The sequence below is a fragment of the Papillibacter cinnamivorans DSM 12816 genome (assembly GCF_900176335.1).
Lineage (GTDB): Bacteria > Bacillota > Clostridia > Oscillospirales > Oscillospiraceae > Papillibacter > Papillibacter cinnamivorans.
Genome location: NZ_FWXW01000006.1, coordinates 112,120 through 169,517, shown reverse-complemented (window position 1 = coordinate 169,517; position 57,398 = coordinate 112,120). Strand labels below are relative to the sequence as shown.

General features: G+C 57.4%; 50 protein-coding genes (2 of these 50 only partly in view). 13 read left to right on the top strand and 37 right to left on the bottom strand.

Features of this window, described 5'->3' with window-relative positions; all coding sequences use genetic code 11:
* Positions 1 to 389, bottom strand: partial view of a Fur family transcriptional regulator gene (locus B9A13_RS10600; protein ID WP_084235131.1) — the 5' portion only. Its footprint begins 7 nt before the window's first position; 389 of the gene's 396 nt are visible here — the first part of the coding sequence; its start codon is at positions 387 to 389; its stop codon lies off the left edge, out of view.
* A gap of 203 nt (positions 390 to 592) precedes the next feature.
* Between B9A13_RS10600 and B9A13_RS13960 the strand changes: the two genes are divergently transcribed.
* Entirely contained in the window at positions 593 to 799 is a 207-nt protein-coding gene (locus tag B9A13_RS13960; protein WP_143806947.1) for a hypothetical protein, read from the top strand.
* Positions 800 to 994: 195 nt separating this feature from the next.
* On the opposite strand, the gene B9A13_RS10590 is transcribed toward B9A13_RS13960, so the two are convergent.
* From B9A13_RS10590 to B9A13_RS10565, 6 genes are all read right to left on the bottom strand, one after another.
* A complete protein-coding gene (locus B9A13_RS10590) occupies positions 995 to 2,974 on the bottom strand; it encodes a YgiQ family radical SAM protein (protein ID WP_084235129.1) in 1,980 nt (659 codons plus the stop codon).
* A 9-nt stretch (positions 2,975 to 2,983) separates the two neighbouring features.
* The gene (locus B9A13_RS10585) at positions 2,984 to 4,165 is read right to left on the bottom strand and encodes a bifunctional histidine phosphatase family protein/GNAT family N-acetyltransferase (protein WP_084235128.1); all 1,182 of its coding nucleotides are present in this window, start codon (positions 4,163 to 4,165) and stop codon (positions 2,984 to 2,986) included.
* Between the two features lie 80 nt (positions 4,166 to 4,245).
* Complete coding sequence (locus tag B9A13_RS10580) at positions 4,246 to 5,163, bottom strand: dihydroorotate dehydrogenase (RefSeq protein WP_084235127.1); 918 nt, start codon at positions 5,161 to 5,163, stop codon at positions 4,246 to 4,248.
* A complete protein-coding gene (locus B9A13_RS10575) occupies positions 5,156 to 5,926 on the bottom strand; it encodes a dihydroorotate dehydrogenase electron transfer subunit (RefSeq protein WP_084235126.1) in 771 nt (256 codons plus the stop codon). Before B9A13_RS10575 ends, B9A13_RS10580 begins: the two co-directional genes overlap by 8 nt.
* A gap of 11 nt (positions 5,927 to 5,937) precedes the next feature.
* Positions 5,938 to 6,861, bottom strand: coding sequence for an orotidine-5'-phosphate decarboxylase (gene pyrF, locus B9A13_RS10570; RefSeq protein WP_084235125.1), 924 nt, complete (start codon positions 6,859 to 6,861; stop codon positions 5,938 to 5,940).
* A 192-nt stretch (positions 6,862 to 7,053) separates the two neighbouring features.
* Positions 7,054 to 8,340 (bottom strand): dihydroorotase, encoded by a 1,287-nt coding sequence (locus tag B9A13_RS10565; protein WP_084235124.1) that lies wholly within the window; start codon positions 8,338 to 8,340, stop codon positions 7,054 to 7,056.
* Between the two features lie 183 nt (positions 8,341 to 8,523).
* Here B9A13_RS10565 and B9A13_RS14295 point away from each other — a divergent pair, with 183 nt between their 5' ends.
* Together B9A13_RS14295 and B9A13_RS10560 are read left to right on the top strand one after the other, a co-directional pair.
* The gene (locus tag B9A13_RS14295) at positions 8,524 to 8,691 is read left to right on the top strand and encodes a hypothetical protein (RefSeq protein ID WP_200809712.1); all 168 of its coding nucleotides are present in this window, start codon (positions 8,524 to 8,526) and stop codon (positions 8,689 to 8,691) included.
* 313 nt (positions 8,692 to 9,004) lie between these two features.
* Positions 9,005 to 9,832 carry a DUF4405 domain-containing protein gene (locus B9A13_RS10560; RefSeq protein ID WP_084235123.1) on the top strand — a complete coding sequence of 276 codons (828 nt, stop codon included), beginning with the start codon at positions 9,005 to 9,007 and terminating at the stop codon, positions 9,830 to 9,832.
* Positions 9,833 to 9,936: 104 nt separating this feature from the next.
* On the opposite strand, the gene B9A13_RS10555 is transcribed toward B9A13_RS10560, so the two are convergent.
* From B9A13_RS10555 to B9A13_RS10535, 5 genes are all read right to left on the bottom strand, one after another.
* Positions 9,937 to 10,518 (bottom strand): dipicolinate synthase subunit B, encoded by a 582-nt coding sequence (locus B9A13_RS10555; protein WP_084235122.1) that lies wholly within the window; start codon positions 10,516 to 10,518, stop codon positions 9,937 to 9,939.
* Positions 10,515 to 11,393: a dipicolinate synthase subunit DpsA gene (gene dpsA, locus B9A13_RS10550; protein WP_242942842.1), complete on the bottom strand. Its 879-nt coding sequence runs from the start codon at positions 11,391 to 11,393 to the stop codon at positions 10,515 to 10,517. The genes B9A13_RS10555 and dpsA overlap by 4 nt, the downstream gene beginning before the upstream one ends.
* 176 nt (positions 11,394 to 11,569) lie before the next feature.
* Entirely contained in the window at positions 11,570 to 11,986 is a 417-nt protein-coding gene (locus B9A13_RS10545; protein ID WP_084235121.1) for a secondary thiamine-phosphate synthase enzyme YjbQ, read from the bottom strand.
* A 23-nt stretch (positions 11,987 to 12,009) separates the two neighbouring features.
* A complete protein-coding gene (locus tag B9A13_RS10540) occupies positions 12,010 to 13,224 on the bottom strand; it encodes a CCA tRNA nucleotidyltransferase (RefSeq protein WP_084235120.1) in 1,215 nt (404 codons plus the stop codon).
* A 242-nt stretch (positions 13,225 to 13,466) separates the two neighbouring features.
* On the bottom strand, positions 13,467 to 13,739 hold the full coding sequence (locus B9A13_RS10535; protein ID WP_084235119.1) for a SpoVG family protein: 273 nt from the start codon (positions 13,737 to 13,739) through the stop codon (positions 13,467 to 13,469).
* 104 nt (positions 13,740 to 13,843) lie between these two features.
* Between B9A13_RS10535 and murC the strand changes: the two genes are divergently transcribed.
* Complete coding sequence (murC, locus tag B9A13_RS10530) at positions 13,844 to 15,214, top strand: UDP-N-acetylmuramate--L-alanine ligase (protein ID WP_084235118.1); 1,371 nt, start codon at positions 13,844 to 13,846, stop codon at positions 15,212 to 15,214.
* A 90-nt stretch (positions 15,215 to 15,304) separates the two neighbouring features.
* On the opposite strand, the gene B9A13_RS10525 is transcribed toward murC, so the two are convergent.
* Both B9A13_RS10525 and B9A13_RS10520 read right to left on the bottom strand, forming a co-directional pair.
* Positions 15,305 to 16,111: an undecaprenyl-diphosphate phosphatase gene (locus B9A13_RS10525; RefSeq protein ID WP_084235117.1), complete on the bottom strand. Its 807-nt coding sequence runs from the start codon at positions 16,109 to 16,111 to the stop codon at positions 15,305 to 15,307.
* A gap of 287 nt (positions 16,112 to 16,398) precedes the next feature.
* A complete protein-coding gene (locus tag B9A13_RS10520; RefSeq protein WP_084235116.1) occupies positions 16,399 to 17,025 on the bottom strand; it encodes a 4'-phosphopantetheinyl transferase family protein in 627 nt (208 codons plus the stop codon).
* A 182-nt stretch (positions 17,026 to 17,207) separates the two neighbouring features.
* Here B9A13_RS10520 and B9A13_RS10515 point away from each other — a divergent pair, with 182 nt between their 5' ends.
* The gene (locus tag B9A13_RS10515) at positions 17,208 to 17,846 is read left to right on the top strand and encodes an NUDIX hydrolase (protein WP_084235115.1); all 639 of its coding nucleotides are present in this window, start codon (positions 17,208 to 17,210) and stop codon (positions 17,844 to 17,846) included.
* Between the two features lie 97 nt (positions 17,847 to 17,943).
* Complete coding sequence (locus B9A13_RS10510) at positions 17,944 to 19,215, top strand: CapA family protein (protein WP_084235114.1); 1,272 nt, start codon at positions 17,944 to 17,946, stop codon at positions 19,213 to 19,215.
* 389 nt (positions 19,216 to 19,604) lie between these two features.
* Here the strand turns inward: B9A13_RS10510 and B9A13_RS10505 are convergent, their stop codons facing one another.
* The 16 genes from B9A13_RS10505 to rlmB all read right to left on the bottom strand — a co-directional run bounded on the left by B9A13_RS10505 (position 19,605) and on the right by rlmB (position 40,935).
* The gene (locus B9A13_RS10505) at positions 19,605 to 20,558 is read right to left on the bottom strand and encodes an ABC transporter permease (protein ID WP_084235113.1); all 954 of its coding nucleotides are present in this window, start codon (positions 20,556 to 20,558) and stop codon (positions 19,605 to 19,607) included.
* Positions 20,555 to 21,694, bottom strand: a complete 1,140-nt coding sequence (locus B9A13_RS10500; RefSeq protein ID WP_341456029.1) for an ABC transporter permease — start codon at positions 21,692 to 21,694, stop codon at positions 20,555 to 20,557. Before B9A13_RS10500 ends, B9A13_RS10505 begins: the two co-directional genes overlap by 4 nt.
* Positions 21,694 to 23,217: an ABC transporter ATP-binding protein gene (locus tag B9A13_RS10495; protein WP_084235112.1), complete on the bottom strand. Its 1,524-nt coding sequence runs from the start codon at positions 23,215 to 23,217 to the stop codon at positions 21,694 to 21,696. The genes B9A13_RS10500 and B9A13_RS10495 overlap by 1 nt, the downstream gene beginning before the upstream one ends.
* A 166-nt stretch (positions 23,218 to 23,383) precedes the next feature.
* The gene (locus tag B9A13_RS10490; protein WP_423241269.1) at positions 23,384 to 24,544 is read right to left on the bottom strand and encodes a BMP family lipoprotein; all 1,161 of its coding nucleotides are present in this window, start codon (positions 24,542 to 24,544) and stop codon (positions 23,384 to 23,386) included.
* A 206-nt stretch (positions 24,545 to 24,750) separates the two neighbouring features.
* Positions 24,751 to 25,416: a deoxyribose-phosphate aldolase gene (deoC, locus tag B9A13_RS10485; RefSeq protein ID WP_084235110.1), complete on the bottom strand. Its 666-nt coding sequence runs from the start codon at positions 25,414 to 25,416 to the stop codon at positions 24,751 to 24,753.
* A gap of 197 nt (positions 25,417 to 25,613) precedes the next feature.
* Positions 25,614 to 26,921, bottom strand: coding sequence for a glycosyltransferase family 2 protein (locus tag B9A13_RS10480; protein WP_084235109.1), 1,308 nt, complete (start codon positions 26,919 to 26,921; stop codon positions 25,614 to 25,616).
* 538 nt (positions 26,922 to 27,459) lie between these two features.
* Entirely contained in the window at positions 27,460 to 28,314 is an 855-nt protein-coding gene (locus B9A13_RS10470; RefSeq protein ID WP_084235107.1) for a 3-hydroxyacyl-CoA dehydrogenase family protein, read from the bottom strand.
* Positions 28,315 to 28,346: 32 nt separating this feature from the next.
* Entirely contained in the window at positions 28,347 to 29,126 is a 780-nt protein-coding gene (locus B9A13_RS10465; RefSeq protein WP_084235106.1) for an enoyl-CoA hydratase/isomerase family protein, read from the bottom strand.
* 66 nt (positions 29,127 to 29,192) lie between these two features.
* Positions 29,193 to 29,978, bottom strand: coding sequence for an SDR family NAD(P)-dependent oxidoreductase (locus B9A13_RS10460; protein ID WP_084235105.1), 786 nt, complete (start codon positions 29,976 to 29,978; stop codon positions 29,193 to 29,195).
* 103 nt (positions 29,979 to 30,081) lie between these two features.
* Complete coding sequence (locus B9A13_RS10455; RefSeq protein WP_084235104.1) at positions 30,082 to 31,602, bottom strand: 4-hydroxyphenylacetate 3-hydroxylase family protein; 1,521 nt, start codon at positions 31,600 to 31,602, stop codon at positions 30,082 to 30,084.
* 227 nt (positions 31,603 to 31,829) lie between these two features.
* Positions 31,830 to 32,606 (bottom strand): SDR family NAD(P)-dependent oxidoreductase, encoded by a 777-nt coding sequence (locus B9A13_RS10450; protein WP_084235103.1) that lies wholly within the window; start codon positions 32,604 to 32,606, stop codon positions 31,830 to 31,832.
* A 96-nt stretch (positions 32,607 to 32,702) separates the two neighbouring features.
* Entirely contained in the window at positions 32,703 to 33,683 is a 981-nt protein-coding gene (locus B9A13_RS10445) for an MBL fold metallo-hydrolase (protein ID WP_084235102.1), read from the bottom strand.
* A 168-nt stretch (positions 33,684 to 33,851) separates the two neighbouring features.
* Entirely contained in the window at positions 33,852 to 35,363 is a 1,512-nt protein-coding gene (locus tag B9A13_RS10440; protein WP_084235101.1) for a sigma-54 interaction domain-containing protein, read from the bottom strand.
* A gap of 207 nt (positions 35,364 to 35,570) precedes the next feature.
* On the bottom strand, positions 35,571 to 37,646 hold the full coding sequence (locus tag B9A13_RS10435; RefSeq protein ID WP_084235100.1) for an elongation factor G: 2,076 nt from the start codon (positions 37,644 to 37,646) through the stop codon (positions 35,571 to 35,573).
* Between the two features lie 185 nt (positions 37,647 to 37,831).
* Complete coding sequence (locus B9A13_RS10430; protein ID WP_084235099.1) at positions 37,832 to 40,042, bottom strand: hypothetical protein; 2,211 nt, start codon at positions 40,040 to 40,042, stop codon at positions 37,832 to 37,834.
* 68 nt (positions 40,043 to 40,110) lie between these two features.
* Entirely contained in the window at positions 40,111 to 40,935 is an 825-nt protein-coding gene (rlmB, locus tag B9A13_RS10425) for a 23S rRNA (guanosine(2251)-2'-O)-methyltransferase RlmB (RefSeq protein ID WP_084235098.1), read from the bottom strand.
* A gap of 689 nt (positions 40,936 to 41,624) precedes the next feature.
* On the opposite strand from rlmB, the gene ftsH reads away from it, so the two are divergent.
* On the top strand, positions 41,625 to 43,751 hold the full coding sequence (gene ftsH, locus B9A13_RS10420; protein WP_084235097.1) for an ATP-dependent zinc metalloprotease FtsH: 2,127 nt from the start codon (positions 41,625 to 41,627) through the stop codon (positions 43,749 to 43,751).
* 86 nt (positions 43,752 to 43,837) lie between these two features.
* Here the strand turns inward: ftsH and B9A13_RS10415 are convergent, their stop codons facing one another.
* The 4 genes from B9A13_RS10415 to B9A13_RS10400 form a co-directional block, all read right to left on the bottom strand.
* Positions 43,838 to 45,433 carry an O-antigen ligase family protein gene (locus B9A13_RS10415; RefSeq protein WP_084235096.1) on the bottom strand — a complete coding sequence of 532 codons (1,596 nt, stop codon included), beginning with the start codon at positions 45,431 to 45,433 and terminating at the stop codon, positions 43,838 to 43,840.
* A 15-nt stretch (positions 45,434 to 45,448) separates the two neighbouring features.
* Complete coding sequence (locus tag B9A13_RS10410) at positions 45,449 to 46,564, bottom strand: glycosyltransferase (RefSeq protein WP_084235095.1); 1,116 nt, start codon at positions 46,562 to 46,564, stop codon at positions 45,449 to 45,451.
* A gap of 103 nt (positions 46,565 to 46,667) precedes the next feature.
* Entirely contained in the window at positions 46,668 to 47,852 is a 1,185-nt protein-coding gene (metK, locus tag B9A13_RS10405) for a methionine adenosyltransferase (protein ID WP_084235094.1), read from the bottom strand.
* 42 nt (positions 47,853 to 47,894) lie between these two features.
* A complete protein-coding gene (locus B9A13_RS10400) occupies positions 47,895 to 49,142 on the bottom strand; it encodes an adenosylhomocysteinase (RefSeq protein ID WP_084235093.1) in 1,248 nt (415 codons plus the stop codon).
* Positions 49,143 to 49,526: 384 nt separating this feature from the next.
* Between B9A13_RS10400 and B9A13_RS10395 the strand changes: the two genes are divergently transcribed.
* Positions 49,527 to 50,372 (top strand): rhomboid family intramembrane serine protease, encoded by an 846-nt coding sequence (locus tag B9A13_RS10395; protein WP_242942841.1) that lies wholly within the window; start codon positions 49,527 to 49,529, stop codon positions 50,370 to 50,372.
* Between the two features lie 205 nt (positions 50,373 to 50,577).
* Here B9A13_RS10395 and B9A13_RS10390 read toward each other — a convergent pair whose 3' ends face one another.
* Positions 50,578 to 51,783 (bottom strand): tRNA(Met) cytidine acetate ligase, encoded by a 1,206-nt coding sequence (locus tag B9A13_RS10390; RefSeq protein WP_084235092.1) that lies wholly within the window; start codon positions 51,781 to 51,783, stop codon positions 50,578 to 50,580.
* A gap of 190 nt (positions 51,784 to 51,973) precedes the next feature.
* On the opposite strand from B9A13_RS10390, the gene B9A13_RS10385 reads away from it, so the two are divergent.
* Positions 51,974 to 53,176, top strand: coding sequence for an acetate/propionate family kinase (locus B9A13_RS10385; RefSeq protein ID WP_084235091.1), 1,203 nt, complete (start codon positions 51,974 to 51,976; stop codon positions 53,174 to 53,176).
* A gap of 89 nt (positions 53,177 to 53,265) precedes the next feature.
* Here the strand turns inward: B9A13_RS10385 and B9A13_RS10380 are convergent, their stop codons facing one another.
* Positions 53,266 to 54,705 carry an S-layer homology domain-containing protein gene (locus tag B9A13_RS10380; protein ID WP_159448101.1) on the bottom strand — a complete coding sequence of 480 codons (1,440 nt, stop codon included), beginning with the start codon at positions 54,703 to 54,705 and terminating at the stop codon, positions 53,266 to 53,268.
* Positions 54,706 to 54,918: 213 nt separating this feature from the next.
* On the opposite strand from B9A13_RS10380, the gene B9A13_RS14125 reads away from it, so the two are divergent.
* Genes B9A13_RS14125 through B9A13_RS10370 form a run of 3 tightly spaced genes read left to right on the top strand, consistent with a single transcriptional unit; the run spans position 54,919 to position 55,691 of the window.
* On the top strand, positions 54,919 to 55,068 hold the full coding sequence (locus B9A13_RS14125; protein ID WP_159448100.1) for a hypothetical protein: 150 nt from the start codon (positions 54,919 to 54,921) through the stop codon (positions 55,066 to 55,068).
* Positions 55,069 to 55,096: 28 nt separating this feature from the next.
* Positions 55,097 to 55,465, top strand: coding sequence for a helix-turn-helix domain-containing protein (locus tag B9A13_RS13955; protein ID WP_200809711.1), 369 nt, complete (start codon positions 55,097 to 55,099; stop codon positions 55,463 to 55,465).
* Positions 55,452 to 55,691 carry a hypothetical protein gene (locus tag B9A13_RS10370; protein ID WP_084235088.1) on the top strand — a complete coding sequence of 80 codons (240 nt, stop codon included), beginning with the start codon at positions 55,452 to 55,454 and terminating at the stop codon, positions 55,689 to 55,691. The genes B9A13_RS13955 and B9A13_RS10370 overlap by 14 nt, the downstream gene beginning before the upstream one ends.
* A 166-nt stretch (positions 55,692 to 55,857) precedes the next feature.
* On the opposite strand, the gene B9A13_RS10365 is transcribed toward B9A13_RS10370, so the two are convergent.
* Positions 55,858 to 56,820, bottom strand: a complete 963-nt coding sequence (locus tag B9A13_RS10365; RefSeq protein WP_341456028.1) for a DMT family transporter — start codon at positions 56,818 to 56,820, stop codon at positions 55,858 to 55,860.
* Between the two features lie 404 nt (positions 56,821 to 57,224).
* Here B9A13_RS10365 and rplU point away from each other — a divergent pair, with 404 nt between their 5' ends.
* On the top strand, positions 57,225 to 57,398 hold the 5' portion of the coding sequence (gene rplU / locus B9A13_RS10360) for a 50S ribosomal protein L21 (RefSeq protein ID WP_084235086.1). Its footprint extends 141 nt past the window's final position; 174 of the gene's 315 nt are visible here — the first part of the coding sequence; the start codon lies at positions 57,225 to 57,227; its stop codon lies beyond the right edge, outside the window.

Here is a 57,398-nt window from a genome sequence, read left to right as displayed (position 1 = left end):
TTTATATTGATTATTTTCCTGCAGTCTTCACAGGTTCCGGAAAAAAGCAGCTCATGGTGAGAAACCTCGTGACCGCTCATATCCGTCGCCTGACGGTCCAGCGCTTCGCAGTAAGGCAGATCGATGTCGACCACTCTGCCGCACCGGATGCATATCATGTGTGGATGCGCTTCGGTTCTCGCGTCGAAGCGCTCCACCGGGAAGCTCAGCCGCCGCACGGACCCCTCTTCCACAAGCTGATTCAGATTGCGGTAAACGGTCCCCAGGCTGAGATTCGGGTTTTCCGGCTTCAGCCGCTCATACAGCATGTCGGCGGTGGGATGTTCTTTTGTCTCCTTCAGCGCCGCATGGATGATTTCCCGCTGTCTTGAATAGCGCCTCAATTTCATAACGTTTCCTCGCTAATCATAACGATTACTGTTATCAGTATACACACATTTGGGAAAAATGCAAGTAGTATTTTTACCAAAATGTAAAATCGTCCGGATACAGTTTTTACTTTTCTGCCGATTTGAGAGTAAAGCGGTATAAAATGCGAATACTATATCCCGGATCGCTTTGTTTTAAAATCATAAGATCAGGAGGAAATAAAATGAAACGGAAGCTGGGCTTCTTGATTGCCACTGCCGCCATGCTGCTTGCTCTGGCGGGCTGCACCACGGGGACGACTACGACGACGTCTCCCACCACAAAGGTAACAGTAGCGCCTACCTCAACGGTGGCTCCCACAACGAAAGTCACCACCTCGCCTACCACGGTGCCTTCCGTCAGCCCCAGCGCGACGCCGAAGACCACATAATAAGAAACGCGCCGGGATTCGGTGCTTTATCGCCATTTTGTGGTCCGGGGCCGAATATTGCGTTTTTTCCGCTTTAAAGCGGAAAAAACGGGAATCGTATACTGTCTGCATGTGCTGTGAAACCAAACCTCGCAGCACATGCTTCTTGTATATTGCTTTTTCAACAGCCGAACGGACTTTCTCTGAAGCGAAAAGTTATCCGGCTGCTTTTTTCTTTCCTCCGGCTGGGCGTTTCCCGCCGGCGGGCGGCCGTTTGCTCCCTCTGGCGGGTGTTTTTCCGCCCCGCTTATTATCTGTCCCGGCAGTCTTGTCCGGTCCCCTCTTTCCCCCTCCCGTCTGCTTCCTTTTTGAGGAGGGCACGCCCTCGGGCCTCACAAGGCAGTTCTTGCCGTATCCGATAAGGTCCTCCCTGCCCGCCTCCCGCAGCGCCTCCAGCACCAGCCGCCGCTTGTCCGGCCGCTTCCACTGCAAAAGCGCCCTCTGCAGTGCCTTTTCCCGCTTGTCTCTGGGAACATAGACCTCCTTCATGGTACGGGGGTCGATCCCGGTGTAATACATGCAGGTGGACAGCGTGCCGGGCGTGGGATAAAAATCCTGCACCTGCTCCGGCTGCCGCCCCGTCCGGTTGAGGTACTCCGCCAGCTCCACCGCGTCCTGAAGCCTGCACCCCGGATGGGAGGACATGAGATAGGGCACCAGATACTGCTCCTTTCCGTATTTCCGGTTGAGCCGCTCGTATTTTTCCTTGAACTTCTCATACGTCTGGATCTGCGGCTTGCCCATATAATAGAGCACCCGGCTGACGCAGTGCTCGGGAGCCACCTTCAGCTGGCCGCTCACGTGATACTTCACCAGTTCGGAAAAAAATTCCCCGTTTTTATCCGCCAGAAGATAGTCGAACCGGATCCCGGAACGAATAAACACCTTCTTGACGCCGGGGATTGCCCGCAGCCTGCGAAGCAGCTTCAGATAATCGGACTGGTCCGCGTCCAGATTGGGACACGGCTCCGGGAACAGGCAGTTTTTATCTTTGCACATGCCGAGAGCGGCCTGCTTTTTACAGGACGGATGTCGGAAATTGGCTGTGGGGCCGCCCACATCGTGCACATATCCCTTGAAGAGGGGGTTTTTTATAAATCCCTCCACTTCCCGGATCACCGAGTCCTGGCTCCGGGCGGTGACCATTCGCCCCTGATGAAATGCCAAAGAGCAGAAATTGCACGCGCCGAAGCAGCCCCGGTTGTGGATGACGGAAAAACGCACCTCCTCGATGGCGGGGACGCCTCCCAGCTCATCGTACATAGGATGGGCCCGGCGCATATAGGGAAGCTCCGCGGCCCTGTCCAGCTCCGCGGCGTCCAAAGGCGCGGCGGGTGGATTGACCGCAAGCCACCGCTGCCCGTGCTTCTGGAGAATTCCCCGCCCCCGGACGTTGTCGTGTTCTTCGTACTGAATCCGCGTGGCCTCGGCATACTCCCGTTTATTTTTCGAAACCGCCTCAAAGGAATAACATTCCACCATGGGAAACGGGCTCGCGGCGGGATCCTTGGTAAAATACGCGGTGCCTCTTACGCCGGTGATTTCGGACACCGGCAGCCCTTGGGAAAGCGACCGCGCCGTTTCCCTTACGGCCCGCTCGCCCATGCCGTAAATCAAAAGATCCGCGCCGGAATCGGCGAGGATCGAACGGCGCACCTTGTCCTCCCAGTAGTCGTAATGGGCAAAGCGCCGCAGGGAAGCCTCCAGTCCCCCCAGAATCACCGGCAGGTCCGGCCAGGCTTCCCGGATTCGGTTGGAGTAGACAATTGCCGCCCGGTCGGGCCGGAGCCCCGCCCGGTTTCCCGGACTGTACGCGTCGTCGCTCCTGCGCCGCTTGGCGGCGGTATAGTGGGCCACCATGGAATCGATGTTGCCCCCTGTGATAAGAGCGGCGAGGCGCGGCCTTCCCAGAGCTCTGAAGGGTTCCGCGCTGTGCCAGTCCGGCTGGGCCAGGAAAGCGACACGGTATCCTTCCGCCTCCAGGACCCGGGCTATGACCGCGGCTCCGAAGCTGGGGTGATCCACATAGGCATCCCCGGAAATCACGAGAAAATCGTAGAAATCCCAGTTTCTCGCCCGCAGATCCTCCAGATTGACCGGGAGAAAGCCCCCGGCGTTTTCCTTACTGTCTCCCATCTGACACTCTCAGGCCTTCCCTTTCTGCGGATTGGGGCCTTCGCCGTATCCAATCGCCTTTTCCATAACGTACAGGGTTCCCACGAGCCCCGCTTCCTCCCCGGTTTTCCGAAAACCGTACTTCTCGTAAAAGCGAACCGCCCTTGCGTTTTCCGGAGCGACCCGCAGGCGGAGGATGCTCTTGCCCCTGGGCCGGCTCATGCTGACGGCCTGGCCGATGAGCTGTACCCCCAGTCCCGCGCCCCGGAATTTCGGCTTCATGTAATAAAACGGAATCCCGCCGACACCATTTTCGCCCTCGCGGAAAAGATCCATCTGCAGAATTCCCGCCGCCTCGTCTCCCAACATGGCGCACAGCAATGTCCCGGGATCTTCTCTTGCCGCAGACAGGGCGTCCTCCAGATAGGCCCTCCCGCTGAACCCGGAGGTGCTTCCGTGGATCAGCTCCCACGCGTCCCGCCGGGCTTCCAGGTACAGCTCCGCTTCTCCCCCCGGATCCAGTGGCCGGTACCACAGATTCTGGTCGGTAAACTCCCCTTCCCGGTTCTTCCACCACTTTTGGCGGGCAAAAGTGCTGATCTCCTGGTCCAGATGCGAATTGTCGTTTTGGTAGACGATGCGGGCCTTCCCTTCGTGAAACTCCAGGAGGGAAACGCCCGTGTTGTCCGAGTGGGCGATGCTGTACACCTCTTCGGGTCTGCGTTCGCTGAAATGGCAGAGGACCGAGCGGATGGCGGTGCCGTGGCTGAAAACGGCCACCGTCTGGTCCGGGTGGCGTTCGGCGATCTCCGATACGCTTCGGGCCATCCGCCGCTGCATGTCGAGAAAGCTCTCGCTCCCCGGAACGCCCCACTGGAGGGGATGGTGTACGAAGCGGTCCATGCTCTCCGGGTCCTCCCGGACCACTTCGCCCCAGGTCTTGTCCTCCCAGGAGCCCATGTGGATCTCCCGGAGCTCCCGCTTTGTCGTAAGAGTCAGGCTCCGGGGAATATAAATCGCCTCCGCCGTGGTGCGCGTCCTTGTCAGGTCGCTGGAGTAAACCGCGTCTACGGGAATGGATGCAAAGCGACGGCGGAGCGCCTCTATCTGCCTTTTCCCGTTTTCCGTCACCAGGCTGTCATAATGTCCGTGGATTCTGCGGTACAGATTTCCTTCCGCCTCCGCGTGCCGGATGAGATATACCTTGGTCATTGCGCTGAAGATCTCCTTTTTCTTAGTTGTGCCCTTGCCGTACCGGCTCCGCCTCTCCGGCGGAGATGCTATTATTCTGCTTACCAGGGTTTCACCGCCCCGGTGAGCTTTGAAACCGAGTCGACTCCCTCGTTATGGAGATACTCCTCCAGTTCACGCCGGATCCGAAGGGGAGCGCAGGGATCGGAAAAGCAGACCGTCCCCACCGCCACGGCGCTGGCTCCCGCCAGCATCATCTCAGCGGCGTCCTCTCCGCTGGCGACGCCGCCCATTCCCAGGATGGGAAGGTTCGCGGCGTTTTTTACCTGCCACACCATCCGCAGCGCCACCGGAAAAACGGCGGGCCCCGACAGCCCTCCCATATTGTTCTTCAGAATGGGGCGCCGGGAGCGGATGTCGATGCGCATGCCCAGGAGGGTATTGATGAGGGACAGGGCGTCCGCTCCCTCCCCCGCCGCGGCTCTTGCGATTTCCGTAATGTCGGTCACGTTGGGGGAAAGCTTCACCATCACCGGCACCCGGGAATGCCTGCGCACCGTCCGGGTCACCAGGGCCGCCGAGTCCGGGCTCGTCCCGAAGGCGAGGCCCCCCGCCTTCACGTTGGGGCAGGAGATATTCACCTCTATCATGTCCACTCCGGCGTCCGATAATTTTTCGGCCAGCACCCCGTATTCTTCCGCGGTGTTCCCGGAAATATTGGCGATTACCTTCACGGCATGCCCCCGCAGCCATGGCAGCTCCCGCAGGATAAAGGCGTCCGCCCCGGGGTTCTGCAGTCCCACGCTGTTGAGCGCCCCCGCCGGCGTCTCTGCGATGCGGGGGGGAGGATTGCCCTGCCGGGGCGATAAAGTCAGGCCCTTGACACAGATGGCGCCCAGTTCGCTCAAATCGTAGAATTCTCCGTATTCTCTCCCGAAGCCGAAGGTCCCGGAGGCGGTGACGATGGGATTTTTCAGCTTGACGTCTCCCAGCGTTACCTCCATGTTGGGTTTATTCATCCCAGACCACCCTTTCCGCGTCGAACACCGGGCCGTCCTTGCAGACATGACTGTACTCCTCCGCGCCGTCCGCCCCGATGGTTTTGCAGGCGCAGACCAGACATGCGCCCACACCGCAGCCCATACGCTCCTCCAGAGAAACCTGGCACGGGACTTCATACCGGGCGGCCGTCTCGGCCACGGCCTTCAGCATCGCTCTGGGACCGCAGGCGCAGATGCCGTCGTAGGCTTTCCCGGCGGCCAGAAGGCGCTCCGCCGCCTCGTGAGCGAATCCTTTGGCACCCAGGCTGCCGTCGTCGCAGGTGATATGCGTCTGTTCGCAGGCCGCTTCAAACTCTCCGATGAGAATCGCCCTGTCGGCGCAGCGGAATGCCAGCACCGCCTCGGCTATTTCCGGAACCGACTGGGCCGCCCAGAGAAGAGGCGGAGTCCCCATGCCTCCTCCCACGAACAGGATCCGCCGGCCCGCGAGCCGGAACCCTCTGCCCAGGGGTCCTAGCACATCCAGGCACTCTCCCGCCGTTCTTTGGGAAAGCCACTCGGTTCCCTTGCCCCGGAGGTCGAAAATGATCCGGAGTTCGTCCCCCCGGCGGCCGCAAATGCTGATGGGGCGGCGCAAAAGCCGCTCTTTGCCGCACTGAATGTGCACAAACTGCCCCGGCTGCGCAAGACCGGCCATTTCTCCCGCTTCAAACCAGAGCTGGAAGGCGCCGCCGCCCAGCTCCGAGAGTTCCGTTATTCTGCACAGCCTCTGTACGGACATCCCGTTTCCTCCTATACGATGGTCATAACGCTTTTGATGTCGTTTTTCATGGTAACGGCAGCCTCCCGGGCCGCGTCCGTGTAATCTTTGCCGTTTTTCCCCGTCTTCTGCCAGGCGCACAGAATCGCCCGGGAGGAATTGATGACGGCGCCGTGCCCGAACCGGTTGAAGGCATGGCGGACGTCCTCGGCGCTGCCTCCCTGGGCCCCGTAACCGGGAACCAGGAAAAAGGTCTTGTCCAGCCTCCGCCGGAGCTCCCGGAGGTCGGAGGGATACGTGGCGCCCACCACGGCGCCCACGCAGGTGTAGCCGTATTCCCCCACGGTGTCCTTGCCCAGGCGTTCGGCCAGGTCTCCCACCACTTTGTACACCACCCGGTCTCCCGCGATCATGTCCTGCAGCTCCCCGGAAGAGGGATTGGATGTCTTTACCAGAACAAAGATGGCCTTATCCCGCTCCTGACAGGTCCGGATAAAGGGCTTCACCCCGTCGGAGCCCAAATAGGCGTTTACGGTGAGCGCGTCGCACCCGAAGGGGGTGAGCTCCGTGCCGCCCACCCGGACGGAACCCAGAAACGCCTGGCTGTAGGCCTCCGCCGTAGATCCGATGTCGTTTCGCTTCCCGTCGGCAATGACGTACAGTCCCGCCGCCCTGGCGTAATCCACCGTCTTTTTGAAGGTCTCCATACCCGGCGGGCCCAGAAGCTCGTAGCAGGCCAGCTGCGGCTTCACCGCCGGCACCACGTCCCACAAAACGTCGATGAGTCCCCGGTTGAACTCGAAAAACGCGTCCGCCGCGGCCTCCAGGGTCTCCCCCTTTTCCTCGATGTGTTTTTTCAGAATATGGGGCGGAATGTATTCCACCCTGGGATCCAGACCGGCCACCGTGGGGTTTCGCCTTGTCCGGATCAGGCTCTGCAGTCTGTCGATGGACATAGTATCCTCCTGTATGGTTGAAAGACGCGCACAAAGCCGCGCCCGTCTTCATTGATATATGCAACGGAAACGATGAAAATAAAAATCGAGGATGTTTTTCGTTCCGCAAGGCAGACGACGCCGGTGGGCTCTATGCCCGCCAAGAGGAAGAACGACGCGGGGCTGAAACCAGGCCGATTGTTATCATTAGGCTCATCGCATATCCGTATGATATACGATTTTCCCTCCCGCGACGGTGCATTTCACCCTGCCCCGGAGCTCCATTCCTGCAAAGGGGGTATTGTGCCCCTTGGACAAGAATTCCCCGGGATCCACGCGCCAGGTTTCCTCCGGATCGAAGAGGACCAGGTCCGCCGCCGCCCCCGGCGCCAGGGTTCCCCTGGGAAGGTCTAAAATCCCGGCGGGATTGGCGGTCATTTTCCGGAGAATAAAGGGAAGGCTCATATGACATTCATGGTACAGCCGGGTCAGCGTGACCCCAAGAGAGGTCTCCAGCCCGGAAAAACCGCTGGGGGCATCCTCCAGAGGCCGGCTCTTTTCCTCCGCGCTGTGAGGCGCGTGGTCGGTGCTGATAACGTCTATGGTTCCGTCCCGCAGTCCTTCCACAATGGCTTCCACGTCCGCCCGGGTCCGAAGGGGCGGGTTGACTTTGGCCTGGCTTCCCTGCCGAAGGATCTCCTCCTCCGTAAGGGTAAAATAGTGAGGGCAGGTCTCGCAGCTGATGGAAACCCCCCGGCGCTTCATCTGCCGGATAATTTCCACCGAGCCCCGGGTGCTCACGTGGCAGATATGCACCCTTCCGCCGGTCTCCTCGGCAAGCATGGCGTCCCGCATCACCATGAGCTCCTCCGCGATGGCGGGCCGCCCCAGGAGCCCCATAGCCCGGGACACCGCACCCTCGTTCACCGAGCGCCCCTCCACCAGGTCCCAGTCCTCGCAGTGGCTTAAAACCACAAGTCCGTGGTATTTCCCGTGCATCAGCGCAAGGCGCATGAGATTGGCGTTCATCACCGGCATCCCGTCGTCGGAAAGGGCGACGGCGCCTGCCTCCCGGAGAAGGTCGAATCGGGTGAGGCTTCCTCCCTTAAGGCCGATGGTCACGGCTCCCACGGGGAATATGTTGACGCCGCCCGCTTCTGCCGCCCGCTCCCGCACGAAACGGATCTTCAGCCCCGTGTCCAGGGGGGGGTTGGTGTTGGCCATGCAGACCACCGACGTGACGCCCCCTCTGGCCGCCGCCCGGCTCCCGCTTTCCAGGTCCTCCTTGTATTCATACCCCGGCTCCCGGAGATGGACATGCATGTCCACAAGACCCGGCGATATGGTAAGCCCCATGGCATCCAGCGTTTCCGCGCCGGTTTCGTCAAACGGTCCGTTTCCCACGGCGGCGACAAGCCCGTCCTCAATCAGGATCTCGAGCCTTTCGCTCTTTCCTGAAACGGGATCAACCACCGTTCCGTTTTTGACGATCATCCGCATGTTCTCACCCCGGCAACAACTTTAGAAAAGGGCGGGGACACCCCCCGCCCTTTCCGGAACTGCTTATTTCACTATTATTATATAATACAGGAAATTTTTTATCAATCATTTTGCGGGAATTTCTTATTGCTTTTACGGAATTATGGGTACAATACGAAAAGAGTAACAAAAGGAGTGATAAAAATGGAAAGAACCGATTTTTTCCGCGGCATGGGGATCGGTATTGTCACTGGCGCCGCCATCGGCGTTGCCATGATGCCCAAACGGCGTTCCTTGAAATCATCTGCAGGCAAAACCATCCGCGCCGTGGGCGACGTGGTGGAGAACATCTCGAGCGCCATGGGAATGTGACGGACCCGCAACCGGATATAAAAGACAGAAGCCGCCGTTTTAAAGTGTGGCTTCTGTCTTTTCCTGTTTGTCCGCATCGGTATGGCGGTTCGCGATGAATACGATTTTCAAATTATTCATATTTTCTTCACTGTTTTGTCAATCTTTTTAGGTACAGTGATATTACACCATGATTTTATACTTATGCGCCGCCAAAAAGGTCGTCTTCTAAGCATCAAGCGTTTCCATTTAACCGGCGGCAGAAATCAGGGATCACTTCTTCGCTGTTCAATAGAAGCTGAATATTACATTGGATTCTCCGGGAGGAATACAAATGAACCGAAAATGGATAAAATTGGTTTTAGATATTGTCATGGCCGTGTCCTTTGTGCTGCTGATGAACCTGTCCTTTACGGGCCTTCTCATCCACGAAAGCCTGGGGCTTGGAATTCTTGCTTTCTTCGCCCTGCACCTGTGGCTGAACGGGAATTGGATTAAGGGCGTGTTCGCCGGCCTCGGGCGGGGCAGGATTGCAAAACCGGCAAAACTTCGTTTTGTTCTGGATCTGGCGCTTCTGATCCTGCTGGCCCTGATTGTGGTAAGCGGCCTTGAGATGTCCCGGGTGCTCTTTCCGTCCCTCGGCTCCGGCAGTCACGAAGTTTGGTACACCCTGCACGTGTGGGCCTCCTTCGCCAGCGCCGCTCTTCTGGCGCTCCATTTGGGCCTCCACTGGCGGTTTCTCTGGAACGGACTTCGCGGCGCAGTCCGCAACCGCTCCGTCCGCCGCTGGGGCGCGGGCGCCCTGACCGCCTTCATACTTCTCGTCTCGATTCGCAGCGTGTTTTTTAAAAGTGACGATTCGGGTAACACTGCCGCCGTCCTTTCCTCCGGCACCTCTGTAACCGGGAATTCCGACGCCTCCGCCTCGCAGCAGGATGAGACGATCACGGACTCCGGGACATCGGGAAAGGATGACGAAAATTCTCTGGTCGCTGCGACTCCGGCTCCGACGCAGGCGGTGTCTCTGGAGGACTATCTGAGCAAACTGGTCTGCACAGGCTGCGGAAGGCACTGCAGTCTTCTCTCTCCCGGCTGCGCAAAGGGAGAACTGCAGGCCGCCCAGGCGGAACAAACCTATAATGAAAAGTACGCAACCGAATAAACAGCCCCCAGGAATAAAATCTCAATTTAACTTTAAGCGGCGGGCATTTTGCCCGCCGCTTCAGTTTTCAAATGTATCATTTTCCTGACGTGCTCCTGAGGTTTTCAGGCGCCGACGGCCAGAATGGGCTGCAGCTGTTCCCCTTTTAGGGCCTCCTCTATGGTCTCCGGGATCAGATGCAGATTTGCCACCAGAGAGGTGGGTTTCCCCTTGGGATCGTCCTGACGGAAGGGAATGAAGTACACATGCCGGCGGCAGAGAAGCTCGCCCAGGTTCCGCGCGTTGCCGGCCAGAGCGTCGTTTGTGGATATCCCGATCACCAGGGGCCTGCCGTTGCGGAGATGCGCCTTAGCCGCCATGGTCACCGCGGTGTCGGTTATGCCCATGGCAAGCTTTGCCAGGGTATTTCCCGTGCAGGGGGCGACCACCAGGATATCCAGGAGCTTTTGGGGCCCGATGGGCTCCGCCTCCGGAATGGAGCGGATCACTTTCCGGCCGCACAGGGCCTCGATTTCCCGGATGAAGTCTTCGGCTGCGCCGAATCGGGTGTCGGTGGAAGCGCTGGTTTCCGATAAGATGGGAATAACGGTTTCATACAGCTCCGTAAGGCGTTTTATCTCGGGTATCATCTGGCTGAACGTACAGAACGATCCGCACAGCGCGACACCTACCCTCAGTTCTTTCATTGTATCACGCCCAGTTCCTGCAAAATGTGATAGATGGTCTCCTTGATGATGGCCCCCGAGGTCACAGGCGCCACCTTTCCGGGCAGAGAAAGAGCCCAGATTGCCTTTACCCCCAGCCGGGACGCCGCGTCGAAGTCCAGTCCTCCGGGCCGGGAGGCGATGTCGATGCACAGACAGCCGGGGGACAGCTCCTGCAGCCGCGCCTCGTTCAGGATCTTGTGGGGCACGGTGTTGACGATGAGATCGTACCCGCCGAGCCTTCCGTCCAGGGCTTCGGTGAATTCCTGCCGGTACCCGTAGGCCCGGATCCAGGCAAGATCCGAGTACCGTCTGGCGGACACGGTAACCAGCGCTCCCAGGGCATGAAGCCGGTGGGCGATGATCTTGCCCGTGTGCCCGAACCCCATCACCAGCACGCGCGAACCTGCCAGAGTAATGGGAAGCTCTTCCATGGCGATCTGCAGCACGCCTTCCGCGGTGGGAACGGCATTGGCGATGGCCAGTTCCTCCCGGGCAAAATAATCGGTAAGCCGGAGCTTCCGTTCCGATGCCATGCGGAAAATCTCTTCCGGAATCCGTCCTCCGCATACGATCTGTCCCTGTGGCATGGCGTCCAGCACGTCGGCAATCCGGATGACGCCGCCGGAGATGGGCGCGTTCAGGTTCTCGTGCTCGTCAGTGACCGGGAGGGGCAGAACGACGCAGTCGGCCGACGCCGCCTGCTGCAGGGTATTTACCGACTGGGAGGATACCAGCTCGGGCTGCCTGTCGAATCCGAATATATGTACCGCGTGGCCGTCGGCCTCCAGCAGTTGGGCAAGTTTGGCCTGCCGCATATCTCCGCCGATAATGCCGAATGTGATCTTCTCTTTCACAGGAACACTCCATTCTGCCGCTGACGGCGCAAATTGGTCTCTCCGGCGCTCCGCCGGGCCATGCCGAGAAAGAAAGCGCCCAGTCCTCCCTCCCGGAGCGTCCGGCTGAAAGCTCTTTCCTATCCATAGTCTATTCGCCGCCGCGACGTTTCGTGAACGCCGCGGCGGCTGTCCCGCTACTCCCCGATCAGCTTGATGAGCGCCCGCTTTTTCCGCTTTCCGTCAAACTCAAAGTAAAAAATCTGCTCCCAGGGTCCAAAGTCCAGCTTGCCCCCCGTAATGGCGACGACCGCTTCCCTGCCCATCACCGTCCGTTTCAGATGCGCGTCCGCGTTGTCCTCGTATCCGTTGTGTCGGTACATGGAGTAAGGTTTTTCCGGCGCCAGGCGCTCCAGCCAGTCCTCAAAATCGGCATGAAGTCCCGGCTCGTCGTCGTTGATGAAGACGCTGGCGGTGATGTGCATGGCGTTCACCAGCGCCAGCCCCTCCCGGATCCCGCTCTCCCGCACGGTTTCCTCCACCTGGGGCGTGATGTTTACAAGCCCCCTGCGGGTGGGAAGCTGAAAAAAGAGCTCCTTGCGGTATGTTTTCATGTCGGTTCCCCTTCCTGCTGCCTTTACGGTTTTGGGGACGGATTCCGCCTGTCCCCCTCCGCCATGTTGATAAGAAATTCTCTCCGGTTGTCCTCCGGATGGCCGATCACGTGCTCCAGGAGCCGGCGCAGCTCTTCTCCCAGCTCCTTTCCCTCCGGATATCCCAGCTGCATCAGCGCCTGCCCGTCGATTTCCAGCATCTCCGGGCGGTAAGCTTCCCCGCTTCTCAAAACGCGCCGGAGCGCCCGGCGGTATCCCGGCCCTTTCAGTACCTCCGCCGTGGCCGCGGCGCAGAGGACGGGCGCTTCTCCTTCCCGGAAAAGGAGCAGTTTCCAGCCCGGCGGATCCGGTATCCCCTCCAGCTCCTTCCCCAGGAAGGCTCCCCGGGCACAGGCGCGGATCTGCCCGCTCTCCAGCCGAAGCCCCCGCAGGAATGCCCCGGGGTCGGAAATCGCCCCGTGCCGCGCCAGCACGGCGCAGAAAGCTGCCCACCGCTCGTCCCCCGTCTTCCGAAGCACCGCAAGGCGGGAAAGCTCTTTCAGGAGATCTTTTGGCCTTGATACGAGGTGCGCGTCCAGAAGGCCGTATGTAACGGCGTCCTCCGCCCTCTCCGGACGCGGAGAATACAGTATCCTGGAAAGCTCGTCCCTTACCCGCTCGGCGGAAAGTCCCGCGGCCAGTGAGGCGCACCGCAGTATGGCAAAACGGGTCTCCGGTTCCGTCTCAAACCCCAGCTGGGCGGAAAAACGCACCGCCCGAAGCATGCGGAGCGCGTCCTCCCTGAAGCGCTCATTTGGATCTCCGACGCAGCGGATGATGCCCCGCCTCAGGTCCGTCCGTCCTCCGAAAGGATCCGTCACCCTTCCGGTCTCGTCCATGGCCATGGCGTTAATCGTGAAGTCCCGGCGGCCCAGGTCCTCCTCCAGATTCTTTAAAAAAATGACCTCCTCCGGCCTGCGCCCGTCTGCATAGGCTCCCTCCCGGCGGAAGGTGGTCACCTCCGTTTGTCCCGTCCTGCCCAGCACGGTCACCGTCCCGTGCCGGATACCGGTGGGGACCGTCCGGGGAAAAAGCGCCAGGGTCTGCTCCGGCAGCGCCGAGGTGGCCACGTCCCAGTCATGGGGACGCTTATTCCTGAGAAGGTCCCGGACGCAGCCGCCCACCAGAAACGCCTCAAAACCTTTGTCCCGGAGCGTTTGCAGAACCTCCCTCACATACCGCGGAAGCGGTGCCGTCATAATTTTCCCTTCCACGTGATCCGTCCTTTCTCTCCGCCCTTTACCTCCCGTTCCCGCTCCCGCGAGTGCGCAAAAAAACGGGGCCGCGCCGGTTCCCGGAGCGCTTGCCCGCTGCCCGCTTTCACTGTCGAAAATCTGTTGAAACCGGTATGAAACCGGTATAAGGCGGGTACATTGAGAATACAAACGATTGCTCTTGTCATATCCTATCTATAGTATTATAATATTGCAGTATTCGGGAATCAATCCTCCCCGTCCCCTCCCTTTGCGTTTAAAAATGCCTCGGTGACCCGCTGCTCCAGCGTTTTCCGCAGCGCGGCACTCACCGGATGGGCGATGTCGCAGAAGGTGCCGTCCGGAAGGCGCCGGGAGGGCATGGCCAGAAAGAGCCGGTCCCCCCCGTCGATCACCTTGATGTCGTGCACCACGAATTCATCGTCAAAGGTGACCGATACTACGGCTCGGAGCTTTGGGGACACTTCCGTTTTTCGTATTTTAATTTCCGTAATTTTCATAGTTTCCTCCGTCCCCCGATTCACCTTTATTGTTGGCGGTTTGGACGGGAACTATCCCTGCGGCGGGGAACCTTCGCACTGCCGCCGAGTTTGGAGGAGCATACATGACAGCTTTGGACATCGGTAAATACATCCTTCCCGGGAAGCGGGCTCACCTGGTAGGCATCGGCGGCGTTTCCATGTGTCCCCTGGCCGAGGTGCTTCGGGGAAAAGGCGTTCTGGTAACGGGTTCCGATATGAAGGAAGGCGAGCTGACAAAGCACCTTCGCGCTTTGGGAATCGACGTCCGGATCGGACACAGCCCGGAAAACATAGGAAATGCGGACTTTCTTGTGCGCACCGCCGCCGTACACGATGACAACCCGGAGATCGCCGAGGCAAGAAGCCGCGGCATCCCGGTCTTTGAACGCGCCCAGGCCTGGGGCGCCATCATGCGGGAATATCCCAACGCCCTTTGTATCTCGGGGACCCACGGAAAAACCACCACCACCTCCATGGCCACCCACATCGCCATGGCGGCGGGGATCGACCCCACCGTTATGATCGGAGGCACCCTCCCTCTTCTGGGCGCCGGGCACCGCGTGGGCCGGGGCGGCACCATCATTCTGGAGTCCTGCGAATACTGTGATTCCTTCCTTCAGTTTTTCCCCACCATTGCGGTGATTCTGGATGTGGACGCCGACCATCTGGACTACTTCAAGGACCTGGAAGCCGTCAAGGCCTCCTTCCGCCGCTTCGCGGGGCTGGTGCCCGAAGACGGCGTCGTTGTCGTCAACGCCGACGACCCGAACGCCATGGAAGCCGTCGCCCCTGTAAACCGGAGGCGCATCACCTTCGGTCTCCGGGAAGAAGCCGACGTCCGGGCCGAAAACATCTGTTACCACGACGGGCTTCCCGCTTTCGATGTGCTGTATAAAGGGGAATTCTTCGCCCATATCGAGCTTCTGGTCCCCGGGGTCCACAATATTTTGAACGCCCTGGCGGCAACCGCCTCGGCCATCGCGCTGGGGCTGCCGGCAAAAGCGGTGACCCAGGGGCTTTCCACCTTTTCCGGTGCGGGTCGGCGCTTTGAATTCAAGGGCACCTGCCGGGGAGCCGATATCTATGACGATTACGCCCACCACCCCAGCGAGCTCCACGCGCTTCTCACCATGGCAAGGACCCTGGAGTACCGGCGCATCATCTGCGCTTTTCAGCCTCATACCTACACCCGGACCAAGGCTTTGTATGACGACTTTATCCGGGAGCTCGGTCTTGCCGACCTGGTTTTCCTGGCGGAAATTTATGCGGCGCGGGAAAAAAACACCATCGGGATTTCTTCCCGGGACCTGGCCCGGGATATTCCGGGTGCCAGGCATTTCGCCACACTGGAGGAACTCACCGGAGCGCTCCGGGAAATCGCTTCTCCCGGCGATTTGATCCTCACCGTGGGCGCCGGAGATATCTATAAAGTGGGAGAAGCCCTGGTGAGATAAGTTCTTCCATTACCATACGATCAGAAAAAACGGGTCTGAATCTCGCAGCAGCCAGATTCAGACCCTTATATATTATTTGTATTTTGTCCGTCACCGGAGGGAAAAATAGAGCAGCACCAGAAGCCCCAGAACGATGCGGTAATATCCGAAGGCCGTAAAGTCGTTTCTCTTGATAAATCCCAGCAGGAACCGGATGGCAAAAATCGAAACGATGAATGCGGTGACCGCCCCCATTATAAGTACGCTCCATTCCAGCGTGCTGAACCCCCCGCCGGCTTCCGCCAGCTTCAGAAGGCTCGCCCCCAGCATTACGGGAATTGCCAGGAAGAAGGAAAACTCCGAGGCCACCACCCGGGAAGAACCCAGGAATACGGCTCCCAGAATCGTGGCTCCCGAGCGGGAGGTGCCGGGAACCAGGGCCAGCACCTGGCAGGCCCCGATGAGCAGAGCTTCTCTGTAGCCCAGCTCATGGAAGCTCCGGATAGTGGGTTTCCGCTTTCTTCTCTCCAGGAGGATGAACAATACGCCGTAAAGAATCAGGGTGGCCGCCACCACCTGAGGGCGGAAAAACAGCCGGTCGATCTCATCGTTAAAGACAACGCCGATGATACCTGCGGGGATCACCGCCACAAGCACCTTCCCCCACAGCGACCAGGTTTCTCTTCGCTCCTCTTTGTTTTTTCTGGGAGAAAAGGGATTGAGCTTGTGAAAAAAAAGGACCACCACCGCCAGGATGGAACCCAGCTGGATCACTACCAGAAAGACGCTCCGGAACGCGTCGCCCAGGCCCAGAGGCGCGAATTCCTCAAAGAGGATCATATGCCCGGTGCTGCTGATGGGCAGCCACTCGGTGATCCCCTGGATAATGCCGTATAAAATCGCCTTGATAAATTCCATGGTATTTTCCTCCGATAAATCCCGTATCCGGAATAAGAATATGCCTGGCCGCCGCCGTTTAGACTCGGCTCTCCCCGCAGGCGGCCGGGCCTCGGTCCGAATTTCTCTTCCCGCCTGCCGGAATAAATTCAGAAATCATTGTATCCCTCTTTTCCAAAAAAGAACAGGGCTTTTACCGGAGTATGACCGATTTATTTTTTATTCAGCCGTCCGTTTGCGGGCGGGGCGCGAAACAAATCCTCCCCTCGGAAAATTCCAAAAGGAGGATTTGTTTGGGCTTCGTTTTATCATTTCCAGAGTCTCTCCGGATCTGGTATTTCTATGTGTTCCGGAAAGTCGCAGGAATCGGACGAGACGGCGGCGCAGTATCCCTTAAGGTCGGAATACAGCCGGGAAAATCCCCCAGCCGGCATGCCGGCATCCCGGAGCTTTCCGGAAATCCCCTCTCCCCCTCGTTTCCCTTCTGCCTCCCGGAGGACCCAGGCTTCAAAAAAGCGCTGCAGCGCCTTCTCTTCCGAAACGGAAGGGGCCGCTTCTTCCCCGGACATCCGCTTCAGGGCGGAAGGGCGGACGGGCCGGATCCGCTCCACGTCGGCACCCACCGGGGCGTCTCCTGCGGCGCACAAAACAATTTCCCCCGAGTGGCTGATGCTGAAATACGCGCCGGGATGTTCCGAAAACACCGGCTTTCCCTTCGCCTGATATTCGACTGCCGGAAGCCCGGAAAACCCGAAAACCGCCTCGGCGGTATACCGCAGCAGCAGGTACCCCCACAGGCTCTCCCGCCGCCGCCGGGGGTTCTGGATCCCGCGGATGCGCTCTCGTATCTCCCGGGGCAGCAGTCGCACGCCCACCGCCGTTTCTCCTTTGCGGAGCTCCGGCGGCAGGACCGCCGCAAAGACCCGGATTCCCATTTCCGATCCTCCCTCTCCGGTCCCGTAAGACGCCGTAAGGCATAAAATCCGGCTCCCCGCCTCCCTTGTTTTGTCCGGGAGCGAAGAAAGATGCTCAATTCCGCCGCCGGGGCTTTACTTATGGGGCAAAAACCGGTATAAAGATAGATAGGACTTCATTCTGCAAGAAAGGGATCGTCTGCATGGATTTGGAAACAATTAAAACCATCCTGAGAGAGAAAAAGCCAAAGCCTCTGGAAATCAACCGCTATTTCGCCGTCCTCCTTCCCCTGATCGAACGGGAGGGAGAGCTCCATATCCTGTTTGAAGTGAGATCCAAGACCATACCCACGCAGCCGGGGGAGATCTCTTTTCCCGGAGGCGGAGTGGAGGTGGACGAGGACTTCCGGCAGGCGGCCCTTCGGGAAACCTATGAGGAAATCGGGGTTCCTTCGGAAAAGATCGAACTGCTGGGAGAGCTGGACTATATCATCCGGGACAGCAATTTCAGCGTTTATCCCTACGTGGGGCTTCTTCACACGGGTCTGGACTCTCTGGCCATAAACCGCGACGAGGTGGAGGAGGTGTTCACGGTTCCGGTGAGCTACTTTATGGAAAACAGCCCCGATATCTACAAGGTTTCCTATTCGCCCAATCTCAATATTGAATTTCCCTTTGATAAGATCCCCAACGGGAGAAACTACAAATGGCGGCCCTTCAGCCAGCCCGTTCTTTTCTACGAATACCGGGAATATATCATCTGGGGCCTTACCGCCAGAATCACACGCAGCCTGACGGAAGAACTGAAGGAATGGGAATATGGCTGCGGTTCCAGCCGGTAAAGAAAGGATACCATAAACGCTCGGGCTTGTCCATGCCGCAGGGAAAAAGGAAACAGGCTCACTCCAGCGCTAAGAAAGGCTCAGGTGTTCGCGCGATATGAATTCAAAGGAATCCGGTGGCGGCATCCGCAGGCTGCTCTCCGTTTTTATCGTTCTTGCGGTGATTTTGGCGCTGGTGACGGGAAGCCGGCTCCTCTCCTTTTCTCCGGCGCCCGCGTCCGTTTCCGGCCAGCCCGCGGAGACTGCCTCTCCGACGCCGGAGCCCACTCCCGGTACCGCAGTTATCACCCTGTCCGTGGTGGGTGACATCATGTGCCACGGGCCCCAGAACCGCGACGCTTACGACTCATCCGCAGGGACATACGACTATTCCCCCTCTTTGCAGTATGTGAAGAACATTCTTCTGTCGGCGGATCTGGCCGTGGGAAACCTGGAAACCACTTTTGCCGGCGGGCCGGACTATTCCGGTTATCCCAGGTTCAACACGCCGGAAGTTCTGGCGGAAAACCTGAAAGACATCGGCATAGACCTGGTTTCCACCGCCAACAATCACGCCATGGACCGGGGATATTCCGGTTTGGTGAACACACTCTCGGTTCTGGACCAGGCCGGCATTTCCCATATAGGGACTTACGCCTCATTGGAGGATAAGGAAAACTCCGGCGGGATTGTCGTAAAAGAGGTGGGCGGCATCTCTATCGCTTTTTTGTCCTTTACTTACGGAACCAACGGATTTGAAGTTCCCGCAGGCAGGGAGTACTGCATCAATCTCCTGTATAAGGACTATCTCACCAACCTGTCCCAGATCGACACGGAGGGTATCGTTTCCGCTTTGGATGCCGCCAAGGCGCTGAAAACCGATCTCATCTGCGTCATGGTGCATTGGGGGACGGAATACCGGCTCAAGCAGACGCAGGCCCAGGAGGAGCTGGCGGATCTTTTCTTCCAGAACGGCGCGGACATAATCCTGGGGGGGCACCCACACGTCCTGGAGCCTATGGAGGAGCGGACCTTTACCACTGTGGACGGGGAAACGAAAACCGGCTTCGTCTGCTTCTCTCTGGGAAACTTTATTTCTTCCCAGAATGACGAATACACGGACACTTCGGTGATTTTAAACCTGGAAATCACAAAGGACCTGGAAACCGGCAAAACCTCCGTCACGGACATTTCCTACATTCCCCTGCTCATGCTGGACAGGGAGAAGAGTCCCCGGCGGTATCTCCTTCTGGACGTCTATTCCGCCATGAAGGAGTATGAATCCGGAGACACCTCCGTCGTCACCGACGCGGTCTATCAGAAACTCCGGAAAGCTCTGGACGACTGCCACGAAATTCTTGGCTCCGAATGGGACTCCGGCAGCAGATAGATTGTTTTTTCTAGGAACACACAGGGAATCTTCTGAATCGTCGCACAGGCTCGATTTTCGCTGACCCGTAGAGCCCTACAAGCCAGGATACGGAGAGCTCCGATTGCGGGCTGAAAACAGATCTCTTGCCATGGAGCTGTCCGTGCGTTCGAAACTGCCGATAGTCGATTGCTCATTAAGAGCGCCTAACTGAGTACTCTCCTCGGAGATCCAATAGACCGCGGCCTCTTGGCATTCTTTTCGTATCTTTTCTCATGCGAGAAGAGTTACCCCCAGCGGGGAGCGCGCAGCTCCCGTCCAGACTTCTCACAGTATCAGTAAAATTCCACTGTTATAAAGGCATAAAAAAGCTGCTGCAAACGAAAGTTTGCAGCAGCCTTTTCACGTTTTTATCTCGCGCCCTTGTCGTAGGGAATCCCCTCGGCCTTGGGAGCCTGCGAATTCTTGGAACTGAAGATGAGAACGACGAGAGTGGCGATATAGGGGATCATCTTATAAAAATAGCTGTTGATCCCCAGATCGGCAAGCAGCGGAATACCCGAATAGGCGGCGGACACGGTTTTCATGAAACCGAAGAACAGGGCCGCCAGAGCGATCCGGTAGGGCTTCCACTGGCCGAAGATGAGAACCGCCAGGGCCAGAAAACCGTAGCCCGCCACCGTGGCGTTGAAGTTCACCGTGGTGGGCACGATGAAGATAAGTCCCCCCGCTCCCGCCAGAGCTCCGGAAATAAGGGTTCCGGCGTAGCGCATCTTATAGACGCTGATTCCCACCGAATCGGCCGCCTGGGGATGCTCGCCGCAGGAGCGAAGGCGAAGGCCGAACCGGGTCTTGTACATGACCGTGGCCGCAAGAATCAGAATCGCCACTCCCAGATAGGTAGTGATGTAGGCCTTCTGGAAAAACAGGGGCCCTAAAAACGGGATGTCCCCCAGCACCGGCACCTTTTCGATGCGGAAGGTGTTGGTGAACTGGATCTGCTGCACGCCCTGGATCATCCTCGCGATATAGATGGCAAAGGCGGGAGCCATCATGTTCAGCGCCGTGCCGCTGATCACCTGGTTTGCCTTCATGTGGATGGAAGCATAGGCGTGTAGGAGAGAAAAGACGGCGCCCGAGGCTGCGGCAATGGCCAGAGCTGCCAGAAGCATCGCCTGCCCGCTCAGCTGCCCCTCAAAGGTGTGGATGAACAGGACGCTCACAAAGGCCCCCATGACCATGATTCCTTCCAGGGCGATGTTGATGACGCCGCTGCGTTCGGAGTATAGCGCACCCAGGGCCACCACCATCAGAGGAATGGTGAAGTACATGGTTTGCTGAAACAGGAAAAACACATAGCTCATTGTGCTTCCCCTCTCTTTCTGCCGGCGATCCTCTGGAGGAGGAATCGGAAGATCAGTGCGAAGGCGCTGAAATAGATGATGGCGGACACGATGATGTCGATGATCTCAGGGACGAAGCTGTACAGCTGCATATAGGTGCCCCCCACCGTGATGTAGGCGATGAAGATCCCCGCCAGCACCACGCCGATGGGATTGGACAGGCCCAGAAGGGCCACGGGGATCCCGTCGAAGCCCGCCTCCGCCAGCACGTCCACCACGTCGATATAGGTACCGGAGCCAGCGAGGTAAAACAGCGCGCCGCCGATTCCGGCCAGTCCTCCCGCAATCACCATGGATAAAATAACGCTCCGCTTCTCGTTGATCCCGGCGTAGCGGCTCGCATCCCGGTTAAAGCCGCAGGCCTTCAGCTCATATCCGAATTTCGTCTTCTGCAGGATGATGTACATCAGCACGGCCAGGACCAGGGCGATGATGATCCCTCCGTTGACGCTGGAATTGGGGAAGATCTGGTTGAGACCCATTTTGGGGATATTCGCCTCCGCCGGCACCGCCATGGTGCGGCTGGTGAGTTGGTTGTACAGGGACTTGTTGCTGATGATGAGGTAATTGACGAGGTACATTCCGATATAGTTCATCATGATGCAGGAGATGACCTCATTTACATTGAGAAACGCTTTCAAAACCCCCGGGAGCACCGCCCAGAGCCCTCCGGCTACGCAGGCCGCCAGCAGGGCCACAACCCAGTGGATGGAATCTGGGATTCCCGTTCCGGTCACGCCCACCAGCACCGCCGCGTAGGCTCCCATAATGTACTGGCCGGGAGTGCCGATGTTGAAGAGGTTGGTTTTAAAAGCAAAGCCCACGGAAAGCCCCGTCATGATGATGGGCGTTGCAAAATACAGTACCTGTCCGACGCCCCGGAGTCCCCCCCGGGTAAGGCCCCCGGTAAGAATGCAGAGAAACCCGTCGATAGCCTTGTCCGGGTTGCTGATGTACAGAATGATAAGTCCGAAAAGAAGCCCCACCACGATGGCGCCCACCGAACCGGCGGGACCGGACATGGCGTCCAGCCGAAAATCTGCCAGCCTGTTCCACCTTCCCGGGGACTTCCCGGGAGTGCTCTTGTTGTCGTCCATCAGGCATCACTCCTTTTCGAGCCCGCCATGTAGAGGCCCAGCTCCTGCTCGGTTACCTCTTTGGGATGCACATTGGCCACTATTTCGCCCTCATACATCACCAGGATCCTGTCGCTCAGGTTCATCACTTCGCCCAGGTCGAAGGACACCAGCAGCACCGCCTTCCCCTCGTCCCGCTGGTGGACGATCTGCCGGTGCATGTATTCGATGGCTCCCACGTCCAGGCCCCGGGTGGGCTGCACCGCCAGAAGCAGCGTGGGATCCCGCCCGATCTCCCTGGCGGCGATGGTCTTCTGTTGATTGCCTCCGGAGACGCTGCGCATGGGGGTATAGGGCCCCGAACCGCTGCGGATGTCGAATTTATCGATGAGCTCCCGGGCGTTTTTATAAATCCGATCTTTTTTCAGAAAACCGTGGGAACAGTATTTCGGCGTAAAATATTCCTGAAGGATCAGATTTTCCGCCAGGTTGTAGTCCAGAATCAATCCGTATTTGTGACGGTCCTCCGGGATATGGGAAAAGCCGTGGGAGTTCCGGTAGCGGATGCTCTTTTCCGTGATGTCCTCGTCTTCGAAAAGGATCCTGCCTCCGTCGGGGGGGATCAGCCCGGTAAGGGCAAAGACCAGTTCGCTCTGCCCGTTGCCGTCCACCCCGGCGATACAGACGATTTCCCCTTCCCGGACCTGAAAGCTCACGTTTTTCACCTTGTCCTTGCTGGAATTTTTCGCCTTCACCCGCAGGTTCTGCACCTCCAGCACCGGCTCCCCCGGCGTGTGTTCCTTCTTCTCGATTTTCAGGTCCACGGGTCGGCCCACCATCATCTGGGAAAGCTCTTCCTTGCTCACCTCGTTAACGTTTACCGTTCCGATGCACTTCCCCAGGCGCAAAACGGTGCACCGATTGGCCACCCGTTTGATCTCGTTTAGCTTGTGGGTGATAAAAAGGATGGACTTTCCTTCCGCGGCAAGCCCCTCCATAATATGCATCAGCTCGTCGATCTCCTGGGGCGTCAGCACCGCCGTAGGTTCGTCAAAGATTAAAATTTCGTTGTCCCGGTACAGCATCTTCAGGATTTCCACCCGCTGCTGCATTCCCACCGTGATTTCGGAAATCAAAGCGTCCGGATCGATGGCGAAACTGTATTTTTCGCTCAGTGCCAGCACCTTTTTCCGGGCAAGGGTCATGTCCAGAAAGCCGCCCCGGGTGTCTTCCACTCCCAGCACGATGTTTTCCAGCACCGTGAAGCTCTCCACCAGCTTGAAATGCTGGTGGACCATGCCGATGCCCAAGTGGTTGGCTTCCTTAGGTCCTCCCAGCCGGACCTCCTTGCCGCGGATTTTGATGACTCCCCCGTCCGGCTGATACATTCCGAACAGAATGCTCATGAGGGTGGACTTCCCAGCGCCGTTCTCCCCCAGCAGGGCGTGAATTTCACCCCGCTTTACCTGCAGGGTGACGTTGTCGTTGGCCCGGATGCCGGGAAATTCCTTTGTAATGCCCAACATTTCAATGATATATTCCATTTCTTCACTCCTGACAAGGGTCTGTGCAACCGGGACGGCTTCACGCCCAAAGCTCCGCCTTGTCCATCCTTCTTAAAGCCGCCTGCCTTTTCTTCCGCGCAAAGCTCCGTACGTCAATCGGGAAGGTGCCACAGGACACCTTCCCGATTGACGTATGCAATTTGTGTTATTTCACTTCGGTGATGGTGACATACTTCAGGTTGGCTGCCACCAGGAAATCAGAGAACTCGTCGGCAGTTCCGTTTCCGTCCGTATCACCCACGGTGTTCGTGAGGATGGAGGAAGCGATGCCGTCGGTATCCGCCACCATGGCGTCATGGAGCTTCTGATAGTCCGCGGCGGAGAAGGTTCTCCACTTGGCGTTATCCATGGCGAGACCCACGCCGTCAACTGCGATGTCCAGTGTGACGATCTGGCCGCCCGGGAAGCTGCCGTTATAGAAATCGCTGATGGCGTTGTATACGGAGGTCCCCAGCATCTTCATGGCGGAGGAAATCACCGTGTCGGACTCGGCATACTGATCCACGTCCACGCCGATGACCCATTTGTCCTTGCCGGCTTCCGCCGCCGCCATGACGGAATTGCCTACCGCGCCGCCGCAGGCAAAGATGATCTCGGTTCCGTCCTCATACCAGGAGGCGGCCCGGGTCTGATTTTCCGGAGTTGCGGCAAAGTCGCCGGAGTAATTGTACTTGATGGAGATGGAGCCTTCCGGCAGTCCCATCTCTTTGGCCGCCGCTTCGGCGCCCTGGACAAAACCGTAGCCGTACCGGATAACGGCGGGAACAGCCATGCCGCCCTGGAACCCCAGCTTGGTGAAGCCGTCCTTCACGGCCGCGTAGCCGGCCAGGAAGCCCGCCTGCTGCTCGGCGTAAAAGATGGAGTATACGTTGTCCTTGATTTCATAGGTCTTGTAGTCGGCCGTATGGGGCTGCCCGTCCAGCAGGACGAACTTTACGTCCGGATACAGCGTCTGAGCCTCGTAAATGGAGCTTTCAAAGAGATAGCCCGGGGTTACGATCAGCTTCGCGCCGCCCTCTACGGCAAGGGAAATGGCATTTAAGTACTCCGCGTCGGATTTTTCCGTGGGCTTATAGTACTGATGGGTGATATTGTGCTCTTCCGCGTATTGTACCAGTCCTTCCCAGGCGCCCTGGTTGAAGGATTTGTCGTCGATGGTCCCGATGTCCGTAATAAGCGCAAGCTCGTATGTATTCGCCGCTGCGGTGGGAGTCGGCGTGGCCGTGGTGGTGGCGGAACCGCCTCCGCAGGCGGCCAGTGCCAGCGCCATTGCCAGCGCAAGAGACAATGCCAGCAACTTTTTAATCTTCATGCAGTCTTCCTTCCTTTCTTTCTGTAGCCTTTGACTACGGGATTATTATAACCCAACCTATACAAAAGGGCAACCGGTTTTTGCAGTTTATGTGACATTTTACACAGAAATACGGCCCGATCCGGGTTGTGGAGCTCTGTTCCTCCGCGGAAAAAAACACGCGTGAAAATGCTCTGCGCCGCACCTTTCTCCGGGTCGGATCAGCCCTCTTCTCCGCGCATTTCCTTCACGATTTTTACAATCGAGCTGGTACCCAGACGGTCGGCTCCCAGGGTGATAAAATCCTCCGCGTCCTGAAGCGTCCGGATGCCCCCCGCGGCCTTGATTCTGACATGTGGAGCGCAGTACCGACGCATCAGTCCGACGTCCTCCCGGGTCGCACCGCCTGTGGAAAACCCCGTGGAGGTCTTGATGTATTCCGCCCCGGATTCCGATACGATGCCGCAGACCGCGATCTTCTCCTCTTCCGTGAGAAGACAGGCTTCCACGATGACCTTGAGAAGACGCCCCCCGCAAAAAGCTTTCACGGAACGGATCTCCTCCAGCACCTCTCCGTACCGTTTGTCCCGGAGCGCGCCCAATGAAATCACCATGTCGATTTCCGAAGCGCCGTTTCCCACCGCATCCTCCGTCTCAAAACACTTGACGGTCTTTGTGCTGTACCCGTTGGGAAAGCCGATGACGGTGCAGACGGGAAGCCTTCCTTCCAGATAATCCGCGGCCCTCTTCACATAGGCTGCGGGAATGCATACCGAAGCGGTTTTGAAAGTAACCCCCTCGTCGCAGAGGCTGCGGATCTCGTCCCAGGTGGCCGTCTGGCGCAGCAGCGTGTGATCCACGCGCCTGAGGATGTCCCGTATTTCCATGTTTTTCTCCTGCCTTTCCTGTATATGGCCGGGTTCCGGCTATAAAATCCGATCGTTATTTCCGTATTCAATAGTATCATACCGCGTCTTTCCTGAAAACAGCGGAATATCCGTGATCCCGAAAAATAAATAAACCGCGCAGAGCCGTACTCTGCGCGGTTTAAAGTTAATAAACAAGAGTCTTCGGCGGGAGAACGTCAGGCGGTTCGTCTTCCCTCCCGGCTGGGCGCCCAGGACGCCCCGTGCACTTCCTCTATGGTGGTGCCGATGGTATGGGTGATGGGAGTCCATTCTATTCTGCGGAACAGAGCCTCGATGGAGATGGGGATATACGAAAAGATAAAGATGGGAAAGGTGAAGGTATACAGCAGTTTTTTTACGGGCCGGCAGTGAATCTCCCGCCATTCCGTGATGGTTGTCAGCACCCCGAAGGAGAAAAGAATCAGGTAGTAGTTGACAAACCCCATGAAAATGGCTCTGAGCGCCAGGGGAACCAACACCGCCGCGACTTTAGTGCTGGACAGTCCGAACAGAAGGAACAGAAGGTTCACGCCGATGCTGCCCAAAGAGATAAACAGCGCGGGCATCACGGTCATGAACATGTCGTAATGGGCGAAGCTGCGCCCCGTGAAAATGCCTTTCAGCAGCCTTGTGCCGTAATGCCAGCATACCTGATAAAATCCTTTGGACCAGCGCAGGCGCTGCTTCCAGGACTGGGACCAGGTGCACGGCTGCTCGTCGTACAGCTTCGCGCTGCCGCAGTATCCGATTTTTTCTCCCTGGAGCACGCTGTCCACGGAAAATTCGATATCCTCGGTGAGCAGGTGATGCTTCCAGCCGTTATTTTTCCGGACGATGTCCTTATGCATCAGAAAACCCGTTCCTGATATGGCGCAGGAAGTGCCCAGCAGCATGCGCGCGTTGTTCAGGTACTTTGATTCCCGCAGAAACCACAGGGAGTATCCAGCGGAGATCCAGTTGGAACCATAATTCTTTGAATTCCGGTAACTGGTGACCACCCGGTATCCTTGATCGAAAAGCCGGTTCATTTCCCGTATGTAGTTCGGATCCAGCAGGTTGTCCGCATCAAATACAAAGTATCCCTCGTACCCCTCGTCGGCGTGCTCCTGCTCAATACGCCCCAGAACATAGTCCAGGGCATATCCTTTCCCCACTTCCGTCCGGTTGAAGCGCTCATACACTGTCGCACCGGCGTTTTGAGAAATCTCGGCGGTGTCGTCCGTACAGTTGTCCGCTACGACGTAGATATCCACCAGTTCAGGCGGATAATTCTGTTTTTTAACGCTGCTGATGAGCTGTCCTATTACCGCGCTTTCATTTCTGGCGGCAACCAATACCGCATACTTGTGAAATTCCGGGACTTTTTCCTGGGCTTTTTTCTTTTTGGAAAACAGAACGACGGCCACATAAACGGCCTGATAAAAATAGAGCGCCCCCAATAGAATAAAGACTACGATATTAAAATAACCAATTGTCGCAAGCAAACTTCCTTCCTCCTGATTCCAACACAAAATCCTGCTGGTATTTATCCTGCTGAAATATTGAGGGTTTCCTCAGGATAAATACGGTGCGGCTGATTTGGCGGCAGCTGCCGCCGCCTGCCGATCTGCGGCAGGTATAGACATGCGCAGCCGGCGCATGTCTATAGAATAACAGTATAAATTCGCGATTCCTTCCAACCTAAAATATTATTATATCTCCCCTTGCGCGGATTTCAACGCCACTGTGCGGCCGGTTTTTTCCCGCTTTCGGCAATTTCGGGTGTTTGGCGAAAGCGCCTTTAAGAATGCTCCCTCTTTCGTCGTTTCTCCTTTGATTGCATATTATAGCATGGGCCGCCGCGGGATTCCCCGGGTTTTTTATAAACGAATTCTTAATATTCTCTTATATTTTTACATCAATAACGCAAAATGATTCATAATCCGGCAAAAAGGAACATTGGTAAATTCACCGAAAAAACGGCTCCCCCTTTCTTTCAGAAAGGGGGAGCCGCTTTTCCCAATCTGCGGGAAATATGCGGCATCAGTAAGTATACCAGCCCCTGCCGTTTTTCCTGCCGTATCGGCCCGCCCGGATGACGGCGCGGATGGACTGGGGCGCGTTCCACTTTGGATCCTTGAACTCCGAGAAGAAGTATTCCGTAATCGGTATAAAGGTGTCCAGTCCCGCCAGATCCATCAGCTCGAAAGGCCCCATGGGAAAATTGAGACCCAGCTTCACCGCCGTGTCGATGTCCTCCTTGGTGGCGATCCCTTCCTCGTAGATGTGAATCGCCTCCAGCAGAAAGGGGAAAAGGCACCGGTTGACCACAAAGCCCGGCGTGTCCCGCCTGACCTCCGCGGGCGTTCTTCCCAGAGCGGCCGCCGTCTGCTTCACGGTTTCCGCGGTTTCCTCGCTGGTGTGATATCCCCGGATCACCTCCACCAGCTTCATGACCGTGGGTGGATTGAAAAAGTGCATCCCGGCTACCCTGTCGGCCCGTTTTGTCGCTGCCGCGATGGAAGTGATGGACATGGACGAGGTGTTGGAGCAGAGCACCGTGTCCTCCCGGCAGATGCCGTCCAGCCTGGAAAACAACTCCTGCTTGACCTTCAGGTCCTCCACCACGGCTTCTATGACAAAATCCGCAGCTTCCAGCTGCTCCAGCGACGCGGTGCCCTGGATGCGCCCCAGGACGGCTTCTTTTTCCTCCCCGGTGACGCTTCCCCTGGAGATCCCTTTGTCCAGGGCGGCGGCCGTCCTGGAAAGTGCGTTTTCCCGCTGGCGCGCTTCGATATCGTACAGCAGAACCTCAAATCCGCGCGTCGCGGCAAGCTGAGCCAGATTTCCTCCCATGGTCCCCGCGCCCAGGATTCCTATCGTTTTGATTTCTTTCATATGATACCCTCCCGCTTTTGACTGATTAACATTCAGCGTCCCGAATAGCTGGGCGGCCGCTTTTCCAGGAAGGCCTTCATGCCCTCCTTCTGATCCTCCGTGGAAAAGAGCATGGAAAAGCACAGGCGCTCCTGCTCCAGCCCGGCCTCCCGGCCGAACTCCTCTCCGGCGCCAATGGCCCGCTTGGCGTATTCCAGCGCCAGTCTGGGCATGCCGGCCAGTTTCTTGGCCATGCGCATCGCCTCTGTGTAGACCTCGCCGTCGGGAACCAGGGCGTTTGCAAGGCCCATGGCCAGAGCCTCCGTGCCGGAGACCCGCCTGCCCAGCAAAATCATCTCCTTGGCCCGGGAGGCGCCGATGAGGCGGGTAAGCCGTTGCGTCCCCCCCGCTCCGGGCAGGATTCCCAGGCTTACCTCCGGCAGTCCGAACACCGTCTTTTCCCCCGCCACCCTGAAATCGCAGGACAGCGCTAACTCGCAGCCCCCGCCCAGAGCCATCCCGTTCACCGCGGCGATCACCGGGATGGGAAGCTCCTCCAGCATCCGATTGATCCGCCTGCCGTCCCCGCAGAGCCGATAGGCCTCCATGGGTGCGGCATCGGCCATTTCGGTCACGTCGGCCCCCGCGGCGAATACCGTGGGGCCCCCTGTGACAATCAGTACCCGAACGTCTGCATCAGACGCGATCTCGTCCAGCGCGGCCAGCAAATCCCTGTTGATCGCCGCGTTCAGCGCGTTATAGGCCTGGGGACGGTTGAGGGTGACGGTGGCGACTCCGTCCTCCTTCTGATAATTGATCCACTGATATTCCATCTGAATCCTCCCGTTTTCCTGCTTCTCAGCCGCGGAGAAAACGGCCCGTGATTTTCATACTTCTCCTTATTCTCCGATGGTCTTCCCGCCGTCGATCACAATCGTGGTGCCCGTCATATATCCGAAGCAGTCGGAGACCAGGGCCAGGACCGGGCCGGAAATCTCGTCCACCCTTCCCAGCCTGCGCAGCGGGTTTCGCTTCTCCATCATTTCCCGGATTTTCGGATCGGCAAACACGTCCTGGTTCAGCTCCGTGATCACGTACCCAGGACAGACCGCATTTACCGTAATCCCGTACCTGGCCCATTCGTTGGCCATGGTCTTGGTAAGGCTCACCACGCCCGCTTTCGAAGCACCGTAAGGGGCCACTCCTTTGCCGCCGATCAGAGCGCCGATAGAAGCCATATTCAGGATTTTTCCTCCCGTCCCCTGGCGCGCCATCTGCTCGGCAGCCGCCCGGGCAAACAGAAAAACCCCCTTGAGATTGGTATCGATGACCTTCTCGAAGTCCTCCTCGCTTTGCTGCAAAATGGGAGCGGTTTTTCCGCTGATCCCTGCGTTGTTCACTAAAATATCCAGTTTTCCGTAAGTCTTCAGGGTCTCCTCCATCACCCGGTCGATGTCCTCTTTTTTCGAGGAATCCGCCGGGATTCCCAGACACCGGTGTCCCGACGCCCGGATTTCCTCCTGCACCCGCAGGCAGTCCGCCGGGGTGCGGCTGGTGATGACTACGTTCGCGCCAAACCGGGCGAAGGTCACAGCGATGCCGTACCCCAGGCCTTTGGTGCCCCCGGTCACGATGGCTGTTTTTCCCGTGAGGTCGAAACTGGGCATCCGAACTTCCTTTTCCATGATATCGCTCCTCTCCCCGGCGGAAAACCCGCCGTATCGCCGGAACGCCCGGGGACAACCGCCGAATCCGCGGCCGCCCCCGGGTTTCCATTGCAAAGTGAGATTACTTCTGGGTCTTTTTAAATTTGTCCAGCATGGCTCTGGGCGTGGCCGTGGGGCGTTCATATCGCGGAAGATCCTTATTGATGCCCGCTAAGTACTTGGCGATATCCTTCAGCGGCTCCAGGTCGTATCGGGACATCATGGTAATGGTCTCCATGAGGGGCGAACCGCCGCCGTGTACGCCCGCCACCATTTGAGCGCCCTCGAAGGGATCGCACAGCTTGTTTTCCATCATCCGCATCACCCGGTGGGTCTCCTCGGCGGTGTATTTGGGATTGCGGACGATATATTTGTTGCAGAGCTCCGCCGTCTCCGGGTCGTAATAGGAAAGCTCCGTGGGAAGGGACGCGCAGATGCCTCCCGTGAGATCCGCCAGGATGGAATACTCGTGATAGATCTCCTGGCCCGCGATTCTCCGTCCCGCGTTGGTGAGGATCTCGTCCGGCACCCAGGAGCCGTTGGGGAATTCCACCGCCCGGTAAGCCGAGGCCTGCCCCGCGGCGAACACCAGCTCCGCCGTACCGATGATGTGGGAGATTTTCTCCCGCACGTGGTCCTCCTTGGCGATGCCGTTGACATCTGCCACCAGCGCCGCCTGGGCGGCGATCACTTCGGAAACCGCCGTCTTGCATCCGGTGTAGGAGTGCCGGTGGAAATGGGCGAACATCAGTGCGAGGTACCCCGCATACTGCACCACGTCTGGGTTTTCCAGCCCGTTCATGAAGACACGCTCGTTGGGCACGAACACGTCGTCGAATATGGTCATGGACTCCACATCGCCAACGGTGGACATGGGGGAATCCAGGTGATGGCGCTTGGGGTGTTTTCCGGGCAGGGCCATGAGCTTGACGCCTTCCCAGTCTCCCGGCAGCGCGAAGGCCACGGCGTAGGCCGCGTCCTTGGCCCCCATGAAGCGGGTGGGGGTCACGATGATCTCGTCGGCATAGGGCGCGATGGAATTGCAGATCTTGGCGCCCCGGACGACGATGCCGTCCTCCAGCACCTTCACAATACGCACATACTGGTCCGGATCCGGCTGGTCGGAGGGGCGCACGCCCCGGACGCCCTTCACGTCCGTCTGGGCGCAGTTGGCCACCAGGTCGTACTTCTGGCTGTATTCCAGATACTTGTTGAACCGCTCGTGGTAATGGGTCCCGTTGGCCTGGTCGCAGTCGTATGTGACGATGGCAAGGGCGTTGAGGGCATCCACGCCCATGCAGCGCTGGATGCAGCCGCCCACTCTGTGGCAGAGGAGCCGGGTCATGAGCTGCTTTTTCAGCAGGTCGTCCTTGGACCGGTGGATGTGGGTAAAGCGGTTGATTTTCTCCCCTGTCAGATGGGAGGTGGCGGTGCAGACGTCTTCGTACTTGGGATCGTGGGCGCAGTCGAAGGTCTGCCGTATGGCGTACATACCGCCGCTGATATAGTCTCCCTCCCGGCCCCATTTCTTGCCGTTGAAATAAACGTTGTGCTTCATTTTGCGAAGACGTTCCGCATATTCTTCATAGGTTCCGATGCCCATTTGTTTTTCCTCCTTGATTGAAAGTGTTAATGTTGAGATTTTTTTATATGCTCATTAATCCGGCATTTGCGTATCAGGTACGGAAACGGTTTTGTTGCGGTGATGCAACACCGTTTCAACTGCTTACTCTCTTTTTTGAGAACCGCGTTCTCTCCGAAGCAAATCTGCCGTTGCGCAACGCCGTTGCGTTTTTGCAACGCGTTTTACTAACCTTTTGCATAGCAATATCAGACCGCGTGCATACCTCCGTCCACGGGGATGGTGACGCCGGTGACATAGTCCGACGCGCCGGAAACCAGAAACAGTACTGCTCCCGCCACGTCGGAAGCCTTCCCGAAGCGCCGCAGGGCAATCTTGGACATGACGGCCTTGGCGTTTTTTTCGTCCGCCATCAGATCCCGCGTCATATCGGTTTCAATGTATCCGGGGGCCACCGCGTTGACGCGGATACCGTAGCGCGCCCATTCGTTTGCCATGATTTTGGTCAGGTGCATGAGACCCGCCTTGGCGGCGCTGTAGGGTGAGGCGTATTTGGGCGCCAGGATTCCCGCAAGAGAGACGATGTTGACGATTCTTCCCCCGGTACCCTGCGCCTTCATCTGCCTGGCTGCGGCCTGGGCGGTGAAATATGCGCCCTTGAGGTTAATGGAAAGTGTTTTGTCCCACTCCGTTTCCGTCATATCCAATATGGGTTTTTCCTCGCCGCCAATGCCCGCGTTGTTCACCAGGATATCCAGTCTCCCGAAGTGTTCTGTGGTCTTGGCTACAAGCGTTTGTACCCGTTCGGGGACCGACGCGTCGATGGATATGCCCAGGGCGCTGTGGCCTAATGTTTCCAGCTCCGCGGCCGTCCTGTCGCAGTCCTGCTGGTTCCGGCTGGTGACAACCACCGAGGCCCCCGCTCCGGCGAGCGCTTCGGCAATGGCCCGTCCGATTCCCCGTGTGCTTCCGGTGACAATGGCCACCTTTCCTTCCAGTTCCGCGCCGTTTTTCTCCAGATTCATATTTCTCTTCTCCCGTCTCGGTCCTCCGTTTCGGACCCTGAATATGCGAAAACAGAATTTTTCTCAGGAAAAATTCTGTTTTCAGGATCTATTCAATTATACAGCAAAATAAATGCCAACTCCGTCCCGCTCTTCCCTCCGGATCTTCCCCTCCAGGCGGAGATAGTCCAGATGGGAAAGGGTTTCGCCCACGGCAAACCATTTTTGCGCCAGGGGGAAGGTCTCCCAGGAATCGCTTCGGACGTCCCAGGTCATATGCCCGGCGGTTTGATAGGCCGTCATGCCCGGGTACTCCCGGATTGCGTTTAGTGCCTCCTGCAGCCGCACCTCGTGATGCTTCCGGATGTTCTCCGCCCGCTCCTTCACCGTGCCGCTCACCTCCCGATGGGCCGGCAGCGGCAGTTCGATCTCGTACCCGCTGATCTTCTTGAGGTTTTCCAGATAGTTTTTCAGCGAGTTTTCCACCGTGACCCAGCGGACGATGTTGGGAGTGATGTCGAAGAGCACATGGTCCCCCAGAAACATGATCTTCTCTTTTTCGTCGTACAGGCACATGTGTCCCGGCGTATGGCCCGGCGTCAGGATGCACTTGAGGTCGTGCCCCCCGTAGTGGAGCATGTCTCCGTCCTCCATGTGGATGTATTTGGAATAGGCTTCCGGAGACAGATCCCTGGCGGGATTGTGCCCCGTGGCCTGCTTGATCTCCTCCAGGGGAAAACCCTCGGATAGATACATGACGTCGAAGGATTTCCACCGCTGCGCCCTGTCCGCTATCTCCAGAAAGACCGCGTCCGTACTGCTGATAAAAATTCGGGTGTCCTCTGAGGCGATGCTGGGAGCCAGTCCCGAATGGTCCGCGTGGACGTGGGTGAGGAAGATATCGGTCCGGTCCATATCCGCCCCCAGCTCCTTCAGGCCTTCCTCCAGGGCGGTCCGGCAGGCCTCCTGCCGAAATCCCGTATCGATCAGCAGGCTTCTTCCTTCTCCCCGGATGAAGTAGCTGTTGAGATATTTCAGGGGGTTTCTGGGGAGGGGAACAAAGATGCGGTAGATATTCCCCTTAATGTGTTCGATCATACGTTTTCTCCCTGCGCCGCTCCCCGGATATCGCCGGCGTCTGCCCCGGCTGTATTTTGAGCGCGGCCTCTGCCGTTCGTTCCGGCGGACGGCACGCCGAATTTTGTTATATTCAGGCTGAAATCAGCCGGCTTTTATGATTCCCCACCAGTGGGAAAAACGTCTTCGTCATTTGTCTTTATGTTCGATCCGAATGCAGAATTTTCTTGCCTTCCTGGAGATGGTGGAGGGATCCACATTGAGGAATGCCGCGGCTCGCCTTACTCCGCCGGTTTCCGCCAGCGCCGCCTCGATGAGGCCCTTTTCATAGCTGTCCAAAGCGCTCTGCAGGCTGAAGGGCTCCCCCGCCGTCGGCGGCGTTTCGAACCCCAGCCGTTCGGAAAATCCCGCAGCTTCCACCTGCTCTCCCTCCGAGCAGATAACGGCGTTTTCAATCACGTTCTGAAGCTCCCGCACGTTCCCGGGCCACTCATAGCTCTGAAAAAGCATCCTGGCCTCGTCCGTGAGCCGGAGTTTTCGCCCGTGCTTGAGGCAGTATTTCTCGAAATAATACCCCGTGAGCCTCCCGATATCCTGTTTCCGCTCCCGCAGAGGAGGCACGTCGACAAGAACTACACTGAGCCTGTAATACAAATCCTCCCGGAATTTGCCTTCCAAAATCTTTTTTTTCAGGTCCGCGTTGGTGGCCGCAATGATCCGCACGTCCAGCCGGGTGGGCCGTGTCGCTCCGATGCGCATCAGTTCCTTTTGCTGCAGTACCCGCAGGAGCTTGATCTGCAGCTCCGGGGACAGATCTCCGATTTCGTCCAGGAGGATGGTTCCGTGATCCGCCAGCTCGAAGAGTCCCGCCTTGCCCGCGGGGTTGGCCCCGGTAAACGCGCCCTTTTCATAGCCGAAAAGCTCCGACTCCAGAAGGTTCGTGGGAATGGCGGCGCAGTTTACCTTCACATACGGCCCGTCCCCGCGTTTGCTGAACTGATAGATTTTATCCGCCACGGCTTCCTTCCCCACGCCGGATTCCCCGGTGATCAGGATGGTCACGTCCGTCGGGGCGGCGCGCAGGATGGTCCGCTTGATCTTCCGCATGGAGGGATCCGAGCCGATCATGGGGTTGTCTCCCTCTTTGCCGAAGTCCTCCCATATCTCGATGGGCTCCTCTCCGCCGTGCCGGTGGAGGGAAGTGTCCTCCCGGATCTTCAGCTTCTGCGTGTCGAACACACTCACGATCACCCTCCGGAGATCCCCTCCCTCGTCAAACGCGGGGATACTTGTAACATATCCGCGGATCACGTGACCGTCTCTGCTTTTCAGAACATCCGGCGTGCTTTTGCGCTGCTCCCCGTTTTGAGGCTCCCGATACAATATGCCCTCGTCGACGATTTCCTGCACCGTTCGTCCCAGGACCTTTTCTCTCTGGGTGCCCGTGTGCTTGAGATACGCGGGGTTTACGTACTGCGTGACGTCACGCCGGTCGGTCACGTAGACCCCTTCCACCAGATTGTCCACCACGGCTTTGAAGTTGATATTTTCCGCCTTATAGGCGTTATACTCCCGCAGCAGCTCCCCGGCACAGCGCTTCAGCTCCGTTTTATCTTCCCCGCTGATAAGGGGTTTTCCCTCCAGTTCCTCGGTCAGGCGCTTCAGCTCCTGGATTTTCAGCCAAACCTCTTCACCGTACATGCCGTCACCTCCCTGCGAGGCTTGCAGTTACCATCTATTGTATCATGACTTTGCAGTTTTGCAACAGCAACCTCCCCCAAAGGATTTCGATGGAAAGCGCCCGGCGGCAGGTCCTTTGCGGGAAACGATCCGAAAAACCGGAAAGGGGCGTTTTGCAATGCCGCCGGCATTGCAAAACGCCCCTTTTTGAATGAAATCGAAACTCTTTTATTCGCCCTGATCCATGGTTGCCTTGGCGTCCTCGATCACCTTCTGCTGGATCGCCGGAGGCGTTTCCTCATAGCGCACGAAATTAAAGCTGAAAGATCCCCTGCCCTGTGTCATGGACCGCAGGTCGATGGCATAACTGCCCATTTCGGCCATGGGCACCTCGGCCTCCACCACCTGATCACCCGTTCCGGTGGGGTTCATGCCCATGACGCGGCCGCGGCGCTTGTTGAGATCGCCGATGATGTCGCCCATATAGCTGTCCGGCACCGTCACCTTCAGCGAGCCGATAGGCTCCAGCAGCACGGGGCCCGCCTGGGGAAGGCCCGCCTTATAGGCCAGAGACGCGGCCGTTTTAAAGGCCATTTCGGAGGAATCCACCGGGTGGTAGGAGCCGTCCACCAGAGTTGCCTTCAGGAAAACCACCGGGTATCCCGCCAGAACGCCCCGCTGCACTGACTCCCGAAGACCCTTTTCCACCGCGGGATGAAAGTTCTTCGGCACGCTTCCGCCGAAAATATTCTCGGTAAAGGTCAGCTCTTCGGTGTCTCCCGGCTCGAACTCGATCCATACGTCTCCGAACTGCCCATGTCCGCCGGACTGCTTCTTGTGTCTTCCCTGGACCTTGACCTTCTTCCGGATCTTTTCCCGGTAAGCGACGCGGGCCGGCTGCAGCTCGGCATCCACGCCGAAGCGGTTCTTGAGCTTGGAGCAAAGCACGTCCAGCTGGATATCTCCGGCTCCGGTCACGACCATCTGCTTGGTTTCGCCGTTGTTAACCACAGAGAAAGACGGATCCTCCTCGGAAAGCCTTTGGAGACCGGAAGAGATTTTATCCTCCTGCCCCTTGACCTTCGGGAAAATCGCCATGGAATAGCAGGGCTCGGCAAAGGGAATGGGGGCCAGGGAAACCACCCGCTTGGAATCGCACAGAGTATCGCCGGTCTTGGTTTCGTTGAGCTTAGCCACCGCTCCGATATCTCCGCAGCAGATTTCCTTCACCTCGGTGCTCTTCTTGCCCTTCATAAAAAAGATATGGCCCATCTTTTCCGTTCCGCCGGTCCTGGCGTTGGTCATCACCAGATCCGTGGTGATGCAGCCGGAGATCACCTTGAAGAAGGAGAACTTTCCGTACTGGTCGGATACGGTCTTGAACACGAGGGCACAGGCAGGACCGTTGGGATCGATCGCCACCTCCGTCGGCTCTCCCGCGGCGTCGGTTCCCGGAACCGCGGGCCGTTCCAGAGGAGAGGGGAAAAGGCTCACAAGCCCGTCCAGAAGCGGCAGGGTGCCGAGGCCGGTGACGGCGCTTCCGCAGTAAACGGGTACCAGCGACAGGTCGCGGATGCCTTTGCGAAGCCCCGAAACAATCTCCTCGTAGGTAAAGGCCTCTCCCGAGAAGAACTTTTCCATGTACTCCTCGCTGGTTTCGGCCACGGTCTCCATAAGCGCGTTGTAAAATTCGTCTATGGCGCCCACCTTGTCCGCGGGAACGTCGATTTCCACACGTTTCCCGTTTTTGACCTCAAAGGCCTTCCGGCGCACCACGTCCACAATGCCGGTCACCCGTTTGTCCGCGTTCCAGATGGGTACGATCACGGGGCAGACGGCATTGCCGTATTTTTCACGGAGCGCATGGAACACAGCGTTGAAGTCTCCGTTTTCCTCGTCGGTTTTTGAAATATAGATGGCCCGCGGGAGCTTGCGCTCCTGCAGATATTTCCAGGCCTTTTCGGTTCCGACGCTGATGCCTCCCTTGGCCGGGCATACGATAAGGCCCGCGTCCGCAACCTGCAGCGCCTCCGCAGTCTCGCCGGCGAAGTCGAAATACCCCGGCGTATCCAGCAGATTGAGCTTGTATCCGCCGTATTCCACCGGCAGCGCCGTCAAAGAGATGGAGATCTGCCGTTTGATTTCCTCCGCGTCAAAATCGGAAACGGTGTTTCCGTCGGCAACCTTTCCGAGACGGTCGGTACCGTTTGTCAGAAAGAGCACGCTTTCGGCAAGAGAAGTCTTTCCACTGCCGCCGTGCCCCAACAGGCAAACGTTTCGTATATTTTGCGCGGAATAGCTCATATCTGTTTCCTCTCCTTCTATTTACATTGAAACCTGCGGGCGGCCGCCCGCAGCATCAGTCTTGGTAATTATACATCAAACAAGAAGTCATTACAATAAATGTTTTAGGAAAGTGCACATGTTTTTGCAAAAAAGGGCCCTTTTGAACCTTTCCGGGCAGATTCGGCAAAATCTCTCTCTTTCAGTCAAAACCGGTTGACCCATCCCGAGATCAGGAAGGTGGGAACCGACCACATCAGAAGATACAGAAGAAGGTGAAAAGGGGTCACGGCGTCGTAAGCGGCTATGTAGGTGAGATAAAACGCCATGAGAACGCCCAGGGCCGAGCCCGCGGAGGCGATCCAGGCGCTGGCGCGGACGGCGGTCCTCAGGCGGCGGCCGCCCACCGCCGCGTCGGCATAGGGGACCAGACCTTCTCTGCACAGGACAGCCGCGATATTCTCTTTGCTCCCCTCCCCCGTTTCGGAAAGCTCCAGCCGCCTCTTGATGGGAGGAAATTCGCACCGGGAAAAATTAAGCTTGAATTTGCGTGTGAGCATAGCGGGCGTAATATTGAAGTCCCGAACCGCAAAAACCGGCGTGAGTTTGCTTCGCATGAGGCAGGCCAGGGCGCTGCGGATCCCTTCGTTGGGATTGTACATAATGGCGAATACCCCCGCCAGCGAACCGTCCACGGCGAGAAACACGCCGCTCTTCAGCTTCAGGCCCCGGGGAAGGCTCACCCCCATGAGGGCCATGAAATCGGAGGAGCCGGCAAGGACCGTTTTCCCCTCCAGCTCAGCGGAATATCCGCCGTTTTCATAGAAGCTGAAATGATCCGGCTGCCGCAAAAGACCGCCCTGAGTTTTCACCAGCTCGCAGAACGCCTTGGACAGCCCGCTTCCCGAGGCGGCGATGATACTTGCGGCATAGGAGGTCACCGTTTCCAAAGAATAGTCTCCGAACACCTTGATCCCGTTGATGGAAACCGTCCCGGCAGGAAACAGGTCCCCGTCGGTGAGCACGATGGAGGAGGAAACCGGACTGCAGCATCCGGCCCAGCCGGCAAGGCCCGCCCCCGTGTGAAACAGCCGTCGGGACAAACCAGCCAAAGGAAGGCCGAAGGAAAGCGTCCCGGAATAGGTGGCCGCGGCCGCTGTCGTGGCGGCCAGGCACCAGAGAAACAGCTTCGGATTGCCGTGTCCCGCAGAAGAGATAAGAGAAAACAGAAAGGCTGCCAGCAGGACGGGAGGCAGGACTCTTCCGAATATCCTGTCGGAGGCGTCCGGGGTCTCCGTCCCCGTTACAAATCCCCCGATGCCGCTCTGCCGTTTGAAAAAGCCGTTTTCCTCCGTGTGATACACAAGATAGGGCCTGGCGCTGGCCGCCGCTGCCCTGCAGCTGTCCTTCATGCCGCGGCGCCTGAGATACCCTCCCCACATGGTAAAGAAAAGGGCCAGCGCCGCAAGGGCGCAGTAAGGCGGGTTATTCCCCCGGTCGGTGAGCACCAGCATGGTTGCCGCGTCGGCAAGGCTGGCAAGGCAGGAAACCGCCACGGCGGTTTCCGCTCCCGGCTTTCTCCGGATGAGAGAATACAGCCCCCGGGAAACCGTGTCCAGTCCCAGGAAAGTCGCCGCCGCCTGAAGCACCAGCAGCGCAAACACGCGGACGGAAAGGCTGTCCGCGGCAAAAGATGGCAGGGGCAGGTTCAGCTTATCCCAGACGGTGAGGTAACACATGGGAAGGCTGATGAGCAAAACCAAAACCGTCCGCAGCTTGAGACTTCCGAGACCCCTGCTGTAGTATGCGGCGGCTTCCTCCGGCCTCGCCTCCGGCCTGGGCGGCTTGTGGGGTTTTTCCTCCGCTTCTCCGAAGGACTCTCCCCCGTCAGCCGGCTCTTCCTTCCCGTCGTTCTCCTGCTCCTCTTCCTGCTCCTCTTCATCCGGTTCCGCCGCTTCCGGTTCCGCCTTCGGCCGCTTCCAGAAGAGCAGTTTTCCCGTCTTCCCTGTGGGTTCCGCCGGAGGTTCGGAAGAAACCCCGCCGTCCGGCTCCTTTGCTCTGCGGAAACCTTCCAGGCGGATCACCCGGGTATTCCCGCCATCGCTTTCCCGTTTTTCAGGGATCTCCGGCCCGGGCGGTACTTCCTGCGCGGTGGTGCCCGCTTCTTCCGGGGTGAACGCTACGCCGCCGGCTTCCTGTGCGGGCAGCTCCACGTCCGGCTCCGGCAGCTCCCCGTCGTTTGCCCAGGGTTTCCGGATATCCACCTTCAGCGGTTTTTCCGCGCGGAATTCCGCCAGTATTTCCTCCAGAGAGCAGTCCGCCTTATCCACGTCCTCCAGACCCCGCAGGATCTCGGTGGTATTTTCCAGGCCGAGCTCGTCCAGTGATTCCGATTTATCTTTTTTGTCTTTTTCCATCCTGCGTCCACCTTATTATGCGCTGTTTCTTCCCGAAGCCTTCTCTGTTCTCTGCCTGATGCATAAATTCAAGTGGTTCTCTGCCGCACCGCCTCGTACAGTAAAACGGCCGCGGCGGCGGAAGCGTTCAGGGAGGAGATCTCTCCCCGCAGAGGGATGCTCACCGTAAAGTCGCAGCCTTCCTCCACCAGCCGGCTCATGCCCGTGCCCTCCGAACCGATGACAATGGCCGCCGGACCTTTGAAATCCGCCCGGTACAGAGGCGTATCGGAACCGGCTGCCGCGCCGAAAATCCAGATGCCCTGCTGCTTCAGCTGCCGCAGGAGCATGGAAAGGTTGGATACCCTCGCCACCGGCACGTAGGATATGGCGCCTGCGGAAGCTTTGGCCACGGACGCGGTAAGGCCGGCGCTGCGCCGTTTCGGCAGGATCACGCCGTGGGCGCCCGCGCATTCGCAGGTGCGCACAATCGCGCCCAGGTTCTGCGGATCAGTGATTTCGTCGCAGATTACCACCAGGGGCGGCTCCCCCTTTTCTCTGGCACGGTTTAAAATATCTTCCACAGTGGCGTATTCCCGCACCGCGGAAACCGCGATGACCCCCTGATGGGCCCGGGTCCGGCTCATAGCATCCAGCTTCCGCCGGTCGGCTTCCGAAACCGGAACGCCCTTCTCACGGGCCATTTGTACAATTCTGCCCAGCGTGCGGTCGGTTTCCCCCCGGCTGACATAGAGCTTGTCTATGGCGGTCCCGGCCCGCAGCGCCTCCAAAACGGCGTTTCTGCCCTCGATGATGCCGTCCGCCTCCGCGGAAAGCGGCCCTTCCGCTTCATGGGTTTTCCCGTCGGCACTGTTTGCCCGGGTTCCGCCGTTGTGAGGACGGTCGTCTTTCATGGTTTCCTCCGTTTCGCGGCCGGTTGCCCCGCAAGGGGCCAGGCGCGCTGTCATGTATGATCTGACCTGCCGTATGCGCATTCAGATAATGTCTCGCAGCGTTTTCGCCGAAGGCGAAAATTAATCGATATGATTTTTTCCGGGAATTCGCTTCTCGGAAGAATACCGCGGCCCGGGGAAGATGGCATCGTTTGTGGTTCCGCCTGGAGGGCGGGAGCAAATCGCGCCATAAACGCGGTATAATAGACGCTATGCGGGTACTATGCTGCCAACGCGATGCGTTTCGCAGCATATGGCATCGTTTGCGGTTCCGCCCCCAGGGGCGGGAGCAAACCGCGCCATAAACGCGGTATAATAGCCGCTATGCGGGTATTATACCACAACGCCTGTGGTATAAAAAGCACTTCCTGCTGCCTTTTTCCGGCTTTTCCAAAGGTGCGCTTCCGGCATTCACAGAAAGTTAATGAAAAACAAAGTTGCTTTTATTGTATAAATGACAGTATCATGATACAATAATCTCAAAGAAACCGGATTTTCGGACGTATACCGCTGTTTTGGCTGCCGGGCGCAGCCGAGGTACGGCGGCGGTATCGGTATATTTATGCCCGCTATTCCGCCGGGCGCCGGATCGGCCGGATTTTCAAGGCGCAGCTTAAGCTCCGTCAGTTTTTGCCGAAGGAGGCATTGGATTGAAACCCAAGAAAGAAAACAAGAACAACTATACCGGTATCGTAGCCATCGTCCTGTGGGCGCTGTTTATTACGCTGATCGTCAACTACATGACCTCGCTGTATTCCTCCTCCACCACGAGGGAAATCAAATACAACGAGTTTGTTTCCATGGTGAGAAGCGGACAGGTGGATACCGTTGAAATCCAGGACAACATGCTGCTTATCACCCCCAAGCAGACGGAAACGGATACAACCGAAACCGGGACCACGGACCAGAAAACCGAGGTCCTCTATACCGGCATCATCGAAAATCCGGATCTGCTGTCTCTGCTGGACGAGTACAATGTGACCTACTTCAGTCCCGTCAAGCAGGAGCTTTCTCCCATCATCAGTTTCCTGGTATCCTGGATACTGCCCATGCTGATTCTGTTCCTGCTCTTTAACTACCTGATGCGGAACATGAGCGGGAAAATGGGCGGCGGGATCGGCGGCTTCGGGAAGAGCAATGCCAAGGTCTATGTGGAAAAACAGACCGGCGTCACCTTCCGGGATGTGGCCGGCCAGGATGAAGCCAAGGAATCCCTCCAGGAGATCATCGACTTTCTGCATCATCCCCAGAAGTACACCGCCATCGGCGCGAAGCTCCCCAGGGGCGCTCTGCTGGTGGGCTCTCCCGGTACGGGCAAGACGCTCCTGGCCAAGGCCGTGGCCGGCGAGGCCAACGTTCCTTTCTTCTCCATCTCCGGTTCGGACTTCGTGGAGATGTTCGTGGGCGTGGGCGCCTCCCGGGTGCGCGACCTGTTCCAGCAGGCGGCGAAAATGGCTCCCGCCATCATATTCATCGACGAAATCGATACCATCGGAAAAAGCCGGGATTCCCGCTTCGGCGGAGGCAACGACGAACGGGAGCAGACCCTCAACCAGCTTCTGGCCGAGCTGGACGGATTCGACACCTCCAAGGGCCTCATCGTCCTGGCGGCCACCAACCGGCCGGAGGTGCTGGACAAAGCGCTTCTGCGTCCCGGCCGCTTTGACCGGCGGATCACTGTGGACAGACCCAATCTGGCCGGCCGGCTTGCCACCCTGCAGGTGCACACCCGGGGCATCAACCTCGCCGAGGACGTGGATCTGACCCGGATCGCTCAGGCCACTGCCGGAGCCGTGGGCGCCGACCTTGCCAATCTGGTCAACGAAGCCGCCCTCCGGGCCGTCCGCCTGGGTCGTCACGCGGTCAACCAGGAGGACCTGCTGGTTTCCTTCGAGCTGGTCATCGCGGGCAGCGAGAAAAAGGGCACGGTTCTCACCGAGCAGGAAAAGCGGATCATCGCCTATCACGAGGTGGGCCACGCTCTGGTTGCCGCAAAACAGAAACACGCCCAGCCGGTTCAGAAAATCACCATCGTGCCCCATACCCACGGGGCGCTGGGATATACTATGCAGCTTCCCGAGGAGGAAAAATTCCTCCTGTCCAAGGACGACATCCTCACTGAGATCCGCACCCTGGTGGCCGGCCGCGCGGCCGAAATGCTGGTCTTCAGCATCAAAACCAGCGGCGCCGCCAACGACATTGAGCGTGCCACCGACCTGACCCGGAAGATGATCACCACATATGGCATGAGCGACCGGTTCGGCATGGTGGCCCTGGGCAATGTCCAGAACCAGTACCTGGAGGGCAACTCCATCTTAAACTGCGCTCAGGAAACCTCCGCCGCCATCGATAAGGAGGTCATGGAGGTCATCAGCTCCTGCCTGGAGGATTCCAAGCTGATCCTGCAGGAAAACCGGGACATGCTGGACAAGATAGCCGAATATCTGCTCCAGAAGGAGACCATCACCGGTGCGGAAATGATGGCCATTCTGGAAGGCAAGGATCCCGCTTTGGTGGAGGATGCCTTCAAGCCGGTCAAACGCATCGGTACCCGGCCCAAAAAGAGCGGGACGAAAGGAAGCTCCCGGCCCGCCTCCCCCGCTCCCGAAGCGGACGCCGAAAAGCCGGAGGAGGCTCCCGCCGCCGCTTCGGCGGAGGAAGAAACTCCTTTGGAAATGGATCCGGAAAAGGATGCATCAAACAAAGAGGCCGGGCATGAGGAAACGGAACCCGGAAAAAACGCCGGGGAGAAACAGCCGCCGGAATCCCAGGATTAAGCCGCTCTACCCCACAGCATAGTAAATCCCCGCCCTTTCTCTTCGGAAAGGGCGGGGATTCTTGATTTCGTCCAACGTATACCGTATCAGCGAGCCTGCGCATCGGAGGGCTTTCCCGCCGGGTTTTCTCCGACGGCCTCCGCCGCGCCCTCTCTGGCGCTTTTGTCCGCCAGCTTGACGCCGGCTCCGATGACGGCGAAAAGAAACCAGAAGAGGAACATGTTCCGCGGATAAAACCAGGTGTACTCCGCGATGCCCACCACCAAGATCCCGCACAGCCCGGAAACGGCCGCGAGGGTTACGTTCCTCACCTCCCGGGGACAGGTCCTGCGGGAAATCCGGAGGATTCCCGCCTTCAGCTGGGCCAGGAGAACGGCAATGTAGGCGACAATCCCCAGGATCCCGGTCTCGCCCCAGATCTGCAGATAATTGTCATGACTGTGGATGGGGTAGTTCCCGTCGAACATGGGGGGGTAATTCTGGAATATCCGCTTCATGATGTCGCTGCCCAGGCCAACGCCCGTGGCCCAGAAATCCCGGAGGAGCCGGAATACCGCCTTATAGATGGCAAAGCGGTACATAGTGGAGGTGTCCTCCGTATTGCCGATGGTGAGGATCCGGTTGATGATCGTCTTGGGCAGAAACGGGAGGGAGGCAAGCCCCAGTAATACAAACAGCGGGACGAACCTCCAGTTCTGGAAGGCGAGAAAGATCAAAACGGCCAGGGCGAGTCCGATCCAGCCCGAACGGGAATAGGTCAGGGCGATGGAGGCCAGAGGCGGCAATCCCGCCGCGATAATCAGCGCCCTCGCCCGGAAGCTTTTGGCGTTTAGAATAAACGCCAGGTAAAACGGAATCAGCATCACGAGAATTTCCGCAAAATTGTTGGGGTTGTCGAAAAACGAGTAGATTCGTCCGGGCATGCCCGCGTTGAGGGCCAGGTCCGCCTGGGAGGCCACCACGGCCACTCCCACGACTCCCTGATAGCATCCGTAGAGCCCGCTCAAAGTCAGTCCCGCCAGAGCAAAGCCGATCAGCCGTTTCAGCTGCCGGTAGCTTCCGATGCGGCTGACGACCAAAAATACGATGAGAAAACAGGTGATATGGAACAGGAAAAAGCGAAGGCTCAGGGATCTGCTTAGCGAGCTTGCAAATCCGTAGATAATCCAGATTCCGTACAGAGCCAGGTATACGGTGAAATATTTCACGTGCACCCGGGCCTTCGGCCTGCGCATGAGCCAGATGAGAAACAAGCAGATGAGCGCGAGAATCCCTATCAGCCCGTACAGATTGTTCCACACGGCGTGAGGCGCTACCAGCATGGCGAAGAAAAAAAGCCCCATGAGAAGATCCAGCCGGTCGCCCAGGAAATTGAGCCCCCGGAATACGGTGCTTCCCTCCAGGGCGCCTCCGGTCTTTGCATAAATCCACTGCAGGACCAGAGGCGGAAGATTGAGTACGACCTCCAGAAAGCGGAAAAATCCGCTCTTCTCCCAGGACCGCGAAAAAGTCCCCTCCCTGCGCGCGGCCTCGCAGACCCGGCTGCGGGAAATATCCTCCCGGAAGCCGCGGCCCGCCGCCGCGAAAAACCGCCTGCTGCCGCTTTCCGCGTACAACGCGAGATACCGGTCGACAAACTGTCCTCCCTGCCGGAGCAGAACGCTGTTTTGAGCGATTTCCATCCGCTCTCCGCCTTTCTACGCTTCCGCCGGCCCTCCGGCCATGGCGGCTTCATACACTTCATATGTCTTTTCGATCATGGTCCGGACGTGGAATTTCTCCTCCACAATCCTTCTGGCTCCCTTTCGGTACCGGGCCAGGAGCTCCTTGTCCTCCATGAGCGTTTTCATGGCCCCCGCCATGGACTCGGGATTGTCGTATTCCACCAGAATGCCGCAGCCGGCCTCCTGGTTCACAATGTCGTTGTTGCCCCCCATGTCCGTGACGACGGCGGGCAGGCCCGAAGCCAGCGCCTCCAGGATCAGAAAACTCAGCGCCTCGTGCTGCGAGGAATTGACGTAGAGATCGCTGCCGTCGAAAAGGTTCTTGATATCCTGGCGGAAACCGGCGAAAACCACATTTCCCTGAAGCCCCAGCCTTTGAACCTGTTCCTTCGTTTCCTCCAGCAGCGGCCCGTCGCCCGCCAGGACCATGCGAAACGGCCGGTCGGTAAGTGTTTTCAGAAGTCCCAGGGAATCCACCAGGTATTTATGCCCCTTGTCGCCGGCAAACCGGGAGGCGCAGAGCATGACGAATTCGTCTTTCCCGATGCCGAATTCCTCCCGGAGGGTGGACTTTTCCGGGGAACTCCATACCGTGGGATCCACGGCGTTGAAGATCACCCGGATCTTTTTAGGATCCAGCCCGTTTCGGATCAGCTGTTCCTTCCCCCGTGTGCACACCGCGATGACCCGGTCCTGCTTCGGGCTGAGAATGCGGTTGGAAAGCCGGGTCATAAAATCGTTTGCCAGGATGAAATGGCTGGTGTACACCACGCGGACGCCCGGATTGCGGCGTTTGGAGAGCATGGCGATATAGTTTTCCCGAAGGTAGTGGCAGTGGATCAGATCGATCCCCAGCCGTTTGCACAGCTCCGCCAGCTCTTTTGCCGCCCGGAAATCAAACCGGCTGCGCATTTCGATCCGAAAAACGGGAACCCCCATGCCCCGCATCCGCTCCACCAGGAGGCCCTCTTCGTTGTAAGCAAAGTAGGCATCGATTTTTTCATCTTTCAGATACCGCACCAGAGTCTGGACATAACGCTCAGTTCCCGCTTTGCCCGCATAATTGAGCAGATATAATACCTTCAGCAATCCGATCTCCGTCCTCCCGCGAGTATTCCGCCCCGACCGCGCCGCGGCGGGCAGGGCACCGGAAACGATAGTCTTCCGGCCCCCTGCCCGCCTGACGGGCCTGTTATTTCAGGTAGGATCTCAGTTCCTCCGCCCGGTGAGTGCTCTCCCAGGGCAGGTTAAGCTCGGGACGTCCGAAGTGCCCGTAAGCCGCCGTCTGGAGGTAAATCGGGCGCCGCAGGTCCAGATAGGAGATGATCTTGGCCGGGCGCAGGTCGAAGCAGCGGTTCACGATCTCCGCGATTTTTTCGTCCGGCAGAAGGCCGGTCCCCTTGGTATCGATCATGACGGACACGGGGTGCGCAACGCCGATGGCGTAAGCCACCTGGATGTCGCAGCGTCTGGCCAGCCCCGCGGCCACGATGTTCTTGGCGACGTGCCTTGCCATATACGCGGCGCTCCGGTCCACCTTGGTGGGGTCCTTGCCGGAGAAGCATCCGCCGCCGTGGGCGGCGTAACCGCCGTAGGTATCCACGATGATCTTCCGCCCGGTGAGGCCCGAGTCCCCTACGGGGCCGCCCACTACGAAACGGCCTGTGGGATTGACGAAGATCTGGGTTTTCTTATCCAGGTATTTTTCAGGAATGACGGGCCGGATCACCAGCTCGACGATCGCCTCCCGGAGATCCTTCAGAGAAACGTCCGGGTCGTGCTGGGCGGAGACCACCACGGTGCCGCAGCGCAGGATCTGCCCGTCGTCTCCGTACTCCACGGAGACCTGACTTTTTCCGTCCGGCCGGAGCCAGGGAAGCTCCCCGCTCTTGCGCACGGCGGCCAGTTTCGCCGAAAGCTGGTGGGCCATGGAGATGGGCGCCGGCATGAGCTCCGGCGTCTCGTCGCAGGCGAAGCCGAACATCATGCCCTGATCTCCCGCGCCGATGAGATCGGCCTCGTCCGTCCCGCTTTCCTTGTATTCAAAGGATTTGTCCACGCCCAGGGCGATATCCGGGCTTTGCTCGTCGATGGCGGTGAGCACCGCGCAGGAATTACAGTCGAACCCGTAAGCCGGGTTGGTGTATCCGATATTTTTCATGGTGTTGCGAACGATATGGGGGATGTCCACATAACAGTTGGTGGAAATCTCGCCCATCACCAGGGCCATACCGGTGGTGGCGATGGTCTCGCAGGCCACCCTGGCGTTCTTGTCCTGGGCCAGAATGGCGTCCAGCACCGCGTCGGAAATCTGGTCGCATAGTTTGTCCGGGTGTCCCTCGGTTACCGATTCGGAAGTAAATACTCGATTGCTCATAACTCTATCCCCTTGTCTTGATTTTAAACTCTATATTTTTAGTCAGTCTACCTGCCATCCGCGCAGGTATTCTTTCTGTTCCTTCGTCAGCGAGTCGATTTTCATCCCCATGGACTGAAGCTTCAGCCCGGCGATCTCCCCGTCGATCTCCTCCGGTACGCTGTAAAGCCGCCGGGAGAGATCTTTCTCGTGTTTGGACAGCCACTCCAGAGACAGGGCCTGCACGGCGAAGCTCAAGTCCATGATTTCCGCCGGGTGTCCGTTCCCGGCCGCCAGGTTCACCAGCCGCCCCTCGGCCAGGAGGTTGAGCGTCCGCCCGTCCGGCATCTCGTATCCTGTGATGTTCTGCCGCCTCTCCCGGAGGGAAACCGCCGCTTCAGTAAGGCCCCTGACGTCCACCTCGCAGTTGAAGTGTCCGGCGTTTGCCAGAAATGCGTTGTCTTTCATCCTCCGGAAATGTTCCGCCGTTATTACGTCCCGGCAGCCCGTGGCGGTTATGAAGATATCCCCCAGAGGCGAAGCCTCCGCCATGGTCATCACCCGAAAGCTGTCCATGGCGGCCTCCAGGGCCTTGAAGGGATCCACCTCCGTCACCACGACGTCCGCCCCCAGGCCGTTGGCTCGCAGGGCGATCCCCCGACCGCACCAGCCGTATCCGGCCACCACCACGGTCTTTCCCGCCACCAGCAGGTTGGTGGTGTGCATGAATGCGTCCCAGACCGACTGGCCGGTGCCGTATTTATTGTCGTAATACCGCTTGCTTTTCGCGTCGTTCACCGCCATCATGGCGCAGGGCAGAATTCCTTCCCGCTCCCGGGCCTTCAGGCGTAGGATCCCCGTGGTGGTCTCCTCGCAGCCGCCCACCAGGCGGTCGCCCAATCCGGCGCAGGAACTCCCCAGCAGGTCCACCAGGTCTCCCCCGTCGTCCACGACGAGTTCCGGATGATGTCCCAGGGCGGCGGTCAGATGGCTTTTATACTCTTCGGGGCTTGCCCCGTGAAACGCGAAAGTTTCCACCCCCAGGGAAGCAAGGCCCGCTGCCACATCGTCCTGGGTGGACAGGGGATTGCTGCCCGTGGCCCGGACCTCGGCGCCTCCCCGGCTGAGAACGTAGGCGAGATTCGCCGTTTTGGCCTCCAGATGGACCGAAACCGTGACGCGCATACCGCGAAACGGCTGTTCCCGTATAAACCGCTCCTCGATTCCGGATAATACTGGCATAAAGGAGCGCACCCATTCGATTTTCCGCCGCCCCTCCGCGGCCAGCGAGGGGTCTCTCAGTATACTCATGCTGCCTCCTGAAGCGTATTGAATGCAGACTTCGTGGTGTATACCGCAAATTCGCGATATGCGGCATCGTTTGCGGTTCCGCCTGAAGAGCGGGAGCAAATCGTGCCGTCAAGCGTGGTATAATACCGGCTACGGCGGTGTATACCGCAAATTCGCGATATGTGGCATCGTTTGCGGTTCCGCCTGAAGGGCGGGAGCAAATCGTGCCGTCAAGCGTGGTATAATACCGACTACGGCGGTATTATACCACATGCAGCCAACAATACCAATAGACAAAACGCCCGGAGTGTTCATCCCGGTTCCCTATTGTTCACAGTTTTTTTATGGACTTTGCTTCCGATACAGAGTAAAATAGAAACCATCAATCGACATGGAGGGTTTTCCGTGAGTTCTCTCGACAGGGCGATCGACCGGTTTTGCTACAAACACAGCCGGTTCGGCATCCCCAATCTGATGAAATACATCATCGCCGGAAACGTGATTGTCTATCTCCTTTCCGCGATGAATACCACAGGTACCTTTACGTCCTGGCTCACTTTTGTCCCCTACGCAATTCTGCAGGGACAGATTTGGCGCCTCGTGACCTTTATTTTTGTGCCTGTGGGAAACCAGAATATTTTCTTTTTCGCCATTTCCATGTATTTTTACTACATCATTGGAAACGCCCTGGAGCGGGAATGGGGTTCTGCGAAGTTTACTCTCTATTATATCGGCGGTATGGTAATCACCGCCGTTGCCGCCCTGGTGGTGGGGCTTGCCTTCGGATACGGAGCGTATTCTCTGGCCAGCGCATATTACATCAATCTGTCCCTATTTTTCGCCTTTGCCACGCTGTATCCCGATTTTACCGTGTTGCTTTTCTTTATACTTCCCATCAAAATGAAATGGCTGGGCTGGCTGAGCGCCGCGCTTTTCCTATGGGAGGTCATAACCCTGTCCTTCCCGTTGAACCTTCTGCCGCTGCTGGCTCTTCTCAACTATTTCGTCTTTTTCCATTCCACGATTATCGGTACGGCGCAGCGGCTCAGGAGCCGGTATTCCAAACGCACCATCAATTTTCAAAAGGCAACGAAAGCGCAGCAGCAGCAGAAGGGCTACCACCATAAGTGCGCGGTCTGCGGGAAAACCGACACCGACTATCCCGATATGGAATTCCGGTACTGCTCCAAATGCAACGGATATTACTGCTACTGCGAGGACCATATCAACAGCCATGTGCACATTAAATAATAAAATTTACCCGCTGATACTATTATCCAATAAAAAGATGAAACAAGACGGTACGGTTGCCCCCCCCGCCTCCGGCGGGGGGGGCAACCGTACCGTCTCATTTGTCGTATGGGCATTTTTATTGAAGTCCAGTATGATATATAAAACCGCCGCGCGGAGCCTTTGGCCCCATGCGGCGGTTTTGTTTGGCATATATTGGTTGGTGTTATATCCGCACGGCGCCGGCGCTCCATTCCTGCCCTCCCCAGCTGTTTTGAAGGTCCGGGTAGGCCAGAACGTACAGATCCGTCGCCCGGCGCTCCAGCTGGAAGAGTGTGCGTCCCTCCTCCGGGAGGGTCTTGATCCGGGCCGGCCGTGTGACAATCGGGACCTTGGAGCGTTTTTTCATCTCGCGGAGAAGTCCCCTCCCCCGCTCGTTGAACGCCAGAACCCTGAGATACGGCGGAACTTCCGGAAAATCGTCCTTTGTGATTCCCAGATAGGCGCAGAGAAGGATTCTGCGGATTCTCGAGTGGGCGTACCGCTTGGTTTTGACGGCGTCCGCCGTCCGGGCAAAGGAGGTTTCCCGCAAAGCCGCACGGAAAAGGCGCCGTTCCAGCCCTTCCCCCACGTCCGGAATGGACAGGAAATCTTCCGCCGTCAGAGTCCTGAGCCTGGCCAGGATTGCCCTTTCGCAGTTTGATACCCGCGCCGGCGCCCTGCCGGCTTCCGTCTCCCGGCGCAGAATATCCCGCATCGCCTCCGGCATATACCGAGCCGCCGCTTCCTCATCTCCCCGCAGAAGAAGCTCCCGAAGTCCCGACGCGGAAAATAAGCCGTTCTCCGGCTCTCCCGCGTCGTGATCCGCGCCTTCCCTGCAAATCGTCATGGGGCGGATGGACGCCCCAACCCGATACAGCGCTTTCAGGTATTCCACAGCCAGGATGTTGTTCGGACTTCGCAGCACCTCGGCCCCCTTCCCCATAAGGCGCTCCGCCGCCCGCTGCCGCGCCGCACCGAAGGCTGCGCCCTTCGACAGCTCTTCTTTCAAAACCGGCGGAAACTCCTCTGACAGTAGGCACCGGGCGGCCCGTTCCAGTTCCTCCAGGTTTCCCGACTCGCTTCCGAAGGACAGGTGCGTGACCATTCCGGTGGCGGAAAGCACTTTGATTCCGCCCAGAGCAAATCCCTCCGCCGAGGAAAGGGCATAGGGAAGCGGCAGCTCCAGCACCAGGTCGGCCCCGCTTTTCACGGCGGCCTCCGCCCGGCTGAGCTTGTTAAGTACGGCGAAGTCTCCCCGCTGTACGAAATTGCCGCTCATGGCGCATACAATGGGGGTTTCCCCGCCCAGGAGGGCTCGGGTTTCTTCCATATGCCGGCAATGGCCCAGGTGAAGAGGATTGTATTCGCAGATAATTCCGGCCGCTTCCATCGCTTTCTCCCGTCTGTCAGAAGGTTTTTGACGATTATTTTGCAAAAATAGTTGTCGTTTAGCTTCAAATGGTCTACAATATGCACGGAGAAACCTTCTCCCTGTATGTATCTTACTTCCGGATCCGTACATTTTCAAGCGAATCAATTTCTTAATATATTCAATGTTGTAATAAAGAAGGAGATCAGAAATGAAAGTATTAGTAATCAACGCAGGCAGTTCTTCCCTGAAGTATCAGCTGATGGAGACCGATACGAAGGAGCTCCTGGCAAAGGGCCTTTGCGAACGCATCGGTATCGACGGCTCAATCAAACACTCCGCTTCGGGGAAGGACGATTACAAAGCCGATATTACCATGCCTGACCACTCCGCCGCCATCGGGACCGTCCTGAAAATGCTCGTGCACCCGAAATACGGCGTCATCAAGGACACATCGGAAATCAATGCCGTCGGGCACCGGGTGGTCCACGGAGCAGAATTTTTCGCAAGCTCGGTTTTAATTGACGACGCGGTCATGAACGCACTGAAAGAGTGCATTCCCCTCGCTCCTCTTCACAATCCGGCCAATATCACCGGCATCAACGCCTGCAAGGCAGTCATGGGAGACGTTCCCCAGGTGGCCGTGTTCGACACCGCCTTCCATCAGACTCTGCCTCCCAAGGCCTTTATTTATGCCCTGCCTTATAAATATTACACGGAGGACAAGATCCGCCGCTACGGCTTCCACGGCACTTCCCACCGGTACGTTTCCCAGCGTGCCGCCGTGCTGATGGGCCGCCCCATCGAGGAGCTCAAGCTGGTCACCTGCCATCTGGGCAACGGTTCCTCGGTATCCGCCATCAAATACGGCAAATCGGTGGAAACCTCCATGGGCTTCACGCCCCTGGACGGGCTTCCCATGGGCACCCGCTCCGGTTCCGTGGACTCCGGCATTCTGGAATATATCATGAACCTGGAGCACATCGACATTCACCAGATGCTCAACATCCTCAACAAGCAGTCCGGCGTACTGGGCATTTCCGGCATCTCCTCCGACTTCCGCGATCTGGACGAAGCGGCTGCCAAGGGAAACGCCAGGGCTCAGCTGGCGATAGACGTCTTCTGCTACAAGGTGACCAAACGCATCGGCTCCGCCTCCGCGGCCATGGGCGGCATTGACGGCGTCATCTTCACTGCCGGCGTGGGTGAAAACAGCATCGACCTGCGGGAAAAGATCCTGGAAGGTCTGGAATTTATGGGTCTTTACCTGGACAAAGAGAAAAACAAGGTTAGATGCAAGGAAACCATCATTTCCACCGACGACTCCCCCGTCAAGATCATGGTGATCCCCACCAACGAAGAACTGGTCATTGCCATGGACACCGCGGAAATCGTCAAAGGGCTTAAAAAATAAGGCAAATACAATATAAGACATAAAACACAGGGCCTGAGGAGATATTCTTCAGGCCCGGCGTTTTTCAGGCGGCGGTGTGGGAACGCTTCCTACAGATTGCGGTCGAGAAATTTCAGGCAGCGGTAAAATTCCGACGCCAGCTCCCCTCGGGTCAGTGTGGCCCGGGGATTGGAACGGTTGTCGGTCTTGAACATGTCGATATAGTACTGAAAGCACAGCGCAACCGCGTCGTATGCGTACGGAGCTATCTCGTCCTTGTCGCTGATCAGCGAGGGATCACCCACGGCCATAATGTTGATTTGATCGGGTTCCAGTTGAAACCGGCCTACAATCCCTCTGTAAAGTATGACCTCCATATCCTGGCGCGTGATCGGATCGTTGGGATAAAAATTCCCGTCGGGGCAGCCTTTTATAAGTCCGCAGTGATACGCCGTTGTAACGGCCTTGTAATAAGGGGTATCGGACGTTACGTCATTGAAAATCGGTTCGGAAGCCGTTTCATTCAGGCCGAACAGCCCAATGGCCGCTTCGACGCACTCTCCTCTGGTTACGCAGTCGTCCGGCCGGAACGTATCCGAAGCGTCTTTTGTACTCAGAATCCCCCTTGCGGTCATTTCATAGATATATGATTTGGCCCAGTGCGTTTTGACATCCGTAAGTCCTTCGTAATCGTACGCCGGCGGCGCAAAGTCGATTTCGTCTGCGCAGCCGGACTGCGGGGATATTTTTTCGGAGTATGTCTTCAGCTGCTTAATCCCCGTGCTGTCATAATAGCCGCTGGTCGGAATCCCGTTGTACACATACGGGTGTGAATCATAAAAGCTATGCAGGCGGTAGCTTACAATATAGCCGGAAGGTTCGTCCGGTACGGCCAGCGTATATTCGTTCGACGCTCCATAGAAAAAAACCATGTCCTTTTCGATGGTGAAGTCGTCGTCCTTCTCCGGTGTTCCCATATCCGAAAATGCACGCATTGTGACAGCCAGGGTCGGGCCCGATTGTTCAGGCGCCTCCGGCAATTTGAATTCGCCGCGGATCTGCACGGCCGCCGATACTGTGAAATTCACTCCTTCGCTGTCCTTCCCGGAAACCTCCTGCGGCACGGCACGGTACCAATACGGCGTGGTGGAATCTCCGGCATAGAAATTGTCCTCGGTATAGCCGTCGTCTCCCGAAATGCGGCAGTCGATGAGAACCGGGTCCTGATAGGCGCCGCAGGAGTAATCGAACCGGTACTCTACCTGATTGGCGCCTTGGGGCAGTATGGCGGTGATTTCTGTCGGCACGGAATCGACGACCCCATCCTCTGTGATTTGCTCTCTGTCAAGCAATAGAATCCTGCACTGGATCGGGTTCTCGGCGATTTCATTTCCGGGCAGCCGGATTGTCCCTGAAATATGCCGTATAACGGGCTCGTTGGATTCCTGTATCTGACTTGTGCCGCCGATATAGGCAGATTCCGCGAATATCTGTATGCTGAAGATCTGTATTCCCAACAGGAGAAGAACAACAGCAGTCAGTTTCCTCATTGTGATCATCCCTTTAATTTCTATATTTTGTATTTTATTCTTTTGAATCCGTCCCGTCAATAGACAACCCGGCCTTTTCAGGACGCGTCCGGGCCGCTGTGGGATACCCCTGAACACATGACAACCAACCGTTTACTTTTTGAAAAATCTCTTGCATTTCCATAGGGCCTATGGTATGATGTCTCCAGATCAAGGAAAAAAGGAGGTGCAACTATGCTTCATACAAAGACATTTGTCCCCACTGTTGGATATGGCGTCATTGAATGCAGCGCTGCCGGCTATGGCATCGCAGTTGTGTTCGACATGTCTGCGCAGAAAACCGAAAAAGCATGGATTGTACCTTCGTCCGGTGGGATGGCATAGCCATTTTCTGCTGTATACAGGCGGCGGTATGATCGAGATTCATACCGCCGCTTTTTTGTCTTTAAAACGGTGGCATATACAGACAGAAATGGAGTGTATTGTCATGTCCGTCACCCTGGGGGAAAAAATCCGCACCCTGAGGATTAAAAACGGGTATACGCAGAACGCGGTCGCCCTCCGGCTGTGCGTATCCAAGCAGGCTGTTTCAAAATGGGAAAACGATCACTCGTATCCCGATATATTTTTGCTGCCCCGGCTTGCAAAACTGCTGAGCATCACCCTGGACGATTTGTTGTCGGAGGCGGGGTTTTCTGAGGAGAGCGGCAGTTCTCACACGGCCGTTTCAGAGTGTGCCGAACACTATGGATTGGGAGGAGATTCTCATGATATTATATAGCATCAATACGACCCGCTGTGAGAGCGGCGGCTGTGCGCCGCTGTATCCCGACTGGGTCCGGTACGAAAACTATGATCAGTGCGACGGTTTCTGCCGGGAATATGCCGCTCTGGAGAAGAAAGCGGCTCCGACGCTTTTTTCAAAGGCGGGTTCGCTTTTAAAGAGTTTCGGAAGGCTTTTCAAAGAAGAAGGCAGCGCCGGCGCCGCCCCGGCGGAGATAAAATAGAAAAAATGGTCAATCCATCCAGCAGTCAAAATTTTATGGCTAAGGCCGCTCCCACGGAGCGGTCTTTTTCTGCCCGCCGGATTCATCCGGTTTCTCATTGCGGAATCGAAAGAGTAAATTCCTGTTTGCAAGAGTAACGGGGTATGCAATTCTCTGATAAAATAATTTATTTATTGGTGGGAATATCCCTCTGTTTTCCGGAATAATCCTCTTGTTTTTCAGTTTCTGGTTTGATGAAATCCGGAATTTGTACCAGAATCACCGAAATAAACACAAGCCCACATCCGATTAACTCGTTACCGCTCAAATGTTCATTTAAGATGACCCATCCGGCAAGAGCTGCAAACACAGATTCAAGGCTCATCACGATGGATGCAACCGCAGGTTCCGTATATTTCTGACCGATTATTTGCAAGGTATAGCCCACACCGCTGGAAAGTATCCCCGTGTAGAGAATCGGAAGCCATGCGGCAAGCAGCATATGCGCATTCGGTTTTTCAAGGATAAACATGGCAATGAGTGAAAGTGTTCCGCAAACAAAGAACTGTATACAGGATATTTTGAGACTGTCAAGCTTTGAAAAATAATCAATTATTAATATGTATCCTGCAAAGCCCGCTGCACCGGCAAGCACCAGAGCATCCCCCAGATAAAAGCCGGAAAAACCATCGGATAAACAGAGCAGATACACGCCCACGACACAGCCCGCTGTTGCGATTAATACCGCCGGGCGCAGTTTTTTACCTGTAATCCACACAAACAGGGCGACCATAACGACATAGGTAGCGGTAAGAAATCCTGCCCTTCCGGAAGCCGCGGTGTTCTCAGGATAAGCTGTAATACCGAATTGTTGTAGGTTCACTGCTAAAAATAGCAGGATTCCACACAGTATACCGCCAATTAACGAACTGCCCGGAATCTCCTTTTTCTCCGATTTTTCTGAGGGTATGCTGATAAAGTTTCTGACACCGATGACAATAAGTAAAAAGACAGCGGCAAGAAAGGAGCGCGCCGCATTGAAGGTAAACGCTCCGATTCTGTCTGCCGCAGACGATTGTGCCACAAATGCCATGCCCCATACTAACGCCGCCAAAAACAGCAAAAACGTACCCCGAGTTTTTTTCATCATAAGATTTCCTCTCTTACTTATAACGATTTAAAATAAAAACCGTATGCAAGATTAGCCTTGCATACGGTAGGTGCTCACCCGATAACCCGATAAATTATTATATGATACCATAGCATATTTCTGCTAAATACGCAAGCAAGAAAAGGCTTTTGACGCTGATTCAGGAAAAGGATTTGGCAGATTTGATTCCACTCCTCTGATTTGAAAAATATTTACCGCCTCTATTTTCAAAAGGGTAACTTATAATTAAGGGCGGTTTCTCTTTGCGGAAAGTTCCCGATATTGCTGTTGACAACGCCAAATCGTGCTGATATACTAATAAAGCCGCTTTGAATGGGTCTGAAAGCGAGGCTCCGCCTCCGCCCCCGAAAGCGAGACTCTGTAAGAGGAAGGTGCACAACTGGATGCACGCTATTATTGAAACCGGCGGCAAGCAATACAAAGTCGCCGAAGGGGACGTCCTGTATATCGAAAAGCTGGACGTTAACGCAGGAGACCCGGTAGTCTTCGACCGCGTTCTTGCCGTCATCGACGGGGACAAGGCAACCTTTGGCTCTCCCCTGCTGGCCGGCGCCAAG

What these genes read in the sequence shown, in the direction of transcription:
- B9A13_RS10525 (WP_084235117.1), bottom strand. Translation starts at nt 16,111, where the DNA reads ATGGAATTTATCAAGGCGATTTTATACGGCATTATCCAGGGGATCACC.
- B9A13_RS10365 (WP_341456028.1), bottom strand. Translation starts at nt 56,820, where the DNA reads ATGATGAAAAAAACTCGGGGTACGTTTTTGCTGTTTTTGGCGGCGTTA.
- B9A13_RS10520 (WP_084235116.1), bottom strand. Translation starts at nt 17,025, where the DNA reads ATGGGAATCCGGGTCTTTGCGGCGGTCCTGCCGCCGGAGCTCCGCAAA.
- B9A13_RS10385 (WP_084235091.1), top strand. Translation starts at nt 51,974, where the DNA reads ATGAAAGTATTAGTAATCAACGCAGGCAGTTCTTCCCTGAAGTATCAG.
- deoC (WP_084235110.1), bottom strand. Translation starts at nt 25,416, where the DNA reads ATGGAAATACGGGACATCCTCAGGCGCGTGGATCACACGCTGCTGCGC.
- B9A13_RS10515 (WP_084235115.1), top strand. Translation starts at nt 17,208, where the DNA reads ATGGATTTGGAAACAATTAAAACCATCCTGAGAGAGAAAAAGCCAAAG.
- B9A13_RS10400 (WP_084235093.1), bottom strand. Translation starts at nt 49,142, where the DNA reads ATGAGTATACTGAGAGACCCCTCGCTGGCCGCGGAGGGGCGGCGGAAA.
- B9A13_RS14295 (WP_200809712.1), top strand. Translation starts at nt 8,524, where the DNA reads ATGGAAAGAACCGATTTTTTCCGCGGCATGGGGATCGGTATTGTCACT.
- B9A13_RS10440 (WP_084235101.1), bottom strand. Translation starts at nt 35,363, where the DNA reads ATGTACGGTGAAGAGGTTTGGCTGAAAATCCAGGAGCTGAAGCGCCTG.
- B9A13_RS10470 (WP_084235107.1), bottom strand. Translation starts at nt 28,314, where the DNA reads ATGAAAGAAATCAAAACGATAGGAATCCTGGGCGCGGGGACCATGGGA.
- B9A13_RS10585 (WP_084235128.1), bottom strand. Translation starts at nt 4,165, where the DNA reads ATGACCAAGGTATATCTCATCCGGCACGCGGAGGCGGAAGGAAATCTG.
- rlmB (WP_084235098.1), bottom strand. Translation starts at nt 40,935, where the DNA reads ATGAAAGACGACCGTCCTCACAACGGCGGAACCCGGGCAAACAGTGCC.
- B9A13_RS10495 (WP_084235112.1), bottom strand. Translation starts at nt 23,217, where the DNA reads ATGGAATATATCATTGAAATGTTGGGCATTACAAAGGAATTTCCCGGC.
- B9A13_RS10575 (WP_084235126.1), bottom strand. Translation starts at nt 5,926, where the DNA reads ATGTCCGTACAGAGGCTGTGCAGAATAACGGAACTCTCGGAGCTGGGC.
- B9A13_RS10510 (WP_084235114.1), top strand. Translation starts at nt 17,944, where the DNA reads ATGAATTCAAAGGAATCCGGTGGCGGCATCCGCAGGCTGCTCTCCGTT.
- B9A13_RS10415 (WP_084235096.1), bottom strand. Translation starts at nt 45,433, where the DNA reads ATGGAAATCGCTCAAAACAGCGTTCTGCTCCGGCAGGGAGGACAGTTT.
- B9A13_RS10555 (WP_084235122.1), bottom strand. Translation starts at nt 10,518, where the DNA reads ATGAAAGAACTGAGGGTAGGTGTCGCGCTGTGCGGATCGTTCTGTACG.
- B9A13_RS10455 (WP_084235104.1), bottom strand. Translation starts at nt 31,602, where the DNA reads ATGGGCATCGGAACCTATGAAGAATATGCGGAACGTCTTCGCAAAATG.
- B9A13_RS10445 (WP_084235102.1), bottom strand. Translation starts at nt 33,683, where the DNA reads ATGATCGAACACATTAAGGGGAATATCTACCGCATCTTTGTTCCCCTC.
- murC (WP_084235118.1), top strand. Translation starts at nt 13,844, where the DNA reads ATGACAGCTTTGGACATCGGTAAATACATCCTTCCCGGGAAGCGGGCT.
- B9A13_RS10535 (WP_084235119.1), bottom strand. Translation starts at nt 13,739, where the DNA reads ATGAAAATTACGGAAATTAAAATACGAAAAACGGAAGTGTCCCCAAAG.
- B9A13_RS10505 (WP_084235113.1), bottom strand. Translation starts at nt 20,558, where the DNA reads ATGAGCTATGTGTTTTTCCTGTTTCAGCAAACCATGTACTTCACCATT.
- B9A13_RS10450 (WP_084235103.1), bottom strand. Translation starts at nt 32,606, where the DNA reads ATGAATCTGGAGAAAAACGGCGCGGAACTGGAAGGAAAGGTGGCCATT.
- B9A13_RS10565 (WP_084235124.1), bottom strand. Translation starts at nt 8,340, where the DNA reads ATGCGGATGATCGTCAAAAACGGAACGGTGGTTGATCCCGTTTCAGGA.
- B9A13_RS10430 (WP_084235099.1), bottom strand. Translation starts at nt 40,042, where the DNA reads ATGGAAAAAGACAAAAAAGATAAATCGGAATCACTGGACGAGCTCGGC.
- B9A13_RS13960 (WP_143806947.1), top strand. Translation starts at nt 593, where the DNA reads ATGAAACGGAAGCTGGGCTTCTTGATTGCCACTGCCGCCATGCTGCTT.
- B9A13_RS10435 (WP_084235100.1), bottom strand. Translation starts at nt 37,646, where the DNA reads ATGAGCTATTCCGCGCAAAATATACGAAACGTTTGCCTGTTGGGGCAC.
- metK (WP_084235094.1), bottom strand. Translation starts at nt 47,852, where the DNA reads ATGAGCAATCGAGTATTTACTTCCGAATCGGTAACCGAGGGACACCCG.
- B9A13_RS10465 (WP_084235106.1), bottom strand. Translation starts at nt 29,126, where the DNA reads ATGGAATATCAGTGGATCAATTATCAGAAGGAGGACGGAGTCGCCACC.
- B9A13_RS10500 (WP_341456029.1), bottom strand. Translation starts at nt 21,694, where the DNA reads ATGGACGACAACAAGAGCACTCCCGGGAAGTCCCCGGGAAGGTGGAAC.
- B9A13_RS10460 (WP_084235105.1), bottom strand. Translation starts at nt 29,978, where the DNA reads ATGGAAAAGGAAGTTCGGATGCCCAGTTTCGACCTCACGGGAAAAACA.
- B9A13_RS10590 (WP_084235129.1), bottom strand. Translation starts at nt 2,974, where the DNA reads ATGGGAGACAGTAAGGAAAACGCCGGGGGCTTTCTCCCGGTCAATCTG.
- B9A13_RS14125 (WP_159448100.1), top strand. Translation starts at nt 54,919, where the DNA reads ATGCTTCATACAAAGACATTTGTCCCCACTGTTGGATATGGCGTCATT.
- B9A13_RS10545 (WP_084235121.1), bottom strand. Translation starts at nt 11,986, where the DNA reads ATGAAAACATACCGCAAGGAGCTCTTTTTTCAGCTTCCCACCCGCAGG.
- B9A13_RS10380 (WP_159448101.1), bottom strand. Translation starts at nt 54,705, where the DNA reads ATGAGGAAACTGACTGCTGTTGTTCTTCTCCTGTTGGGAATACAGATC.
- B9A13_RS10580 (WP_084235127.1), bottom strand. Translation starts at nt 5,163, where the DNA reads ATGAATAAACCCAACATGGAGGTAACGCTGGGAGACGTCAAGCTGAAA.
- B9A13_RS13955 (WP_200809711.1), top strand. Translation starts at nt 55,097, where the DNA reads ATGATCGAGATTCATACCGCCGCTTTTTTGTCTTTAAAACGGTGGCAT.
- B9A13_RS10370 (WP_084235088.1), top strand. Translation starts at nt 55,452, where the DNA reads ATGATATTATATAGCATCAATACGACCCGCTGTGAGAGCGGCGGCTGT.
- B9A13_RS10390 (WP_084235092.1), bottom strand. Translation starts at nt 51,783, where the DNA reads ATGGAAGCGGCCGGAATTATCTGCGAATACAATCCTCTTCACCTGGGC.
- B9A13_RS10540 (WP_084235120.1), bottom strand. Translation starts at nt 13,224, where the DNA reads ATGACGGCACCGCTTCCGCGGTATGTGAGGGAGGTTCTGCAAACGCTC.
- pyrF (WP_084235125.1), bottom strand. Translation starts at nt 6,861, where the DNA reads ATGTCCATCGACAGACTGCAGAGCCTGATCCGGACAAGGCGAAACCCC.
- B9A13_RS10560 (WP_084235123.1), top strand. Translation starts at nt 9,005, where the DNA reads ATGAACCGAAAATGGATAAAATTGGTTTTAGATATTGTCATGGCCGTG.